We start from the raw sequence: 53,354 nt of genomic DNA, 5'->3' as shown, positions 1-53,354 counted from the left end.
AAGGTCAGGCCGCCGACGATCAGGATCACCCCGACCAGCAGGCCGACGAACAGGCCGCCATCGGTCGGGAAGGTCCCGACGGAGGCCGGCACCGTCTTCTTGGCCGCGAGCGAGCCGGCGATGGCGAGAGCCGGGATGATGACGAAGAACCGCCCGACCAGCATGCCGGCCCCGAGGGTCAGGTTGTAGAACGGGGTGTTGCCCGAGAGGCCCGCGAAGGCCGAGCCGTTGTTCGCCGCCGCCGAGGTGAAGGCGTAGAGGATCTCCGAGAAGCCGTGCGGCCCCGCATTGGCCGGTCCCGCGAGACCCGCCGGCAGCACGGTGGCGAGCGCGGTGAAGCCGAGCATCATCAGCGGCAGGCAGAGGATCGCGAGCATCGCCATCTTGACCTCCCGGGCCTCGATCTTCTTGCCGAGATATTCGGGCGTGCGCCCGACCATCAGCCCGGCGACGAAGATCGCCACCACGACGAAGACCAGCATCCCGTAGAGGCCGGCACCGACGCCGCCGACGATGATCTCGCCGAGCTGCATGTTGATGAGGGGGATCATGCCGCCGAGCGCCGTGAAGGCGTCGTGCATGGCGTTGACCGCGCCGCAGGAGGCGGCGGTGGTCACCACCGCGAAGAGCGCCGAGCCGGGGATGCCGAAGCGCAGCTCCTTGCCTTCGAGGTTGCCGCCCTGGAGCCCCAGCGCATTGAGCAGGGGGCTGCCGGCGCCTTCGGCCCCGTAGGTGACGGCGACGCCCGCCAGGAACAGCACGCCCATCGCGGCGAGGATCGCCCAGCCCTGGCGCTCGTCCCCGACCATGCGGCCGAACACGTTGGTGAGCGCGGCGCCCAGCGCGAAGATCGACACCATCTGAATGAGGTTCGACCACGCGGTCGGGTTCTCGAACGGGTGGGCGGCGTTGGCGTTGAAGAAGCCGCCGCCATTGGTGCCGAGCATCTTGATCGCCACCTGGCTCGCCACGGGCCCGAGCGCGATGGTCTGGTGTCCGCCTTCGAGGGTCGTCGCCTCGGCATAGGGCGCGAGGGTCTGCGGGATGCCCTGCCAGACCAGGAACAGGGTGTAGACGATGCAGAGCGGCAGCAGCACGTAGAGGGTGCAGCGGGTCAGATCGACCCAGAACGAGCCCACCGTGCGGGACGAGGCGCGGGCAAAGCCGCGGATCAGCGCCACGGCGAGGGCGATGCCGGTCGCCGCCGAGAGGAAGTTCTGGTGCGTCAGCCCCAGCATCTGCGACAGGTAGGAGAGGGTGCTCTCGCCACCGTAATTCTGCCAGTTGGTGTTGGTGACGAAGCTGACTGCGGTGTTGAAGGCGAGGTCCGGCGCCACCGCGGACTGGTCGGCGGGGTTGAGCGGCAGGAGCGCTTGCAGCCGCAGGATCCCGTAGAGCAGCACGAAGCCGGCGGCGTGGAAGACCAGCATGGCGCCCGCGTAAGTCAGCCAGTGCTGCTCGTGGCGCTCGTCGATGCCGGCGAGGCGGTAGAGGCCGCGCTCGATCGGGCGCAGCACGGGGGAGAGGGGGGTGGAGGCGCCGGTGAAGACCCGGGTCATGTAGAGACCGAGCGGCTTCACCAGGGCGAGAACGATCGCGCAGAACAGCGCGATCTGGATCCAGCCGGCGAGTGTCATGGCGGCGGCTCCCTTAAAACCGCTCGGGCCGCACGAGGGCGTAGGCGAGATAGGCGAGCAGCCCGAGGGTCATGAGGCCGCCGAGCCCGTAATCGAGGGTCATCGCGGGCCTCCTCACAGGCGTTCGCATAAGGCGACGTAGCCGAGCGCCAGGGCGAAGAAGCCCAGGCCGGCCGCCAGCATCAGGACATCGAACATGGGGTATCCCCGTCGGGCGGCGCCGGAGGGGCGCCGCATCGGATCGGACCGCGTCGCGGTCCCGACACCAGGACATCCTCCCGACGGCGTAGGGATTCGAGAGGGGACGGCCCCCCGCGCCATAAAGGCGGCATAAAGACGGGCGGGATCCGGGGCCGCCGTCAGGGTGTCCGTCGGGTCTGGCGGGCGGTGCGGACCGCCTCCTGCAGGCCGGCGCAGGCGAGGCCGGCGGCGGGGCCGGCGGCGGGGCCGGAATTCCGGCGGCAGGCCTCCTCGCAGCACGCATCCCGCAACGCCCGGCCGTCGACCTGCAGCACGCAGGTGCTCCCGTTCAGGAAGCCGTGGACGGGGAAGCCGCAGCGCCGGCAGGCGGCGCGCACATGCGCCAGGGCGTGGGCCAGGGCCGGCCGAGTCCCGTCGCCTGCGCCGCGCAGCCCGTCGTGAACCCCATCCCTCATCGCACCACTCCCGATGGACCCACCGGGTTTCTCGCGATCGGAGGCGGGGGAAACGATGCGGTTCGCCGGGCCGCGATATCAAGATTCCATAAGGGCGAACGGCGCTTGGAGGCCGGCCGGACCGGTCAGGCCGCCAGCAGCTCGCCGCCCTTCTCGGCGATCACCTGCCGCACCTTGGCCGAGAACATCCCGAGCAGCAGCGGCAGCCGGACCTCGACGCGGGCGGCCGCGTCCTCGACCGCGATGGTGCCGCTGACCGTCTGGCCCATGGCGCCGACCACGAAGGCGAGGGTGTCGCCGTCCCAGACCGGGTCCTGCATCGTCAGGCCGGCCTTCTGGACCAGGTCCCGGCCCTGGCCGAGGCGGGACTCGATGCGCCGGCGCGCCTCGGCCCGGCCGAGCTGGTGAGGAATCTCGATGACCAGGGGTTTCGCCATCACCGTCTCCGCGGCCCGCCGCACCCCCGCGGGCCGGCTCCGGGCAGGATGCTCCGGCCGCGCCGAGGCATCTGTGGTTGAAATCCACCATGACGCTCGGGAATTCAATCGGCGGCGGGTGCGCAGGAGCCCAGGGGCGGCGCCAAGGGGCCGGCGCCAAGGGGCGGCGTCTGGGATCGGCGCGGGGCGCCTCGACCGTGGCAGCGCGGCGCTGTCCAAGCCGGCCGGCTTGGCGTAGAGGGGGCGTCACGGGGCCTCTCGGACGAGACGCCCCGCCAGCGGAGGCCGGTCTTCAACGTGATCGAGCGGGGAATCCTCGGCGCCGTCGCCGTGTGCATCGCGGCCACGGCCGCCCTGTGGTGGCTGGCCATGCCGGACGAGCCGGTGCGGGCATTGCAGGACGGCCTGGGCGCCGCCGCCCTCGCCACCATCATCGCGGGCGCGGCCGTCCGGCGCTCGGCCGGGTGAGGGCGGGCAAGTGAGAGCGGGCCGATGACGGAGGGGCCGGCATCCCCGGTCCTCAGGTCCCTCGTCCTGCGCCTGGTGCGCTGGCTCGTCGCCGGCCTCGTCGCGGGTGCGGTGCTGTGGATCGCCTTCCACCTGCGCTGAGGCGCGGGTTGCGGCGTCGCTCGAGCGTGCGGAGCGAATCTCCGTCGTCGCGGGCTGCTGATACGACCTCCGGAACGCGGATCAGGCCGGCAGCGGCAGGATGGCCGCCCGGCGGCGGACCGCCGGGCGCTGGCGCAGCACCGTGCAGGCGCCGCCGAGGACGAACCACATGTACCAGGTCGGCACCAGATAGTAGAGCATGTTGTCCGAATAGGCCATCGACAGATAGCCGGCGATCATCGCGAGCAGCATCCAGGCCCAGCGCTCGCCACGCAGGATCAGCCTAGCGGTCGCGGCGATGATCCGCGCGTAGAGCCAGAGATAGGCGACAAGGCCGATCACCCCGGTCTCGAACAGGAACTGCACGTAGACGCTATGCGAGTCGATGGTGTCGTTCTCGAGCGGCAGCGGGAAGAACTGCGTGACGTAGTGGCCGAAGCTCGACAGGCCGTAGCCGAAGATCGGGCGCTCCCAGACCCACGTCATGGCGCCCTGCCAGAGCAGCACCCGGAAGGCGTAGGAATTCAGCTTCTCGTAGGCATCGGCGGTGTTGCCCTGCTGCAGGTCGGCGAAGCGCTCGGCGAGTTCCGGCACCGTCAGCAAGGCCACCGGCAGGCCCAGGAAGTAGAGCAGGGTGCGCCGGTCGAAGAGGAGCCCGTAGGTCAGGAGGATCAGGGCGGCGCCGGCCCAGGCGCTGCGGGTCTTGGTGAGCAGGAGCAGCCCGAGCAGGACCGGCACGTAGAGCACCAGCATTCTGCGCAGCCGCGGGCTCAAGGCGAAACGCGGGCCGGCCAGCAGGGTCAGGACGACCGCCAGGATCGTCATCAGGTAGAAGGCGTAGATGTTGGGGTGCGGGAAGCTGCTGTAGACCCGGATGCTGTCGTCGTCGAACGCCGCCCAGCCCATGGCGAGCTGCAGGCCGGCATAGAGCGTCGGGGCGATCGAACCGACGACGATGAGCAGCAGGAAATGGCGCAGGTCGGCGAAGTCGCGCACCATGTAGACGGCGAGCAGGCAGAAGGCGGCATGGGTCGCCAGCAGCATCAGCAGCCGGATCGCCGAGCCGGGATCGGGCGCCACCTGGGTCGAGGCGAGGCAGACCAGGAGGAGCGGCAGCCACAGGACGAAGGCCGGCACCGGGCTCACCCGCGGCCGGGTCGCCACGCAGGCGACCGCCACCACCAGCACGGCGACGTTGACCGAGGCGCCGACGCCCATCTCGTCGAGGCCGCCGAACTTCGTCAGGGTGAAGACCGGATCGAGGGAGGCGCGCGTCAGCAGCACCAACTCGACGAAGCGCCGCGGCCCGGCGAACCAGGCGACGAGGATCAGCAGGGCGCTGGCGGCGATCAGCATCGGTCGGCACACTCCCGGATCGAGGCCGGACGCCCGGCCCGTCCTCCGCTGGCGTCCTGCTTACCCGCCCCCCGCCCGGGGCGGAGCGCCGCAAAAGGGAGAAGCCTCCTCCGCAAGGCGTAGGTGCCGGCTCGCGCGGCACCGGATCCCTTTGCGTCATACGAAATCCGACTGATTGCTTCGCAATGCGGATTTCGGCTTCGCTCAAGCGCCGCGCGGGCTGGTGATCCCATTTCCGGAAGTCGTCTTCGGAAATGGGATCACAGGTCGCCCTGGCGCGGCGGGGCTGCTAAGCTGTCGCCGCCCCGAGTTCGGACATCTGACGATGCGTCTCTCCCTCGCCTCCCTGCTGCTCGTCGGCGCGCTCGCCGTCCCGGCCCTCGCCCAAACGACCGCTCCTGCCCCGAACCCGTTCGGCCCCGGCGCCGCGCGGCCCAACCAGGCGCCGCCGAACCCGCCCGCGATTCCCGCCAAGCCTACGGCCCCGGCCGCCCAGGCTCCTGCGGCCCAAGCTCCCGCCGGCCAAGCTCCCGCCGGCGCGGTCTTCCCCACCGCCGTCTCGCCGAAATACGCCAAGGAGCCGGCCGGCAGCGCCCGCCAGCATACCTGCCTCGACCAGTACAACGCCAACAAGGCGGCCGGCGGCGCCGGCAACGGCGGCATGAACTGGATCGCGAAGGGCGGCGGCTACTATTCCGAGTGCAACAAGCGGTTGAAGGGCTGACGTCGGAGGCGATCGCAGCGTCCGCCGTGGTCGCTCACGCCCGCGCCGGCCCGGGTGCCGGCCGCGCCGTGAGCGCGACCGCCAGCCCCAGCCCCGCGGCGGCGAGCCCCGCCAGCACCGCCCAGGCCGGCCAGGCGGCGCCCGCCCCCTCCGCGAGCGCCGCCTGGTAGGCCTCGATCGCCCAGGCATTGGGGGTGAGCCAGCCGAGGCTCTGCAGCCAGGGCGGCATCAGGAAGCGCGGCACCATGCTGCCGCCGACCGCCGAGAGCAGCAGCACCCCGAAGGTCGAGACGAGGTGGGCCTGCTGGCGGGAGCGCGACGCCGCGCAGGCGGCCAGCCCCAGGCCCGCCGCCATGGCGGCGACCAGCACCCCGGTGACGAGCCAGGCCCCGGCATGCGGCCCGATCGAGACGCCGTAGACGAGCGCCGCCGCCCCGAAGATCAAGGCGCCCTGCGCGGTGCCCTGGAGCACCAGGAACAGGAACTTGCCGGCCACCACCACCGGCAGGCCGCCGGGAGCAGCGGCGAGGCGATCGGCGATGCCGGATTGCCGCTCCTCGACCAGGGAGAGGGCGCCCTGCATGGCGGCGAACATCAGGAACACCGCGGCGATCGCCCCGGCATAGTAGGCGACCCGGGCATTCCCGCCCTGTCCTTCCGCCGTCGAGGTCCGGGCGATCAGGGCGGCGAAGGAGAAGGCCTCGCGCTTCTCGCGGCTCTCGGCGAAGGCACGGTCGAGGAAGGCGCGCTCGTCCGGGCCGATCTTGCCGGCGCGCTCGACATCGGCGACGACCCGGGACAGGACCACGTCGGGCAGGGCCTCGTTGAGCACCCGCTGCACCTGGCCGAGCGCGATCGGGGTGGCGAGCGCCCGGGCCGGGCTCTCGACGACGAGGATCGGCGCGTCCGCCGTCGTGCTCCCGGCCGCGAGGTCGCCGCGCAGCACCAGGGCGACGTCGACCTCGCCCCGGCGCACCGCCGCCGTCGGATCGCCGTGCAGGAGCGTGGTGCGCAGGGCCGGATCGGCCTCCAGGGCGGCGACGAGGCGCGCCGTGGTGGCGGTGCGGGCCTGGTCGAGGAGCCCGACCTGGATGCGGATCCGCTCGCCGACGGCGCCGGAGAAGATCGCCGCGAAGACGCAGAAGATCACCGTCGGCAGCACGAAGGCCATCACCAGGGCGGCCCGGTCGCGCCACAGGGTCAGCCACATCACCCGGAACGACGCGACGATCATGCCGAGACCTTGCATGCCGGGATCTCCTTCATGCCGGAACGTCCTGGACTGCGCGGACCGGACCGGGCAGGGGCGGCGCCTCCGTCACGTCGCGGTAGAGCAGGTCGAGGCCCGGCTCGCGCACGCGGATCTCCCGCACCGGCACGCCGTGGCGGCGCAAGTGCGCGAGGAGCGCCGCGCCGTCGCGCCCGCCCGCCACGGGGCTTCCGGCCCTCCAGGTGAGGGGCGAGGCCGGGTGGAAGCCGGCCTGGCGCAAGACCGAGGCCGCCGCCGGGCCGGCGGCCTCGGCGAGCGCCACCTCGTGCTCCGGCGGGCCGGCCCGCAGGCCGGCGAGGAGGTCGGCGAGGCGCCCGTCGAGGCGGATGCCGCCGCCCTGCAGCACGACGACACGGTCGGCCAGGCGCTCGGCCTCGGCGAAATCGTGGGTGGCGATCAGCACGGCGGCCCCGGTCTCGGGCAGGCGCTCGAGCACCGCATGGATCGCCGCTCGCGCCGCCTGGTCGACGCCCTGCGTCGGCTCGTCGAGGAGCACCAGGGCCGGTTCGCCGAGGAGCGAGGCCGCGATGTTGGCCCGGCGCTGGTAGCCGCCGGAGAGCACGCCGACGAGGCGGCCCGCCACCTCGTCGAGCCCCGCCCGGGCGAGGGCGCGGGCCACCGCCGGCGCCCGCGCCGCCCGGGACAGGCCCAGGAGCCGGGCGAAGACCTCGAGGTTCTCCCGCACGGTCAGGCGCGGATAGAGGGCGATCTCCTGCGGCACCCAGGCGATGGCGCGCCGGATCCCCGGCTCGCGTCCCGGATCGCCCCCCGCCACGCGGACGCCGCCGCGGGACGGGACGAGGCGCCCGGCCAGAAGCCGCATCAGCGAGGTCTTGCCGGCGCCGTTGGGGCCGAGCAGCGCCACGGTCTCGCCCCGCGCCAGGGCGAGGTCGATCCCGCCGAGGACGGGCTGGTTCCGGTACGAGAAGGCGAGGTCGCGAACCTCCGCCGCGGGATCGGGCGTCATGCCGTCACGACAGCAGGGCTTTGCGGCTTTCCGAGGGATCGCACCGAGGGATCGTCCATCGCCGCGCGCGCTACCGCGCCAGCAGGGCGCGGGTGAGCCGCACCCGCAGGGCGGTGCCCGGCTCCGCGAGGCGGATGGCGGCGCCCGCGAAATCCGGCCGGCCGCGGCGGCCGGCGCCGTTCGAGAAGCCGTAGGGCTCGGTCGGCAGGCCGAGCGGCGTGCGGCCGAGGCGCCCGTCGCCGTCGAGATCCTGGAACGCCGCCACCGCGTAGGTGCCCGGCGGCACGCCGGTGAAGCCGAAGCGCAGGCTCGCGGCCGCCGCCGGTCCGCTCTGGCCGATGCGGCAGGATTCCTCGGCGAGCGACCCCGTGCAGAGCGCGACGAAGACACGGCCGGCCCCCGGCTCGACCCCGTCGACCTCGACCGCGAGGTCCGCCGCCGCGGCCGGGACGGCCGCCAGGGAGGCCGCCGAGAGGACCGTCATGAGGATCGCGAGCGCCGGGAGGGCGCGCCTCACGAGGCTTCCCCGAGGCTCGTCGCCGCCGCGAGCGGCATCCCGCGGGCGGGGGCCGGTTGCAGAGCCAGGTCCTCGGCCATCAGTCGCGCGGTGATGCGGGCGCCCTCGTAGATCACCGGCAGGCCGGAGCCCGGATGGGTGCCGCCGCCGACGAGGTAGAGCCCCGGCCCGAAGCGGTTGTGGGGCCGGAAATACAGCATCTGCCCGAGATCGTGCGAGAGGTTGAAGGTGGCGCCCTCGTGCACCGCGAACTCGTCGCGCCACTGCGTCGGGTCGACCACGCGCTCGTAGCGGATGCGCGATTCGAGGTCGGTGAGCCCGAGCTTCTCCAGCCGCTTGAGCACCAGGGCCCGGTAGGACGGCCCGACGCTCGCCCAGTCGATCCCGGCGCGCAGGTTCGGCACCGGCACCAGCACGTAGAGGCTGGTATGTCCCGGAGGCGCCATGCCGCCGTCGGTGTAGCCGGCATGCTGGACGTAGATCGAGGGCTGCATCGGCAGCACCCCGTCGGAGACCTCGCGGATGTTGCGGGCGTAATCCTCCGACAGGAGGATCGTGTGGTGGCCGAGGCTCTCCGGCATCGGTCCCTCGATGCCGAGATAGAGCATGTAGGTCGAGCAGGAGAGGCGGGCCTTCTCCACCTTGGCGTCGCGCCAGCGCGGCCGGCGCGCCTCGGGCACGATCTCGGGCACGACCTTGGCGAAGTCGCCGTTGATGACGACCGCGTCGGCACTGATGCGCTCGCCCCCGGCCTCGACGCCGACGGCGCGCTTGCCCTCGAACAGCACCCGGTCGACGGAGGTGCCGAGCTTGATCTCGACGCCGAGGCGGCGGGCGAGGCCGGCCATCGCCTCCGAGACCGCGCCGCAGCCGCCCACCGGGTGGTACACGCCGTGCTCGTATTCGAGGAAGCTCAGGATGGTGAACAGGCTCGGGCACCGGAACGGCGACATCCCGAGGTATTTGGTCTGGAACGAGAAGGCGAGGCGGACCCGCGGATCCTTGAAGTAGCGGTTCAGGTCGCGGTCGACGGTGGCGTGCGGGCGCAGGAGCGGCAGCGCCGCCAGCATCGCCGGCGAGACGAAGCTGCGGATCGAGTCGCAGGCCTGCTGCAGCACCGGGATGAAGGCCGCGAGCTTGCGGCGGTTGTCGTCGAGGAAGCGGCGCACGTTCTTCGCGTCGTCCGGCGCGATGCGGGCGATCTCGGCCTCGAGCCGCGCCACGTCCGGCGTCGCCCGGATCTCGCCGCCGCCCTCGAAGACGAGGTGATACTGCGGATCGAGCCGCTCGAGGGTGAGGTGGTCCTCCAGCCGTTCGCCGCAGGATTCGAAGATGTCGGCGAGGATGCGGGGATAGAGGAAGAAGGTCGGCCCGATGTCGAACTTGTAGCCGCCCGGCGCGGTGACCGTGCGGGTGCGCCCGCCGACGCAGTCATCCTTCTCGATCACCGTCACCTGCACGCCGTCGCGGGCGAGCATCAGCGCCACCGCGAGGCCGCCCGGCCCCGCACCGACCACGATCGCCCGCCGCCCCGACAGGGTGCGGTACCCATCCCGCGGCTGCAACAACGCCCCACCTCCTGCCAAACCCGACGGTTCCCCGTGCATACGGTCTAGTTGTGGTGCGCAGGCTTGAGCCGGCAATGGCTGCGCATTGTCGCGGCGGGGGCGGGAGGTAAATTCTTCCTGAGTGGGGCGGTGCGGTGACGGGCGGCTGTCGGCGCCGCATGGCCCCCCCAATCGAGAGGAGAGGTCGGCACGGTGATGGAGCGCCGCGAGCATCGGGACGGGTCGTCGGGCGAGCCCGATCGGGGCGACACGCGCGAGGTTCCCGCAGAAGCTCCCGACCGTGCGCGCCGTCTCCGCGAGACGCGTCCGCCGGCCGAGGGCATCGACGTCGCCGACGTGCACCGGGAACTGATCGTTCGCTATCCGAAGATCAGTGCCGGGCTCGCCGAGTGAGCCGCAATGGCTCACAGCCGACGCGATCGCCGCCGTCAATGCCCACGAGGTGGCTGCGACCGGTGATACGAAGTCCGGAAGATCCCTTCCGGACTTCGTATCACCGTAGCCGTAGCGCTGCTGATGGCGATCGCCAAAGCTCACGCCTTCGCGCAGGGCAACACGCGCACGGCCTTCCTTGCCATGGGTACGTTCCTGCGGGCGAACGGCAACGACCTTGGGCTGCCGGACCGGACGGCCTTCGGTGAGGTCATCACGGCAGCCGTCGCCGGCGAGATCGCGCCACAGGATCTCGAGATGGTTCTGGATCGCTACGTCGTTCTTCTCTCGGGAGGCGAGCAGTTACGATCGTGGGAGGCGTAGTCAGCGCCTCCCGATTCCCGCCAGCCGCCCCCCGCCGAGTCGGTGCAACGCCACCGCCCCCGCCACCGCGACGTTGAGCGAATCGACCCCCGGCGCCATCGGGATCGCGACCCGGCGGGCGCGGGCCATCAGCGCCTCGGGCAGGCCGGGGCCTTCGGTGCCGAGCAGCAGGAGCGCGCGGGGCGGGGGCGGCAGGGTCGTGATGTCCTCGCCGCGGGGCGAGAGGGCGACGGGCGTCAGCCCCTGGCGCGTGCAGAGGTCGAGGAGCGCGTCGCCGGTGGGCAGGCGGGCGAAGGGCACGGTCAGGCTCGTACCGGCCGAGACCCGGATCGCCTTGCGGTAGAGCGGGTCGCAGGTCTCGGCATCGAGCAGCACCGCGTCGGCCCCGAAGGCGGCGGCATTGCGAAAAATCCCGCCGACATTGTCGTGGTTGGCCAGCCCGACCAGGCCGACGAGCAGGGCCGGGCCCGCCGGCACCAGGGATTCAGGGTCGGGGTCCGGCCCGCGCAGACCGATGGCCAGCACGCCGCGATGGATCGGGAAGCCCGCCACCGCCCCCATCACGGCCTTCGCGGCGAGGTAGACCGGCGCGGCGAGGCCGGCGAGAACCGGGGCCAGCCCGGGCAGGCGCTCGGGCGAGACGAGCACCGATTCGACCCGGAACCGGGCGCGCCCTGAGAGCAACACGCGCAGGACCACCTCGCCCTCGGCGACGAACCGGCCTTCGCGCCCGACGAGGTCGCGCTCGCGCATGCTCGTATAGGCGGCGAGGCGCGGGTCGTCGGGATCGTCGATCGGGACCGGCGTCATCTCATCCCTTGCGGGCGGCCAGGGGATCGGATTCGGCCTTGGTCGGCACCTTCACCAGGGCCTCGCCGTCGAGCACCGTCTCGCCGTTGACGGTGCAGGTGCAGCTCAGCCGGGCGCGGCGGCGCTCCGGCACCAGCTCGGCCACCTCGACGGTGACCTCGACCGTGTCGCCGATGCGGACGGGCGCGCGGAAGTTGAGGCTCTGGCTGATGTAGACCGCGCCCGGGCCGGGCAGGCGGGTGCCGAGCACCGCCGAGATCAGCCCGGCGGTGTAGAGGCCGTGGGCGATGCGGGTGCCGAACGGCGTGCGGGCGGCGAAATGCTCGGAGAGGTGGATCGGGTTGCGGTCGCCGGTGATCTCCGCGAAGCCGACCACGTCGGAGGCCGCGATGGTCTTCGACAGCGTCTCGGACAGGCCGACGCTCAGGTCCTCGAAGTACAGCACGCGCAGTTCGGGCATCATCGGCGTCGCTCCCGGTCAAACATGGTGCCAAGGCCGAGAGGAGGCGCGGCTCGGCCGCCCCGGCCGGGATCACCGGGGTCGCACGGGACGGGGGCGGAAATCCAGTGGCGAAAGGTCGGAAGCGCGCCGCGCCTTCGCTTCGCCGCCCCCTTCGCCGGGCCCTTGATCGTGCCCATGACCAAGCCCTTGGCCGTCACGATCCGTTAATGCTGACAGCGGATATTGGGCCCATGTATCATCTGGTGAACAAGACGTTATGCGCCTGTCGATCAAGAGCCGACTGATCGGTCTGTTCTGCCTGCTCCTCGTGCTCACGCTGGCACAGGGGGCGGTCTTCATGAAGAGCCTCGACAGCGTCGACGTCAGGCTCACGACGCTGACGCGCGACAGCCTGCCGTCGATCGACGGGGCGCACGCGATCAACGAGCTGATCATGCGCTCGCGGCTCTGGCAGTTCCGCTACATCACCGCCGACGACGAGGCCGAGCGGGCGCTCAGCCGCAAGAACCTCGCCGATCTCGGCCGGACGATCCACCAGCGCGTGGAGGTCTACCGGCCCCTGGTCTCGTCCGAGGCCGAGCGGGCGGTGTTCGAGGACCTGGTGCGGCAGCTCGCGGTGTTCGATGCCGACTGGCGCAAGATGACGGAACTCACGAGTCCGGCCGAGATCCTGCCCCTCTTCCGCGGCCCCGTGCAGAAGAACTACCGCGCCGTGGTCACCACGGCGGAGAAGCTCGTCGGCCTGAACGTCGAGGCCGGCACGGCCGCCGGCAGGGCCGCCCGGGAGGAGCGCGAGGCGGCGTCCCGGGTCACCCTGACGATGTTCGGCGTGTCCATCCTCGTCACCCTCGGGGCGGTGCTGTTCTGCCTCCTCGGCATCGTCCGGCCCCTCGGCCGCATGACCGGCGCGATGCGCCGCCTCGCCGAGGGCGACGCCGCGTCCGACATCCCGGGCGCCGGGCGCCGGGACGAGCTCGGCGCCATGGCGGGCGCGCTGGCGGTGTTTCGCGACAACCTCGTCCGCACCCGCCGGCTCGAGGAGGAGACCGCGCTCGCCCGGGCCGGGGCCGAGGCGCAGCGCCGGCAGGCGATGCGCGAGATGGCGGACGGCTTCGAGCGGGCGGTCGGCGGCATCGTCGGCGCCGTCACGGCGGCGGCCACCGAGCTGCAGGCCACCGCCCAGGTCATGACCGCGACCGCCAGCCAGACCGCCGGCCAGTCGGGCGGCGTCGCCGCGGCGGCGCAGCAGGCCGCCGCGAATGTCGAGACCGTGGCGGCGGCAGCCGAGGAACTCGGCACCTCGGTCCAGGAGATCGGTCGCCAGGTCGACGGCTCGGCCCGGCTCGCCGGCGCCGCCGTCCGCGAGGCCGGCGAGAGCGCGGCGCAGGTGCACGCGCTGACCGAGGCCACCGCCCGGATCGGCGACGTGGTCGGATTGATCTCGTCGATCGCGGCCCAGACCAACCTGCTGGCCCTGAACGCCACCATCGAGGCCGCCCGCGCCGGGGCCGCCGGCCGGGGCTTCGCCGTGGTGGCGGCCGAGGTGAAGGAACTCGCCGGGCAGACCGCGAAGGCCACCGAGGAGATCACCGGCCAGATCGCGGCGATCCAGGCCACCACCGGCCAGGCGGTCGGCGCGATCGGCGCGATCACCGCGCGGATCGAGGAGATCTCGGGCGTCGCCACCTCGATCGCCGCGGCGGTGGAGGAGCAGGGCGCCGCGACCCGGGAGATCGTCCGCAACGTCTCCCAGGCGGCGGCCGGCACCGGCGAGGTGACGACCAACATCGCGGGCGTCGCCCGCGCCGCCGACGAGACCGGGGCTGCGGCCTCCCAGGTCCTGGCCTCGGCCTCGGAGCTGTCGCGGCAATCCGAGCACCTCTCGGCCGAGGTGGCGCGCTTCCTCGACGGGGTGCGGGCGGCGTGAGACGCCAAGCAGACTTGCGTCGGCAGGCCAACGCTTCGTCCGCCCAGACTCTTGTCTCGTCGCAGATTTTCGTCGCAAAACCGGCCACCGATTCTGCGAAATCTGCGTCGGCTCGGGTGGCCTGCCTCTCTGCCGGGTTTCCTCGGCGGATCTGCAACCCGCCAGCATCCCGGGGCCGCGAAAGCGAGAATCCGGGATCCCTATCCCTGACGGTGCCCGATGAAGCGGACTGCGATCCGCCTTGTCCGCTGCCGTCAGCGGTCATGGATCCCGGGCTCTCGCCTTCGGCGCGCCCCGGGTTGCCGCTGTGGGTTTCATAGCGGCGCGGATGCGCCGGCAACGTTGCCCGGGGCGGTGCCCCGGATCAGTTCAGCGCCTGCGGCTCCGCCTCGGTCAGGAAGGCCGCGACCTCGCGGAAGAACTGCATCCGGTTCTTCTCCATCATCACCGTATGGGTGCCCTCGCCGAGCTCGACGAAGCGCCGGTACGGTGCGCGGGTCAGTCGGGCGAAGTATTCCTGCGCCTGGTAGCTCGGCAGGTCGGCGTCCCACTCGGCGTGGATGATCAGCGTCGGCACCCGGATCTCGCCGGGGTCGTAGAGCGGCTTGCCGGCCTGCCAGTAATCCTGCGAATCGGCGACGACACCGTTCGGCGCCCGCAGGACCGGCGGCGATTGCGCGGCGCCGGCGGCGTCGGTCGCGAAGGTGGCGTCGGCCCATTGCTCGAACCAGCCGGGCGGGATCAGCGCCGCCTGCTTGTCCTCCGGCACGCCCTTGAGCCAGCGCTCCTTCGCGCTATCGCGGCTCACGCTCCGGTAGGCCCCGAGGGATCCCCCGTTGGCGCCGATGAGCGAGGGCGTGCGCGAGAGCCATTGCGGCGCGTAGAGGACGAGGCGGTTGACCTTCTCGTTGTGGGTGCTGGTGTAGAGCCCCATGGTCGAGGTGCCCCAGGACCAGCCCATCAGGTCGATCTTGTCCACCCCGCGCCGCTGGCGGATGAAGTCGACGACCTGCCCGACCACCGCCGCGGCATCCTGCGTGCGCATGAAGGGCTTCCCCTCGGCAGCCGGGCGGCTCATCGCCGCCGGGCGGCCCGAGAGGCCGTAGCCCGGCAGGTCGACGAGGTAGACGTCGAAGCCGAGGCCCGCGAGGTAGTCCATCATCGACAGGCCGGCCAGCGGCAGGTCGAAGGCGGTCGAAGCCGGATAGGTCGCACCGTGGACGTAGAGCAGGATGCGGTCGGCCGCGAAGCGCTCGGTGCCGGCCGGACGCTTGTTGCGGACGTAGACCGTGACGCCGTCCTCCGGGCCGGGCAGACGGAACTCCTCGGTCTGGAGCCGGGCCGGGGCACCGGCTCCCGCCTGCGGCCGCGCTCCGGTTTGCGCCCCGGCTCCGGTTTGCGCCTCGGCTTTCTGGGCGACGGAGGCCGCCGCGAGACCGGCGAGCCCGCCGAGCACGTGCCGGCGCGGCATCCGCCCCGGCCCGGACGGGGGCCGTGATGATCGGGTCATGGTCGTGTCCTCCCTTCCGCCTGTGGCCGGCGGGTGAGGACAGTCAAGCCGGCGCGAGCCCGCGGGGCAAGAGCCGGCACGGCATGGGCAAGAGCCGGCACGGCATGGGCAAGAGCCGGCACGGCATGGAACGGATGCGGGATCCCCTGGCCCGACCCCGCCGATCGGGGCATAGACGCCGGGCCCCCTCCTGCCGCGAGGCCAGAGCCGTGACCTCCTCCGACACCGATCCCGGCCTGCGCACCACCGTGCGGCGCGTCGCCCTGCTCAATCTCGGCTATTTCGGGGTCGAGGCGGCGGTGGCGGTGGCGATCGGCTCCGTGGCGCTCGTCGCCGACAGCGTCGACTTCCTGGAGGATGCGGCGCTCAACCTGCTGATCGTCGCCGGACTCGGCTGGCGGCCGGCGGCGCGGGCACGGCTCGGCACCGTCATGGCGGGCATCCTGCTGCTGCCGGGGCTCGCGGCCGTGTGGACCGCCTGGCAGAAGATCGGCGCCTTCACGGCCCCGGCCCCGGTGCCGCTGACCCTGACGGGCCTCGGCGCGCTCGCGGTCAACCTCGCCTGCGCCCTGATGCTGGCCCGCCACCGCGAGGGACGCGGCAGCCTGACCCGGGCGGCCTTCCTGTCGGCCCGCAACGACGCCGTCGCCAACGTCGCCATCGTGGCGGCCGGGCTCGTCACCGCCGCCACCGTGTCGCGCTGGCCCGCCTTCGCGCCCTGGCCCGACCTGGTGGTCGGCCTCGGCATCGCGGCGATGAACGCGGATGCCGCCCGGGAGATCTGGCAGGCCGCCGCCGCCGAGCGCCGGGCCGCGCGCGAGGCAGCTTGAGGCGGGCCGGGGGCCAGACCCGCTTACCATGCCTCTTATGACGCAGCTTTCTTGATTGATCCGGCTGGAAGTCGAATCGAAGCCGTTTGTCATCGTCACGAATAGCGTCCAAATCCAGCGCGAGCGGTCGTCCGGCAACGTCCGCTTGCAAGCTTGTGACGCTCAAATGCGGAACGGCGGAAATCCACCCTCACCCGCCCTACAGCCCCGGCTCCGCGGTCCCGTCGACCTCGCCCCCGATCATCTCCCGCAAAGCCGCCCCGGTCGGCCCGGCGAGCACGTCCGCCAGGGTGAAGCGGTCGAGCTCGCGCACGAAGCTTCGCTCGGCCGCGTCGAGGGCGTGCTTGAGCAGGCAGCGGCCGGCGAGCGGGCAGGGGCCGCGGGCGCATTCCACGAGGCAGCCGAGCCCTTCCAGTTCCGCCACCACGGCGCCGAGCCGCACCTCCGCCGGCGGCCGGGCGAGGCGCACGCCGCCGGCGCGGCCCTGCCGCGCCTCGATGTAGCCGGCGCCGGTGAGTCCGCGCGCCACCTTCTGGAGATGGTGCAGCGACACCCCGAAGGCGCGGGCGACGGCCGGCGTCGTCGTCCAGGCGCCGGCCTCCATCGCCGCGAGATAGAGCAGCAGGCGCAGCGACAGGTCGGTATAGAGCGAGAGCCGCAGGGCGCTGTCCTTCCTTCGCGGACGCCGCCCGGGTCGCCGCCCGCCCCCGGGCCGTCATGGCCGCGCGGCCGCACCCGGTCGAGGCGCAGCGATCGCGGAGCCCCAGCCTACCGCATGTCGGGTCGGGTGAGGAAGGCGCGGATCTGGTTGTATCATGTCCGGGCGGATGCAACCGCGGCGCAGGGGCGGCCGAGGCGCGACGACGGGGCTGGCCCCAGTCGATGGCGGCATAATCTGGTAATTAGCGTACTTGTTTGAGCCGAGAGGGAAAATCGTGATCGATAAACATTTGCGAGAGCGGGGCTTGCCTTTGCGTCCTAGTCAGTCGTCACTGGGCTCCGATCGGCAAGGCCGTTCGGTGGGCCTCGGAGATTGGGTTCGAAGGCCTCGTCACACCATTGGGGCAACCCGTGCCGCACTACTTCTTCGACATCAACGACCATGACCTGGCGCATCGCGACGACGAGGGCAGCGACTGGCCGAACCGCGACGCCGCCCGGGGCCATGCCATGCGGATCCTGGCCGACATCGCCCGCGACGAGGCCCGCCGTCAGGAACGGCTGCACCTCTTCGTGACCATCCGCGACGAGCGCAGGACCGTCCTTGCGATCGCGTCCCTGGCCGTCGCCTGCACGTGGTTGGATTGAACCCCGCCGGATCGCGCCCGGCCGGATAGGCCGCCTTTCTCTCGCGGCCCGGCACATACCGTCGCGCCCCGAAACCGTCGTCCCGACGAACCGTTACCCCCGCGCTCTGACCCGACTTGGCAGCGAGGCGACGTGACGGACCGGCCGATCGAGGACTACGCCGTCATCGGCGATACCTGCACGACGGCGCTCGTCGCCCGGGACGGCTCGATCGACTGGCTGTGCTGGCCCTGCCACGACAGCCCGGCCGTGTTCCTGCGCCTCCTCGACGAGGACAAGGGCGGGGCCTGCGAGATCCTGCTCGAGGGATTGCGCGAGACCCATCGGCGCTACCGGCCCGGCACCACCATCCTGGAGACCACCTTCGTCACCGCGACCGGCCGCCTGACTCTCACCGACTTCATGCCGCTGCATCCCCTGGACGAGGTCCCCGACGAGGGCCCGGACGGCGCCCCCCACGGCCGGATCGTGCGGCTGGCCACCTGCGAGGCCGGCACGGTGACCGGGCGCTTCCTTGTGCGCCCGACCTTCGACTATGCCCGCGACGGCGCCGCCCTCGAACCCGAGGCGGGCGGGACGGTCCTGTGCCGGCGCCTCTCGACGCCGGAGGGCGTGCGCGTCGCCGCCACGGTGCCGCTCTCGGTCGCCGGCGACCGGGTCGAGGCGGCGTTCGCCTTGGCGGTCGGGGAGGGCGCGTGCCTCGTCCTCTCCCACCGCGAGGACGACGACGGCGACGTCGGGCGCGCCGAGGCGAGTCTTTCGGCGACCGCGCGCTACTGGGAGGAATGGTCCGGCCGCTGCACCTATGACGGGCCCCACCGCGACGACGTGCTGCGCAGCGCCCTCGTGCTCAAGCTCCTCACCCACGCGCCCTCGGGCGGGATCATCGCGGCGGCCACCACCAGCCTGCCGGAGGCGGTGCCGGGCACCCGCAACTTCGATTACCGCTACGTCTGGATGCGGGATGCGAGCTTCACCGTCACGGCCTTCGTCAATCTCGGCTACGTGCGCGAGGCGGCGGAGTTCCTGCGCTTCCTGCGCGACGCCGACACGACCCGCGGCCGCGACCTGAAGCTGATGTACGGCATCAACGGCCGCGTGCCGGAGGAGGAGATCCTCGATCACCTGCGCGGCTGGCGCGGGGTGTCCCCGGTGCGGATCGGCAACGCGGCCTCCGGCCAGCACCAGTACGACATCTACGGCGAGTTCCTGGTGGCGCTCCACGCCTTCCTGGACGCCGTCGACTACGACCCCCCGGTCAAGGTCAACGATCACCTGGCCGAGGCCCTGGGGCATCTCACCGACCACGTCATCCGCTGCCGCCACGCCCCCGACCACGGCATCTGGGAGCTGCGCGACGAGACGCGCCAGATCCTGCACACCAAGGGCATGCTCTGGGTCGCCCTCGACCGGGCGGTGCAGATCGCGCAGGAGGTGGACGTGGCGAGCCCGGAGACGGTCGAGGAGTGGCGGAGAGCCGCCGCCGAGATCCGGGCCGAGTACCACGAGAAGGGCTGGAATCCGCGCGTCGGCGCCTACACCCAGGCCTACGGCTCGGACGACCTCGACGCCGCGGTCCTGCGCACGGTCCTGTTCGGCGCCTTCGACGCGCATTCGCCCCGGGTCGCCGCGACCCTCGCCGCGGTGAGCGCCGGGCTCGGCGACGGCGACCTGATCTACCGCTACCGCAATGCCGACGGCTTCGAACACCCGGAGGCGACCTTCGCGGCCTGCGCCTTCTGGCGCGTCGGCTGCCTGGCGCTTGCCGGGCGCATGCAGGAGGCCGAGCCGCTCTTCGCCCGGCTGCTCCAGCGCGGCAACGATCTCGGCCTGTTCGCCGAGGAGATCGACGCGGGGACGGGCGAGCAGCGCGGCAACGTCCCGCAGGGCTTCACCCACATGGCGATCATCAACCACGCGGTCCGCCTCGACCGGGCGGCACGCCACGCGCAAGCCCACACCGACGAGCCGTGCCAGTGGGCGGTGGGCGCGTAGCGTCTCTCACGAAACTTCCGGTCGCCGGCATTGCTCACCGTGGCGGCGCCGGCGCTGCGGGAGTTTCGCGAGGTGCACCGAGCGCGGCGGAGGATCTGCCGTCCCGGGGGGTGGGCACCGCCGCCCGAATTTGCTCTAAGGCTCGGATGGGCGCCCCCGCGGGCGCCCCGACCGATCCGAAGCCTCCTATCCGGGAACTTAAGTCGTGGCGGGCGAGCCGTACTTCATCACCACCGCCATCTCGTACCCCAACGGGGTGCCGCATATCGGGCACGCCTACGAGGTGATCGCCGCCGACGCGATCGCGCGCTTCAAGCGCCTCGACGGCTACGACGTGTTCTTCACCACCGGCACCGACGAGCACGGCCTCAAGATCCAGCAAACCGCCACCAAGGCCGGGATCAGCCCGCGCGCCTTCGTCGACGACATGGCGCCGCGCTTCCGCACCATGGCCGAGCGGCTCGACTGCGCGTTCGACCGCTTCATCCGCACCACCGACGCCGACCACATCGCCTCAGCCCAGGCCCTGTGGCGCCGGATGGAGGAGAACGGCGACATCTACCTCGCCAAGTATGCCGGCTGGTACTCGGTCCGCGACGAGGCCTATTACGACGAAGCCGAGCTGGTCACGGCGCCCGACGGCAGCCGCCGGTCCGAGAAGACCGGCACGCCGGTCGAGTGGGTCGAGGAGGAGAGCTACTTCTTCCGGCTCTCGGCCTATGGCGAACGCCTGCTCGCCCTCTACGAGGCCCATCCGGACTTCATCGGCCCCGATACCCGCCGCAACGAGGTGACGAGCTTCGTGCGCTCCGGCCTCCAGGACCTGTCGGTCAGCCGCACCACCTTCGACTGGGGCGTGCCGGTGCCGGGCAACCCCGCTCACGTGATGTATGTCTGGGTCGACGCACTCACGAACTACATCACGTCCTGCGGCTTCCCGGACGAGGCGGATCCGCGCTGGCGCCACTGGCCGGCCGACCTCCACGTCATCGGCAAGGACATCATCCGCTTCCACGCGGTCTACTGGCCGGCCTTCCTGATGTCGGCCGGGCTGCCGGTCCCGAAGCGCGTCTTCGGCCACGGCTTCCTCCTCAACAAGGGGGAGAAGATGTCGAAGTCGGTCGGCAACGTCGTCGATCCGGTGGGCCTCGCCGACATCTACGGCGTCGACCCCCTGCGCTACTTCGTGCTGCGCGAGGTGCCGTTCGGCCAGGACGGCAGCTACTCGCACGAGGCGATCGTCAACCGGCTCAATGCCGACCTCGCCAACGACCTCGGCAACCTCGCCCAGCGCTCGCTGACCATGATCGCCCGCAATTGCGGCGGCCAGGTCCCGAAGGCGGGTGAACCATCCTCGGCCGATAAGGCGCTGCTGGCGCTCGCCGACGCGCTGCCGGAGAAGGCGAGGGGGCTGATGCAGGACCTCGCCCTGCACGCGGTGCTGGCCGAGATCTGGGCCGTGGTGGCGGAGGCCAACCGCTACTTCGCCGGCCAGGAGCCCTGGACCCTGCGCAAGACCGACCCGGCCCGGATGGAGGCGGTGCTCTACACCACCGCCGAGGTGCTGCGGGCGGTCGGCATCCTGGTCCAGCCCTTCATCCCGAGCGCCGCTTCCCGGCTCCTCGACCTGCTGGCGGTGGCCTCCGGGGCGCGCAACCTCGCCGATGTCGGGCCCGACCACCGGCTGGTGCCCGGCACGAGCCTGCCGGCGCCGAGCCCGATCTTCCCGCGCTACGTGGAGCCCGAGGCGTGAGCCTGGTCGACAGTCACTGCCACCTCGACTCGCCCGGCCTCGCCGAGCGGCTGCCCGAGGTGCTGGCCCGCGCGAGGAGCGCGGGGATCGACCGGATGGTGACGATCTCGACCCGGGTCGCCCGGTTCGAGACCTACCGGGCCTTGAGCGAGGCGCATCCGGAAGTCCTGTTCACGGTCGGCACCCACCCGCACCAGGCGGGCGAGGAGCCGGACGTGCCGGCGGACGAGATCGTCGAACTCTCGCACCATCCGCGCTGCGTCGGCATCGGCGAGGCGGGGCTCGACTACCATTACGACACCGCCCCGCGGGACGTGCAGCAAAAGGTCTTCCGCACCCATATCGCGGCGGCGCGGGAGAGCGGGCTGCCGCTCGTCATCCACGCCCGTGAGGCCGACGAGGACGTGGCGGCGATCCTCACCGAGGAGATGGCGCGCGGGGAGTTCCGCGCGGTGCTGCACTGCTTCTCGTCGGGTCGGCGCCTCGCCGAGATCGGGGTCGAGCTCGGCCTGTTCGTATCGTTCTCCGGCATCGTCACCTTCCGCAACTCGGACGAGATCCGGGCCATCGCCAGGGCCGTGCCGCAGGACCGCCTCCTGGTCGAGACCGACGCGCCCTATCTGGCGCCGGTGCCGCATCGGGGCCGGCCGAACGAGCCGGCCTTCGTCGCCGACACCGCCCGGGTTCTGGCCGAGACCGTGGGCCTCAAGCCCGACGACCTCGCGGCCCTCACCACCGCCAACTTCTACCGCCTGTTCGACAAGGCCGCCGCCCACCGCTGAGGGTTTTCCCGCATGCCGACCCTGACCCTTCGCATCCTGGGCTGCGGCTCCTCGGGCGGCGTGCCGCGGGTCGGCTACGGCTGGGGCGCCTGCGACCCGGCCGAGTCCCGCAACCGGCGCCGGCGCTGCTCGCTCCTGGTCGAGCGCCGGGACGCCGAGAGCGAGGCGACCACCGTCCTCGTCGACACCTCGCCGGACCTGCGGGAGCAACTGCTCGATGCCGCGGTGGCGCGCCTCGACGGCATCCTGTTCACGCACTCGCACGCCGACCACACCCACGGCATCGACGACGTGCGGCCGCTGGTGATCCACATGCGCCGGCGCATCGCGGTCCATGCCGACGCCACGACCTCCGAGCTGCTGCGCGCCCGCTTCGCCTATTGCTTCACCTCGCGGCCGGGCAGCCTCTACCCGCCGATCCTCGACCTGCACGCGCTCGAGACCGGCGCGCCGGTGACCGTCGAGGGCCCGGGCGGGCCGGTGACGGCGACGGCCTTCGCCATGGAGCACGGGCCGGAGGAGGCACTCGGCTTCCGCTTCGCCGATGCGGCCTACGCGCCCGACGTCAGCACCATGCCGGACGCCGCCAAGGCCTCCTTGCGCAACCTCGATCTCCTGATCGTCGACGCGCTGCGCGACTCGCCCCATCCGACCCATTTCTCGGTCTCGGACGCCCTGGCGCTGATCGAGGAGGTGGCGCCGCGCCGCGCCATCCTAACCAACCTCCACACCGACCTCGACTACGAGACCCTGCGCCGGCGCCTGCCGCCCGGGGTGGTGCCGGCCTATGACGGGCTCTCGGTCGAGGTCGACGGCTGATCCACCGGCCGGAGGTGCACCGCGAGCCAGACGGTCGGCGCGTCGGGACTGGTCGACTCGACCCGGTGGCGGCGATGCGCCGGGATCATCAGGTGGTCGCCGGGTCCGAGCCGCCTGGGTTCAGGCTCACCGGCGATGCGCAAGGTGGCGGCGCCCGTCAGCAGCACGACCCATTCGTCCCAGGGCTGGTCGTACCAGAAGCCCGGCGGGCTCGCCTGGCCCGTCGAGACGATCCGCTCGATGCGGGCCTGCGGGGTCTGGGCCAGGAGGTCGATGCGCTCGTCGGGCTGGGGGGTCGCGGGCAGATCGGCGAGGAGGTTGGCGGTCGACGGAGCCGGGCTCTGCCCGCGATGGCTCGTCATGGCGCAGCCGCCGTCGTCGCGGGATCGCCGTCGCCGTGGCGGATGCCGACCACGACGACCGCGTCCTCGGTCGGGATACAGAAGCTCGGGTACGGTCCGGCCAGGGTCCGCCGCGTGGGGCGGACGCGCTCGATCGCTTGTTCGAGAAGGGCGGTCATGACACCATCATGCACGCGATCCGCGCCGGTACGAAGGGAAACCCGCAGCGCCGCGGCCCGACGGCATCCGCCCCGGACACCCCCGATCAAGCCTCTCGTTCCATAATGCAAATTATGCGAATCGAAGTGGGGTGGTAGAGCGGAGCGGCGACGGTGCCGTGAGCCCGGCCGCTCGGCCTCCCCCGTTCGGCCCTGCGACCGCCTGCGTGGCGGCATCGAGCACGGCCGGGGATCGTCCCGGTTCGGGGCTTCATCCGCCGTCCAGGATCTCGTCCAGCGCCAGGCCGTCCGCCAGATCTCGAACAGCACCTCGACCGGCACCCGCGTGCCGCGAAACCCCCGGCGCCCGCCAGCCGGACGCCTCCCGCGCAGGAGGCCGCCCGGGGGCGGTCGAGGTCCACTACGCGGCCGCTATGCCGCCCGCCCCTCGGTCTCCCGCGCCAGCGCGTCCACCACCGCGGCGATGCCGGCCTCGTCCGGACCGTCCTCGCCCCGCGACGCGGCGTAAGTCCCGCGCTGGCGGTCGGCGCTGGTGCCGTCGCGGGCGATGCGGCGGGCCTCGTCGAGGCAAGCCGTGCAGCCCAAAGCCTCGGCGTCCTCGGCGACGAGCGCGAGCACGCCCTCCAGGGCCTCGCCGAGCGGTACCGCGCGCCCGGCCTGCGGATCGATCAGGGCGGCGCGCACGCCGTCGCGCTGGGCCCGCCACAGGTTCTCGCGGATCACCGCCCGGGCGACCCCGTCGAGGCCGGCATTCAGGTCGGGCCGGCGCTCGGCGGCGCGCACGAGGCAGCGGTAGAGCCCGGCGATCGCCACCGCGTCGTCGACCCGGGTGCAGCTGTCGGCGATGCGCAATTCCAGGGTCGGATACCGGATCGAGGGCCGCAGGTGCCACCACAGGAAGCTCGCGTCCTGGATGGCGCCGGCGGCCGTCATCACGGCGACGTAGCGTTCGAACTCGGCGTGGCCGGCAAACAGGTCGGGCAGGCCGGTGCGCGGCATCTCGCCGAACACGCTGAGGCGGTAGCCGCACAGGCCGGTATCGCGCCCCTGCCAGAACGGCGAGGAGACCGAGAGTGCAAGCAGCGCCGGCAGGAACGGCAGCAGCCGGTTCATCAGGTCGATCCGGTCGTCGGGCCGCGCCACCTCGACATGGACGTGCATGCCGCTGACCAGGGTGCGCTGCCCGATCATCCGTACCTCGTCGAGGATGCCGTGGTAGCGCGCGCCGTCGGTCGGGGCTTGCGCGTCCCAGGCGGCGCCCGGATGGGTGCCGGCGCCGAAGACCAGGATCCCGTGCGCCCGCCCGATCTCGGCGAGGCCCCGGCGCAGGCCCGACAGGCCGGCCCGCGCCTCCGCCGCCTCGGTGGCGGGCGGGGTCGCGATCTCGATCTGGCTTTGCAGCAATTCGCGCTCGGTCGCCGGCAGCAGCGCCTTGGCGGCGGCGTGGAAGCCGCGCACGCCGCTGCGCGGCGTCCCGCGGGTCGCGGCGTCGGCCAGGAAGAACTCCTCCTCGATGCCGAAGCGGTAGGCGGGGCCGGTCATGGATGCACGGTTCTCCGAGAGCGCAGGGATATAGGAGCCGGCCCACGGCCGGCCACGCCGTCAGCCCCGCATCGTCCACACTGCCAGGACGACGAGGGCGAGCAGGACGGCCGCGAGGCCCGCCCACAGGACCGCCCGGTGCGCGCCGCCCCGGGCCGGCGCGGGCGCGGACGCGGGGGGGGCCGGTGCCGGGGCCGCCGTCACCGTCGCCGCGGGCGGCGATTCGGGGACCGGCGCGGGCGCGTCGGAGGCCGGCGGCTCCGGCAGGCGGACCGTTCCGGCGGGCGGCAGCGGACGGCCCGGCTGCAACAGGATCTCGTCCGGATCGACCGGGATCCCGGCCTCCTCCAGCTCGATCAGCACCAGGGCGATGTCCTCGGCGCTCATCCGGTCGATCGGCAGGGCCTGGCGCAGGTCGTCGGGGCCGAGGCCGCCCCGGCTCTGCCCCAGGGCGATCAGGCGGTCGAGGGTGGTGCGGTCGAAGGCGGCCTGCATGACGCGGCTCCCTTTTTGTCGTGTGTGCCAACGCGCACCTGCCCACGCGCGTTTCCCCCGTCACGCTCGCGCCCAGATGGGGTAGGACAAGACCAAGGCTCCCGGTCTCCGTCGGGACCGAAACCAGGCGAGCCATGAACGCGCACCCGTCCCAAATCCGTCCGGCCCCCGAAGGGCCGCGGCCGGTCCTCGCCCGGATCACGCCGCCGGCGCAGCCGCTCGGGCCGTGGCGGCTGTTCCGGACCATCGTGCGCAACCCGCTCGAGGCCTGGCCCGAGGCGATCTACCACGAGCCGCTCTACGTCTCCGACTTCCTCGGCAATACCAGCCTGTTCGTGATGGCGCCGAACCTGATCCGGCGGGTGATGGTCGACGAGGCCGACGCGTTCGAGAAGTCGGAGGTTCTGCGCCGCGCCCTCTCACCGGCTTTGGGCGACGCGATCCTGACCGCCGACGGGGCGCGCTGGCGCTGGCAGCGCCGGGCGGCGGCGCCGATCTTCCGGGCCGAGCGCATCCGCAGCTTCGTGCCGGCGATGATCGCCGCCGCCGAGCGCACCCGCGACGCGCTCGCGGCCGAACCCGGCGCCGAGGTGGACATCGCCCAGACGATGATGCGCACCACCTTCGAGATCATCGTCGAGACGATGCTGTCGGGCCACGGCGCCATCGACGCCGCCCGGGTCGAGCGCGGCATCACCGACTACCTCGAATCGACCAGCTGGATCTTCGCCCTCACGCTGCTGCGCGCCCCCGCCTGGATGCCCTATCCCGGCAAATCCAAGGCCGAGCGGGCCAAGATGTACCTGCGCGACGCACTCTTCCGCCTCGCGGCGGAAGGCCGGCGCGCCGGCACGGAAGGCCGCAACGACCTGATGAGCCTGCTTCTCGCCGCCCGCGACCCGGAGACCGGCCAGGCGATGGACGACCGCGACGTCGCCGACAACCTGCTCACCTTCGTGACCGCCGGGCACGAGACCACGGCCCTCGCCCTCACCTGGGCCTTCTACCTGCTCGCCCACCATCCCGAGAGCGAGGCGCTGGTCGCCGCCGAGGTCGAGGCGGTGACCGGAGGCGGTCCGCTGACCGCCGACCACGTCGACGCCCTGCCCTATACCCGCCAGGTGATCCTCGAGGCGATGCGGCTCTACCCGCCGGTGCCGGTGGTGGTGCGGGCGGCGCTCCGCGACGTCGACCTCGACGGGACGCCGGTCAAGGCCGGCACCCCGATCACCATCCCGATCTACGCCGTGCACCGCCACGCCGCCCTGTGGGACGAGCCGGACCGCTTCGACCCGGCCCGCTTCGCCCCCGAGGCCGCCAAGGCCCGCGACCGCTACGCCTACCTGCCCTTCGCGGCCGGGCCGCGGATCTGCATCGGCATGGGCTTCGCGCTCTCCGAGGCGGTGGCGATCCTGGCGGTGCTGGTCCGCGCCTTCCGCTTCTCGCTCAGGCCCGGCACCGTCCCGGTGCTGAAGCAGCGCATCACCTTGCGCCCGGCGGACGGGATGCCGATGCGGGTCAGCGTGCGCTGAGCGCGTCGTGCGCGGGCGGAAACCGGCGCCCGAAGACCTCTTTTGCCGCGAAGAGACCGTTGAGGGCGGCCGGGAACCCGGCATAGACCGCCATCTGCATGATGATCTCGGTGATCTCCTCGCGGGTGAGACCGACATTCAGCCCGGCCTCGATATGGACCCGCAGCTGCGGCGCGGCATTGCCCATCGCGGTCAGCGCCGCGATGGTGGCGATCTCGCGGGCGCGCAGGTCCAGGCCGGGCCGGGAATAGATGTCGCCGAAGGGAAACTCGAACAGGTAGGTGGCGAAGTCCGGCGCGATGTCGGCGAGCGCCGCCGCCACCGCATGCCCGGCCTCGCCGTCGATCTCAGCGAGCGCGCGCTTGCCGCGCGCGAGCCGGCTCTCGCCGTCGCTCGAGGGATGCGTCATCGTCGATCCTTTCGTGTGTCGTGGCATAGCCGGCGATCTTGGCGTCCAGCGCGAGGAGGCAGGCCTGCAGCTCCGCGACCTGCGCCCGGACCCGGTCGCGATGGGCCTCCAGCAGCGCGCGGCGGTCCGCCTCCGTCCCGCGGCCGCCCTCGCGCAGGCTCGCGTAGCGCAGCATGTCGCGGATCGGCATCCCGGTCGTCTTGAGCCGCCTGAGGAAGGCGATCCAGGACAGGATCGCGGCGTCGTAGTCGCGCTGCTTCGACCGGTCCCGGCTCGCATAGGGCAGGAGTCCGATCTTCTCGTAGTAGCGCAGCGTGTGGGTCGAGAGGCCGGAATGCCGCGCGAGTTCGCCGATCTTCATGCCAATCGTCCTGGGGCGAGCGCCGTCCGAGCGGGATGAGGAGAGGCTACGGGTTCGAGTGCACTCTCAGTCAAGGCCCCAAACGCCGGGTTCAGGCGGCCGGATCCCCTGCCCTGCGCCGGCCCGCCGGCTTCGCCCGGTCGGCGGCCTCCGCGGCCGCGCAGGCGCGCTGCGCCCAGGCCGCGAACGCCTCCGGATCGTCGGCGAGCCGGTCCGGCGCCCGCCAGTAGCTGGCGATCGTGGTCACCCGGCCGCCGCGGGTCGCGGACGAGAACGGCGCGCCGCCCTCGGCCGCGAAGGCGGCCGTCTCGTCCGGCGAGGCCTTCAGGGAGACCGCGCCGTGCAGGGCGAGCCCGAACATCAGGCCCTCGCGAAACAGCCCGAGCCCGCCGAACATCCGGCGGATCGCGACGCCGCCGAGGGGCGCCAGCATCTCCTCCAGGAAGGCGCGGTCTGCGTGCTCGGTCATGGCGCTTCGTCCGCAGGATCTCTCCCGGCCGAGCGTCCCCGATCGCCCGCGCACCGGCAAGCCCGGCCGGGCCCCGATGTCCGCGATAAATTCCGCACCGTCATCGTGGCCGCGCGGGGGAGATCCGGAAAGATCTTGCAGGCCGTGACCGCCCAATGCCAGCGAGGGTTGTCGTCGAGCCAATAAAGTTCCACCCCGGGCAACTTGCCGTCATGGTGCCGAAACGCGGGCCGGGTCGTGCGTCGGGCGCGGGCGGAATACAGCGTCGCGCGATTCCGGTTTCATCCGCCTGTCACGAAACCGCCCGATGACGCACCGGTCACGACAGTCCGGCGAACCCCTTTGACCCACCTCCTCGATACGATTCCGGCGGCCGCTCCGGCCGGGCCTCCCGTCGCCCGGGCGGCGCCGCGGCCCGGCGCCGGCCTCCTGCTGCCGCTCGCGCTGCTCAGCCCCTCCCTGGTCTTCCTCGCCCTGTTCACCTACTGGCCTGTGGCCGAGGTGGTGTGGGACGCGACCCACGAGGTCACGCGCCGGGGCACCCGCTTCGTGGGCCTGGCCAACTTCACGGCGCTCTTCGCCGACCCGACCTTCCAGCGCGCGCTCCTCAACAACGCCCTCTACGCGATCGGCACGGTGGTCCCGAGCCTGGTCCTGGCGCTCGCCTTCGCGCTGGCGCTCAACGGTGCCGGCCGGGTGCGGGCCATGATGCGGGCCGTGTTCTTCCTGCCGGTGATGATCCCGCTGGTGGCCGCGGCCGCGCTCTTCCTGTTCCTGTTCCTGCCCGGGATCGGGCTGATCGACTATCACCTCGCCCGGCTCGGGCTTCCTGGCGCCAACTGGCTCGGCGACCCCGATCTCGCGCTCGGCGCCATCACGGTGCTGACCGTGTGGAAGAATGCCGGCTACTACATGCTGTTCATCCTGGCCGGGCTGCAGGCGATCCCCGACGAGGCCCGGGAAGCCGCGCTCCTCGACGGCGCCGGCCCGTGGCAGCGCCTGCGCTTCGTGACCCTGCCGGCGCTTCGCCCGACCTTCGCCTTCGTCGGGGTAATCGCGCTCCTCAACGCGGTGACGCAGGTCGACCACGTCTTCGTGCTGACCAAGGGCGGCCCCTCGGACGCGACCAAGCTCCTCCTGTTCTACATCTACGAGCAGGCCGCCGAGCGCTACGATGCCGGCCGCGCCGCCGCCGCGACCGTGGTGACGCTCGGCCTCCTCGCCGCGCTGACCACCCTGTCGCTCGCCCGCGGCCAGGGCCCGGAGGCGGCCCGATGAGCGCGCCGGTGCAGTCCGGTCCCGTGACCCGGGAGATCACCCCGCACATCGCCCGCTGGGTCGTCGCCGGCCTCGCCCTCGTCTGGGCGGTGCCGTTCTGGTGGATGCTGGTGGCGGCGTTCCGGCCGGCAGGCTCCGGCGCGGACGCCTCGCTCCTGCCCTCGCTGACACCGACGCTCGCCAACTTCGCCGAGGCCTGGGCCTCGGCCGACTTCCCGCTCTATTTCCTGAACTCCTCGTGATCTGCACCGGCATCCTCCTGGTGCAACTCGTCACGGCGTCGCTCGCCGGCTACGTCTTCGCCCGGCTCGAATTCCCCGGCCGCGGCGTCCTGTTCGCCCTGTTCCTGGTCCAGCTGATGCTGGTGCCGGTGGTGCTGCTGGTGCCGAACCTCAAGACCATCGCGGCTCTGGGCCTCTACGACACCCTGCCGGGCGTGATGGCGCCCTACTGCGCCACCGCCTTCGGCACCTTCCTGATGCGCCAGAGCTTCCGCGAGGTGCCGCGCGAATTGGAGGACGCCGCGATGATCGACGGCGCCGGCTGGTGGGCGCGCATCCGCCTCATCTACCTGCCCCTGACGAAGCCGGCGCTCGTCGCCTTCTCGATCGTCTCGGTCACCAGCCACTGGAACGAGTTCCTGTGGCCGCTGATGGTCATCAACTCCCCCGACAAGCGGCCCCTCACCCTCGGTCTCGCGAGCTTCACGCTCAGCGCCGAGGGCATGCAGGCCTGGGGGCTGATCGCGGCCGGCACCTTCCTGGTCAGCCTGCCGCTGCTTGCCGCCTTCCTGATCTTCCAGCGCCGGTTCGTGAACAGCTTCCTCGCCTCCGGCATCAAGTAAGAGGACGACCACAGATGATTTCCTGGTGGAAGGGCGCCGCCCTCGCGCTTGCCGCGGTGGCGGGCCTCGCCGCGCCGCGCCCCGCGTTCGCGACCGATATCGAGCTGTTCTTCCCCGTCCCGGTGGACGGGGCGCTCGCCCGCAACATGACGGGGCTCATCAAGGAGTTCAACGACTCCCACCCGGACATCAAGGCGACGCCGGTCTTCACCGGCTCCTACGACGACACGCTCTTGAAGACCCGCGCGGCGATCAAGGCCGGCAAGCCGCCGGCGGCGGTCATCATGTCGGCGAACTTCCTCACCGACCTGTCGATCGAGCGCGAGATCGCGCCGATGGACGACTTGATCGCCAAGGACGGCAAGAGCCCGGAGGCCTTCATGGGCCAGTTCTTCCCGGCGATCCTTCCCAACGCCGTGATCGACCGCAAGGTCTACGGCGTGCCGTTCCACAACTCGACGCCGCTGCTCTACATCAACGCCGACCATTTCAAGGAAGCCGGCCTCGACCCCGACAAGCCGCCGCGGACCTGGGCCGAGCTCTATGACGCCGCCCGCAAGCTGACCAGGCGCGAGGGCGACCGCACCACCCGCTGGGGCCTGATGATGCCCTCGAACTACGATTACGGCGGCTGGATCCTCGAAGCCCTGACCATGTCGAACGGTGGACAGTACTATAACCAGGATTACGGCGGCGAGGTCTATTACGATACCCCGACGATGCTCGGCGCCCTCACCTTCTGGTCGGACCTGGTCCACAAGGCCAAGGTGCATCCGGCCGGCGAGCAGAAGGGCCCGGCGGTGACCGGCGCCTTCCTGGCCGGCCAGGCCTCGATGATGATCATCTCGACCGGTTCGCTCACCTTCATCCGCGACACCGCCAAGTTCCCGTTCAAGGTCGCTTTCGTGCCGATGAACGTGCGCCAGGCGGTGCCGATCGGCGGCGCCTCGCTGGTGCAGCCGACCGGGCTCTCGCCCGAGAAGCGCACCGCCGGCTGGACCCTGATCCAGTGGCTGACCTCGCCGAAGACGTCGGGCTGGTGGAGCCGTGCCACGGGCTACTTCGCCCCCAACAAGGCGGCCTACGACCTGCCCGAGATGAAGGCCTTCCTGGAGAAGAATCCGGACGCGAGGATCGCCGTCGACCAGCTCGCCAACGCCCAGCCGTGGTTCGCCACCTACCGCACCGTGCCGGTGCGCAAGGCGATCGAGGACGAATTGCAGGCGGTGCTCTCGGGCAAGCGCCAGCCGAAGGAGGCGCTGGTCGCCGCCCAGAAGGCCGCCGACGCCCTGATGCGTCCTTACGTCGAGGACACCGCCCTGCGCCTGCCGGGCGCCGAGTGATCGCCTCGCGCTGACGCGCCTCCCCTGTCCCGGGCCGCCCTCCGCCGGTGCGGCCCGGGCCCTTTGCCCCCGAGTGCCGGACGAACCCCATGCTCATCGCCCAGATCACCGACCTGCACGTGCGCCCCCGCGGGCTGCCGGCCTACCGGGTCTCCGAGACCAACAGGATGGTCGCCCGCGCGGTGGCCCATCTCCTCGCCCTCGATCCCCGGCCCGACCTGGTGCTGGTCTCCGGCGACCTGACCGATTGCGGGCTTGCGGAAGAATACGAGGAACTGCGCGGCCTGCTCGCCCGCCTGCCGATGCCGGTCTACGTCATTCCCGGCAACCACGACCGGCGCGAGACCTTGCGCGAGGTCCTGCCGGCCGCCTGGATGCCCGGCGCGACGGAGGGTTTCGTCCAGTACAGTGTCGAGGATCACCCGGTCCGCCTGATCGCCCTCGATACGCTGGTCTCGGGCGCGAGCCACGGCGCGCTCTGCACCGAGCGCCTCGGCTTCCTCGAACGGGCGTTGGCCGAGGGCGATGGCCGCCCGACCCTGGTGTTCATGCACCATCCGCCCTTCGCCTGCGGCCTCGTCCACATGGACGAGATCCGGCTTCTCGACGGCGAGGCGCAATTCCGGCGGCTGATCGGGGTTCAGACCTGCATCGAGCGGATCCTGTGCGGCCACCACCACCGGCCGATCGTGACCCGCTATGCCGGCACGATCGCCCAGATCGCCCCCAGCGTCACCCATCAGGTCGCCTTCGACCTGGATCCGGAGCACGAGGGCGCCCTGGTCTTCGAGCCGCCGGCCTACCTGCTCCATCGCTACACGCCGGAGACCGGGATCGTCAGTCACATGGTCTATGTCGAGGCGTTCGACGGGCCGTATCCGTTCGTGCTGGACGCGGCGTATCCGGGGCAGCACTGAGCCGCCTCTGGAGCTGGAAACCGGTCGAGGAAGCGGCGCGCCCGCGGTAGCGCATCATGCAGGAACTGGCCGGGCTCCCGCAGCCGGAGCCCGGCGAAGCCCATGGACTTCTCCTCGGATACGAGGACGTCGCGCGGCAGGGAGACCAGCGTCGCATCCCATCCGGGCCACGCGAGACGGGCACGCCGCCAAGTATGCGCCAGGTAGCGGGCGCGGTCCGCGTAGCCGTGATAGTCGAAGACCCAGGCATCGGTCGCCACCACGATGTGGTGGCCGGTATGGCCGGGAACGGGTCTGATCCACACAGCCTCCTGCCCGGAATGCCCGTGCGGTTCCATGAAGGCGTAGGCCAGGATGTGGCAGGCGCCGCAGGCGAAGAACACCCGATCGGGCAAGGCCCAGCGCAGGGCCTGGTTCGTCTTGGAATAGCCCGGTGTCCTGATACGATACATCGGCGGGACCGGCCTGCCGCGGCGGACGCCTCCCAGGGAGGCGCCCGCCGGAATCGCCTCAGCTGTTCTTCAGCGCCACCCGGTACTGACCCTGGGTCTTCGCCCGCACCTCGTCCTCGGTGACGCCGTCGGCGAGCTCGATCAGGCTCATGCCGCCGTCACCCTTCTTGTCGATGGTGAAGACGCCGAGATCGGTGATGACCATGTCGACGACGTGGGTGCCGGTGAGCGGCAGGTCGCAGGCCTCGAGCAGCTTCGGCGATTCCGAGCCGTCCTTGGCCTTGGCGACGTGCTCCATCACCACGACGACCTTCTTGACGCCGGCGACGAGGTCCATCGCGCCGCCCATCCCCTTCACCATCTTGCCGGGGATCATCCAGTTGGCGAGGTCGCCGTTCTGGGCCACCTGCATCGCGCCGAGGATCGACAGGTCGATATGGCCGCCGCGGATCATCCCGAAGGAATCCGCCGACGAGAAGTAGCTCGTGGTCGGCAACTCGGTGATGGTCTGCTTGCCGGCATTGATCAGGTCCGGGTCCTCCTCGCCCTCGTAGGGGAACGGGCCCATGCCCAGCATCCCGTTCTCGGACTGGAGCTGCACCGACATGCCGTCGGGGATGTAGTTCGACACCAGCGTCGGGATACCGATGCCGAGATTGACGTAGAAGCCGTCCTCGAGCTCGCGGGCGGCGCGGGCGGCCATCTGGTCGCGGGTCCAAGCCATGGTGGTCTCCTCTCTCGCTCGTCAGATGGCGCCGCCGCCCGTCGGGGCGGGCGCGGGCTCGGCGTTCGGCGCAGCCTCGGCACGCTTGCGGGTCGTGCGCTGCTCGATGCGCTTCTGGGCGTTCGGGACGTGGATCATCCGCTTCACGAACACGCCGGGCGTGATGATGTGGTCCGGGTCGATCTCGCCCGGCTTCACCAGGTGCTCGACCTGCGCGATGGTCATGCGCGAGGCCGACGCCATCATCGGGTTGAAGTTGCGGGCGGTCTTCCGGTAGACGAGGTTGCCCTCGGTATCGCCCTTCCAGGCGTGGACCAGCGAGACGTCGGCGAACAGGCCGCGCTCCATCACGTAGGTCTCGCCGTCGAACTCCCGGGTCTCCTTGCCCTCGGCGATCAGGGTACCGACGCCGGTCTTGGTGAAGAAGGCCGGGACGCCGGCGCCGCCGGCGCGGATGCGCTCGGCCAGCGTGCCCTGCGGGTTGAACTCGATCTCCAGCTCGCCGGCGAGGTACTGCTTGGCGAAGGTCTTGTTCTCGCCGACATAGGACGAGATCATCTTCTTGATCTGACGCGTCTCGAGCAGCACGCCGAGGCCGACGCCGTCGATGCCGGCATTGTTCGAGATGACCGTGAGGTCCTTGGCGCCGCTCTCGCGCACCGCGTCGATGAGGACGTCGGGAATGCCGCACAGGCCGAAGCCGCCGGCCATGATCGTCATGCCGTCCCGCAGGACGCCCGCCAGGGCGGCCGTGGCGTCGGGGTATACCTTCTTCATCCCTCGTTTCCCCAATCCATTCTGGTGCCGCCGGGGCTCAAATGCCCTCGTTCCCGCACGGATGCGGCGCCTCGCCGCCCTGTTTAGCATCGTTGCGGCGCCGCACCACCGGGAGACCGGAGGAAAATGTCCTGCTCCGGCGGCCGCTGGGCCGGCCCGGAAAATCGTGCCGGGGAGACAAGGCGTGCGCGACGGATTATAGGGGTAACCGGGAAGGCGTATGCCGCCGGCGGGCCAGGAGGCCGGCCAGGGCGGCGCCCGGGGGGGCGCACGAGTTCTCGTCCACGCCGGCTGCCGGAGAGCGATGTCGCGCCGAACCACCCTGGCCCTGAGCGGCGCCGCCGTTGCGGCGCTCGCGCTCGCGGCCGCCTCCCAGCCCTGGACGATCGCCGACCCGCGGGCGGCGGCTTTCGCGGAACGGGACCTGGCGCGCCGCTACGGCCTCGGCCTCGCGGTCACCGGGCCCGCCACCCTGACCCTGCTGCCCGCCCCCCGCCTCAGCTTCTCCGGCGTGCGGCTGAGCCGCGCCGGCCACGACCTCGTCGCCAGCGCAGGCCTGCAGGTGCAGTTCGGCCTCGCCGGGCTCCTCGCCGGCCGGCCGGAGATCACCGGCCTCGTCCTCGACCGGGCCCGGATCGCCCTGCCGGAGCGTGCGGGCGGCGACGGAACCGGGAGCGACTGGGCCGAGCCGGCGGCCCGGCTCGCCGCCCGCGTCGCCGCCGGCCGCGGCCGGCACCTGCGCCGCCTCGTCCTCGTCGACGCGACGCTCACCCTGCACGACCCCCGCACCGGCGCCCCCGAGACGGTCACCGGCCTGAACCTGGTGGCGAACTGGCCGCGCCCGAGCGCCGCCCTCGACCTGTCCGCCGCCTTCACCTGGCGCGACGTGGCGGCGACGCTGGCGCTCTCGGACCTGCACCCGCGCGAGCTCGCCGCCGGCGCCGAGACCCCGGTCACCGCCGCCCTCGCCTGGAGCGCCGCCGGCCCGAAGACGGCCGACAGCAGCGGTGCCGAGGGCGGCGCCGAGATCGAGGGCCGCCTGGTCTGGGCGAAGGCGTCCGACGCGAAGGCATCCGGCCCGCGCCTGTCCGGCCGGGGCCGCTTTTCCACCCCGGCGCTCCCCGGCACCCTGGCCTGGCTCGGGATCGCCCCCGGCCCCGCCGCGCTCGCCGGCTCGGTGAGCCTGGAAGGCCGCTTCACCGCCCGCCCCGGCGCTATCGAATCGCCCGAGCTGCAGGTGCGGGTCGGCGACAGCCGGCTCGAAGGCGCCGGCGCCGCCTCCCTGGCGCGGGGGCGGCTCGCCCTCTCCGCCACCCTGGCGGCCGAGCGGCTCGACCTGTCGGGCCTCGTGCCCGAGCCCGAGCCCGGCGGCGCGTGGAGCCGGGCGCCCCTCGCCCTCGACGGGTTCATCCGCGGCGACCTCGACCTGCGGCTGTCCGCGGCCTCCGCCCGCCTCGGCCCGGTCGAGGCGCAGGACGTCGCCGCCGGCCTCCTGGTGCGCGACGGCACCGTGGAGGCGACCCTGGGACGGGCCACGGTGCAGGGCGGCACCGTCAAGGGGCGGGCGGCGCTCGCCGCCCTGCCGGCCGGCCTCGACGCCCGGCTGCAGGGCAGCGCCGACCGGATCGACCTCGGCGGCCTGTTCGCCGATCTCGGCTGGCCACGCTGGATCCTCGGCCGGGCGCAAGCCTCGGTCGCCCTCGACAGCGCCGGATCGAGCCTCGCCGACCTCGTCGGCCGCCTCGCCGGCCGGGCCGCCGCCACGGTCGAGGGCGGGGAGATCCTAGGGTTGAGCCTCGTCGACCTCGCCCAGCGCCCCGAGGCCGCCGCCGCCCTGCGCCGGGGCGGGCGCACCCATTTCGAGCGCGCCCGGGTCGTCCTGACGGTGAGCGACGGGGTCGCGGAGATCGGCCAGGGGCAGGTCCGCGGCGGAGGCCTGACGGCGAGCCTCGGCGGCCGGGTCTTCCTGGCCGAGCGGCGCCTCGGTGCCGAGGCCCGGATCGAGCCCGGACCCGACGGCCGGACCGGCGCCTTCGCCATCGAGGGGCCGTGGCTGCGCCCCGCCATCCGGCCGCTGGCGGCCCGCCTGCAGGACAAGACCTTGCCCAAGACCTTGCCCGCCGCCGCCAGCGCCTACGCCCCCTGACCGAGTCCCGAGGAGCGTCCCCGATGCCGTTCCGGATGCGACCCCGCCGCGCCGCCCCGTGGGCCGGGGCCCTCGCCGGCCTCGTCGCCCTGCCCTGCGCCGGCGCGCCCGTCCAGGCGCCTCCTGTTCGGGTCTCTCCCGCCCAGTCCCTGCCTGCCCAGTCCCCGCCTGCGGCCGAGCCGGCTCCCATCCCTGCCCCCGCCCCGCCGGAGGCGCCGCAAGCGGCGGCCCCGAACGGGTTCCCGGCGGTCCCGGCGACGCCCTATTTCCGGGTCGTGCCGATGAACGAGGCCCGCACCATCGGGTTCTTCACCAGCCTGTTTCCCGATTGCTCGGCGCAGGGGCCGGTGGTGGCCCGCCTCGTCGAGGCGCCGAAGCACGGCAGCGTGCGCTTTGCCGCCGAGCCGTCCTTCCCGCGCTACGCCCCCGGCTCGCCCCTCGCCGCCTGCAATGCCCGCAAGGTCGAGGGCCTGAAGATGACCTTCGAGGCCGCCGAGGGTTACGAGGGGCTCGACGCCTACCGCATCCTGATCATCTACCCGGACGGCGCCGCCACCCATCTCGACGTCAAGGTCTCGATCCGCTGACCTCCCGCAGAAGGGAATCCACGAAGTCCGGCACCGCCCGGGTCGCCGGGCCGTAGCTCGCCGTCTCGAACAGGCCGGCGGTATCGGAGGGGGCGAGGTTGATCTCGTGGGTCGGGATCCCGGCGGCGCGGGCCCGCGCCACGAAGCCCGCCGCCGGGTAGACCGCCCCGGACGTGCCGATGGCGACGAACAGCGCGGCCTCGTCGAGCGCCGCGTCGATCGCCTCGAGGTGGAGCGGCATCTCGCCGAACCAGACGACGTCCGGGCGCATCCCGCCCCGTCGCCCGCAGGCCGGGCAGGCGGTGTCGCGGCTCAAGTCCCCGGCCCATCCGCGAGACGCGCCGCAGGCCTTGCAGCGCACCCGCATCAGCTCGCCGTGCATGTGGGTGACCGCCTTCGAGCCGGCGCGCTCGTGCAGGTCGTCGACGTTCTGGGTGCAGAGGAACAGCCGGTCGCCGCGGGCGGCGAGGCCCGCTTCGAGCCGGGCCAGCGCCGCGTGGGCGGCATTGGGCTGCGCCTCCCGCACTCCCTGCCGGCGCAGGTTGTAGAAGGCGTGGACCTCCTCGGGCTCGCGGGCGAAGGCCTCGGGCGTGGCGAGGCGCATCGGGTCGAAGCGCCGCCACAGCCCGCCCGGATCCCGGAAGGTGCCGAGCCCGCTCTCGGCCGAGATCCCGGCCCCGGTCAGCACGAAGACGGTCATGCGCAGCTCCCTCTCTCCATCATGCCGGCGCCCATTCGGACTGGGCCGGCGCCTCCGGCCGCGTCCGTTCGAAGGCGCTGCGGGGTCATGCGGCGAAAGACCCGCCCGCCCCGCGGCATGCCGGTACGGGCGGATGATTCGTGCGCGCTTGTGTCAAACCTCGCCCGCCGCAGAACAATGCGGGCGCCAGACCACACGGATGCCGTGACTGTGACCTCCGTTGAGACTTTATCAATTCTTGGCATGGACAATTCCTGTCACCCATCCTAAGTGAGGATCGTGCCCGCGCGCATGGCCGCGGGCGACTGATTCCGAACAGATCGCTTCAGGACATTCTATGACGCGCCACCGCGCGAGACCGTCTTTCACGGTCGAGATCAAGCGCAGCCGCACTTCCCCCCTGATCGACAGCGAGCGGCCCCAGAGCGAGCGCCCCGTCGGCAAGCCCCCCGTCGGCAAGCCCGCGGTGAGCCTCGCCGCGCCGGCCGAGCCCGAGCCCAAGCCCAAGCCGGCCTCCCCCGGCCGCAATCTCTGGGCCGGGACGGGCCTCTTCGAGGAGGCCGCCGCCGCCACCCAGTCCGGCCGGTTCGACCCGCCGGAGCTGTCGGTCTTCTCCAGGAATTCTGCCGGGAAGAATTCTGACGGCAAGCCTCCGGCCGGCAAGGTCCCGGCCGACAAGGCCGCCGAGAAGTCTCCCCTCGACAAGACCGCCGAGCAGGTCTTCGCAGCCCCGGCCCAGCGGGCCGATGCCGCTCCCGCCAAGCGCGTCCTGCCGAGCCTGATCGCCCCGCCGGAGCCCGAGCCCGAGCCGGAGGCCGCCCCGGAGCCCGAGCCGAAGCTGCCCCGGGTGCGCCGCTACCGCGCCGCGGAACCGGCGCCGCGCCGCGCCGCCGGTCCGCGCCCGGCCTTCGTGTGGCCCGAGGACTGGCCCGACGAGGCGCCGATCCAGACCCCCGCGCCGGTCGCCGTGCCGGTCGCTCCCCGGATCGAGTCGAAGATCCAGGTTCCCACCAGTCAAGCCCCGAAGATGCAGGCGCCGGACGCCGCACCGCAGGGTTCCGATGCCGGCGAGATCCGCCTGCGGACCAAGCGCCGCGCCGGCGACGAGGATCTGCGCATCGGTCAGCGCTGGAAGCGCCGGCTGCCCCGCGTGTGCTGGTAGCCGACCGGGGCGGCGTACCGGCGAACCGGGAGGGCGTACCGGCCTACCGGCTCGTCGTCCTCGATTTCGACGGCACCCTGGCCGACACCTTCCCGTGGTTCACCCGGGTGCTGCCCGGGATCGCCGACCGCTACGGCTTCCGCTGCCCCTCCGCCGACGAGGTCGACGTTCTGCGGGCACTGGATGCCCGCGGGGTGATGCGGCGCCTCGGGGTGCCGGGCTGGAAGCTGCCGCTGATCGCCCGCCACATGCACGGCCTCGCCGCCCGCGATGCCGGTGAACTCGCGCCCTTCCCGGGTATTCCCGCTCTCCTCGCCCGCTTGGCGGCCGGCGGCGTCGCGCTCGCCCTCGTCAGCTCGAACAGCGAGGACGTGGTGCGCCGGGTGCTCGGGCCGCGGAGCGCCGGGCTGATCGACGTCTACGCCTGCGGCACCGCCCTGTTCGGCAAGGCCCGGCGGTTCCGGGCGGTGGCGCGGGCGAGCGGCCTGCCCTCTTCGGCGGTGCTCTGCCTGGGCGACGAACTGCGCGACCACGCCGCCGCGACCCGGGCCGGCCTCGCCTTCGGGGCGGTCACCTGGGGCTATACCGGGGCGGCGGCGCTCGCGGCCGCGAATCCCGCCCACCTGTTCGCGACGCCCGAGGCGGTGGCGACGGCGCTCCTGCCGAGGACGGCGCGGGCGGCGTAAGCGCGGGCGAGCCGTAGACCCCGGCGGCGTCTCACGAGCCTTCCTTTTTCCCGGCCGGGAGCAGCGTCAGCGGAAGGTGGTCCGGGAAAGGGAGAGGCTTACGACAAGCGCTCGGCTCCCGAAGCAGGATCGAGTCATGCGAAATCCGACTGATTGCTCGGCGGTTGCTGCGCAATCGCGTTCGCAATGCGGATTTCGGCTTCGCTCGGACGCCGCGCGGCTGGTGATCCCGTTTCCGGGCGGCATCGTCCGGAAATGGAATCATGCAGACGGTGCGAGACGAGCTTCGGACGGAACGGTCCGGATGCCGCATCAATAATGCGGCACCGTCCTGTGCTCGACCAGCGGCGCCTCCATGCGGAAATGCAGGCCCGTCGGCTTGAAGTCGAAGCGGATGTCGGCACCGCACTGCATGGTCAGTACCCGCTGCAGCAGGGTCGAACCGAAGCCCTTGCGGGTCGGCTCCGCGGTGCGCGGGCCGCCGCGCTCGGTCCAGTCGAGGCGCAGGCGGCGGCCGGTCTCGCCGTGGTCGACGGCCCAGGCCACGGTGATCCGCCCCTCGGGCACCGACAGGGCGCCGTGCTTGGCGGCATTGGTGGTCAGTTCGTGGATCGCCATGCCGGTCGGCACCGCGAGGTCGGCGGTGAGCTCGACCAGGGGGCCTTTCAGCGCGATGCGCTTGCCGGCCTCGTCGTTGTAGGGGCCGAGCTCGTTCTCCAGCATCTCCTGGAGCGAGGCCATCTGCCAGTAATCCTCCGTCAGGAGGTTGTGGGTCTTGGCGAGCGAGATCACCCGGGCCGAGAAGCCCTGGTAGAACTCGTCGACGCTGGTGGCGCCCCGTGCCGAGGCGCCGAGCAGCGCCTGCACGGTGGCCAGCGTGTTCTTGACCCGGTGGTGCAGCTCGCGGATCAGCAGGGCCTGGCGCTCGGCGGTCTGCTGGCGCTCGTGCAGGAAGGCCGCGGCCTCGCGCTGGCGCCGCCGCGCCCGCACGGCGAAGCGGGTCGCGGTGACCAGGGTGGCAGGGTGGAACGGCCGCTCGAGCAGGGTGACGTTGCCGAGGGAATCCATCAGCCGCGCATCCGGCGGGGTGCCCCGCAGGGTGAGCAGCACGAAGGGATAGTCCGACCACGGCTCCTGCCCGGCCAGGTAGGCGGCGAGCCCGTGCCGGTCGGCGGCGCGCAGGGCCTCCTCGGTCAGGACCGCGCAGCTGCCCTCGTCGAGCCGGGCGACCAGGGCCGGCATGTCGGCGCAGATCTCCGCCCGCAGGCCGGCCTCGTCGAGGATCGAGCCGGCCACCGCCGCGTCGCGCCCGGCGGGGGCGAGGATCAGGACCGGCGGATCACTCTCTCTCATGGCTGCCCAGATCCGGCCCATCCTGCTCGGCCAGCACGCGGCCGTGATAGCTCGGCACGCCCGTCAGGACGCCCCGGAACCCGGCCAGCGGCTCGCCGACACGCAAACCGCCGCTGTCGATGCCAAGTTCCCGGATGGTGTCCTCGTGCGGCCCCACCCTTTTCTTGACCACCGACACCGCCCGGCGCAAGTGGCCGCCCGCCTCGAAGAACCGAAACAGCACCACGGTGTCGCTGAGGTAGGTCAGATCGACCGTCGCGGACATCTGGCCGACGAGCCCGTGCTGGGCCAGCACCAGCAGCGTCGTCACGCCCTGCTGGTTCAGGTAGGTCAGGATCTCGTGCATCTGCAGCAGCAGGTACTGCTCGCCCGGCATCGCGCTCTGGTAGCCGGTGAGCGAGTCGATCAGCACCAGGCGCACGTTCTCGCGCTCGACGGCGTCGCGCACCATGGCGGCGAGCTCGCCCGGCGAGACCTCCGCCGGGTCGATCTGCTCGACCAGCAGGCGGCCGTCGGCGACGGCGTCCGCGATGTCCATGCCGAGGCCGGCGGCCCGGCGCCGCAGGATCCCGGTCGGCTCGTCGAAGCTCAGGATCAGCCCGCGCTCGCCGCGCCGGAGCGCCGCGACCACGTAGGCGAGCGCGGTGGAGGACTTGCCGACGCCCGAGGGGCCGAGCAGCATCGTGCTGGTGCCGCGGTCGAGCCCGCCGCCGAGCAGCGCGTCGAGGCCGGCATTGCCGCAGCCGAGGCGGTCGGGCTCGTAGGGGCGGCCGTGCTCGGCGGCGACGAGGCGCGGGAACACCACGAGGCCGCCGCGGCGGATGACGAAGTCGTGGTAGCCGCCCCGGAAATGCGTGCCGCGCATCTTGACCACCCGCAGCCGCCGGCGCTCGCCGCCGTAGAGCGGGGCCAGCTGCTCGAGCTGGATCACCGCGTGGCAGAGGCTGTGCAGGTTGAGGTCGTCCTGCTCGGCGGTGAGGTCGTCGAGGAGGAGCGCCGTCGTGTCGTGGATCAGCAGGTAGCTGCGGAGCGCCAGCACCTGGCGGCGGTAGCGCAGCGAGCCTTGCGACAGCAGCCGGATCTCCGACAGGCTGTCGAACACCACCCGCTGCGGCTTGACCCGGTCGATCTCCGCGATGGCGAGGCGCACGGTCTCGCCGAGCTCGAGGTCGGAGGAATGGACGAGGCTCTGCTGCTGGCGCGGATCGAGGCTGAGCTCGGGCGGCACCAGCTCGAAGATCTCGATGCCGTCCAGAGACCAGCCGTGGCGGGCGGCCACCGAGGCGAGCTCGCGCCGGCTCTCCGACAGGGTGATGTAGAGGCAGCGCTCGCCCAGCCGCGCCCCGTCGAGGAGGAATTGTAGCGCCAGGGTGGTCTTGCCCGAGCCCGGCCGGCCCTCGACCAGATGGGCGCGGTTGGCGGCGTAGCCCCCCTCCAGGATGCTGTCGAGGCCCGGCACGCCGGTCGGGATCGGGGCCGCGTCGTCGGGGGCGGCAAGTCTGGGATCGGGCATGAACGGGAGGCAGGCTTCTCGGAGGGGCAGGGCCGGGTCTGTCGCGTCCGGCGCAGGTCGTTCGGCTTGTGGCAAAGAAATGCGGCGAGAACAAAGGGCTTGTGAGCCCGCACCGTCGGTCCGGCGCGCATGGCAGGCCACCTTGGCGTTAAAAATCGCCTCCGCCCCCTTGACGCCGCGGGGGTTCGCACGCATGTCGCCCTGGTCCGTGGGCTGCCGACGAATCGGCGGCGCGCGACATCACCGGACATCCACGATCCCCATGCCCAGCGACAGTAGTCGACGGACCGCGCCGCCTCGGTACCGCCTCGCGTGACCCGCGCCTGATCGCTGATCGGGCTCGCCCGCGACCGGCGCCGATGCGGCCGGTCGAACGAGGTGAGCCATGACCCTGATGACGATGCACGCCCGCTCCGGCGGCGCGACCCGCGACCGCAGCGTCGTGGTCGTTCTCCTTCTCATGCTGGCCCTGGTCTTCGGACCCGCCATCGGCCTCCACGTGGCCGTCAACCTGCTCGGCCCCGGGCCTGCGCCTGACGGCCTCGCCGCCACCGCCACCGAGGCCCCGAGGGGCGCCAGGGGCTGACCGGGCAGCCGGTTGATCGGGGCCGGCGTCACGCCGCCCCGGCTTCAATGTCAGGCCGCCCCCCGCCCCCGCAGGATCAGGACCGCGCCGGCGACCAGCAGCGCGGCCCCGAGCCAGGTCTCCAGCCCCAAGCTCCCGAGACCCGGACTTCCGGGACCCGAACTTCCACGGCGGCCGGTCAGGCCAGCCGCGTCGCCGGCGATGCCCGCCGCCAGCTGCCCCGCCACCACCAGCGCCACCGTGACGGTCGCCCCGTGCTGGCGGTAGCCGTAGAGGCTGGCCGCCACGACCAGCGTACCGAGCAGCCCCGGCACCAGGAACCACGGCTCCGCCCGCTCCATCAGGCGCAACGGGAAGGCCGGCCCGCTGCGCCAGACCTCGACGAGGCCGAGCAGCGACAGCCCGACCAGCGAGTTGCACAGCAGCGCCCCGGTCAGCCCGGTCCCCCGCGCCACGATCGCCCCCATCAGCGCGTTCTGCACCACCAGGGCCGCCCCGGCGACGAGGCAGAGGAGAGCCGCGCCGGTCATCGGGCGGATCCGGGGGATGGGCGGTCAGGGCGAGGTGGCATGGCGCGGCTCCTGTCGTGCCGCGATCATCTCATATTATGGACGACCGTCAAATATCTTGGTCGATCCAAATCGCCTGCCGATCCAAGCTGTCATGCAGGAGCGCGGCGATGCGTGTCACCCGGGGCATCCGCCCCGCCGGGCCTTGCGCCGTGGACGTCGCCGGCCCTCTCACCGGACACCCGTCCCGAACATCCCCTTGCGGCGCAGCCGGGGCGGCAGCGGCGGGATCGACGGCGCCGTGTGCCAGGTCGCGCGCTGGTCGAGCTCGTCCCATCCGTCCGACACCTCGGGATGCTCCAGGCGCAGCACCAGCTCCTCGGCGAGGCGCAGCGGGTCCTCGAAATAGGTGAGGCGCCGGGTCTCGGTCTGGACGGAGCGCAGCCCCTGCGGATGGTAGTACCGCGACCGGTGACCCTTGACGGCGTCGATCAGCAGGTAGGTCGCATTGACGTGCGGGCTCGGGCTGAGGACGATCATCGACCGGCCCGGCGGCGCGAACAGGGCGGTGTGGAGCGCCGAGCCCTGGCTCGCGATGATCGTCCGGCGCTGCGCCAGCAGCCGGATCTGCTCGTCGAAGGTGAGGGTTTCCGGATAGACGATGTCGATGCCCGCCCGGCTCAGCGCCTCGGCCATCGCGTCCTCGTTCTCGACCCGCTGGACGTAGTCGGAGAGCCGCGCCTTCGACAGGTAGACCGGCCGGGACTCCGCATCGACGGGGACGCCCGCGAGCGAGGCGCGGCCGATCGCATCCCCGAGCGCGGCCATGACCGGATGGACGAAGGCCATTTCCCGGAGCGCCGGCGCGACCACCGTGAGGCGCCGGATCCGGACCGGACGGTCGAAGACCGCGAGGTCCGCGAGCCTCAGGCCGAGGCGGTCCAGGATCTCGACCACGAAGGGACGCTCGGCCAGGAGGTCGTGCCCGCCGAAATAGCCGTGGCACAGCAGCCGCGGCCGGGCGCCGGCCTCGAGCATCGGCCAGAACCGGGCGAGCGTGTTGACGATGAAATGCCCGTAATGCGGGTTGAGCTGGCCGAGATAGAGGTAATGCTCCTCGGGGGCGTCCTCGATCGGGCCGGCGGCGTCCGGCGGCCACTCGGTCACCTGGTTGTGGAGCTGCCGCTCCGGCCCGAGATAATCCACGCTCTCCTCGACGATCCGGCGCTCGGCATCGAACACGCCCCAGCGTCCGGCATGGACGAAGGGCAGGTAGAGGGCGTTCTCGACCACGCGCAGGCGCGGAGGCTCCGGCATGACCCGCGCCTCGCCCCAGAGGTCGAAGGTCCGCTTCAGCGATCGCCGCATGCCCGTCCCCTGTCGCCGTGCCGCCCCGCGACCGTCTCCCGTCGCATCGTCGTCGGCCGGGTCGCCGCCCGTCGGCCCCGTCCGGCGCGCGACGACCGTGTAGCAGTCGCGCGCGGCGCCGAGGTGGAGCTGACGGTGGCGGTGCACGGCGGAGTCCGAGAAGCCGAGGATCGCCAGGATCTCCTGCACGGTCTCGGGCGGGAGCCGCCACCACGAGCCCCAGCCCTCCGGCCGGCGGGCCCGCGGCACGAAGAAGGCGGGCCGACGGGACGGCCGGACGAGGTCCCGTAGCCAGGAGCCTCGCGAGGCGGCGACGTCGGTGACGATCATCGTCTCGCGGGCGAACCGCGCCACGGCGTGGAGGCCCCGGAACGGGTCCCGCAGGCGCGGGAGCGCGTGGTTCAGCACCGCGATCTCGGCGGGGCCGACGAGGTCCGGGACGGCGTAGGGCGTCCCGCGCGCCAGCCGGACCCGCGATCCGAGGGCGCGGTGGCTGAACCAGTAGGCTCGGCGGATCGTCTCCAGATGCCGGTCGAGCGTCCGGCGCGCGCCGGCCTCGTCGGCCTGCGGGAACGGCACGATGTCCCAGGACAGGCCGGGCTCGTCGAGGCAGACCACCTCCGCCCCCCGTTGCTCCATCGCGAAGCCGAGAAAGCCGCTGTCGCTTCCGGCATGGAGGACGCGCTTGCCGCGCACGTCGACGAAGCCCAGGCAATCCTCGACGCCGCGCCGCATGTCCCACTGGCCGGGCATCGTCCCGTAGGCGGGAAGGTCGATCGCGTGGGTGAAGAAGCAGCCGTCCAGGCTGTCGATCTGCCGGGGCGCGCAGAAGACATCGCTCGGACGGAGAAGGGAGCCGTACGCCATCGCTGTCCCTTGCCGCGCCGCAAGCGGGGCGACAAGGGGGAGCGGCGAGGGGCGGGGTGAGCCTTCCCGCACCTTCCCGCGCCCGCCGAAACCCGCTACGGCTCCAGGGCCATGTCGACACGATCCTCCTCGCCCGTCACCGTCGCCGCCGGCTCCGTCCGCTTCGGCAACCACCTGCCGCTGAGCCTGATCGCCGGCCCCTGCGCCCTGGAGAGCCGCGCCCACGCCCTCGAGGTCGCGAGCGCCCTCAAGGAGATGACGGCGGCCTTGGGGCTCGGACTCGTCTTCAAGTCGTCGTTCGACAAGGCCAACCGCACCTCGGCCGGTTCGAGCCGCGGCCTCGGGCTCGAGCAGGCGCTGCCGATCTTCGCCGAGATCCGCGAGTCCCTGGGGCTCCCGGTCGTCACCGACGTGCACGAGGCCGGCCATTGCGCGGCCGCGGCGCAAGCCGTCGACATCCTGCAGATCCCGGCCTTCCTGTGCCGTCAGACCGACCTGCTGCTGGCGGCGGCGGCCACCGGCCGGGTCGTCAACGTCAAGAAGGGGCAGTTCCTCGCCCCCTGGGACATGGCCCACGTGGCGGCCAAGATCACCGGGGCCGGCAACCCCAACGTGCTCCTGACCGAGCGCGGCGCCTCCTTCGGCTACAACACGCTGGTGTCGGACATGCGCGCCCTGCCGATCATGGCGCAGGTGAGCGGCGGCCTGCCGGTGGTGTTCGACGCCACCCACTCGGTGCAGCAGCCCGGCGGCCAGGGCGCCACCTCCGGCGGCCAGCGCGAATTCGTGCCGGTGCTCGCCCGGGCCGCGGTGGCGGTCGGGGTCGCGGGCGTGTTCATCGAGACCCATCCGGATCCCGACCGGGCGCCCTCCGACGGGCCCAACATGGTCCCGCTGCGGCAGATGCCGGCCCTGCTCGCCGAGCTCCAGGCCTTCGACCGGCTGGCCAAGGATTCCCTGGCGAAAGCCGGATTCGCGGACGGGCATGGCGGCTGACGGGGCGGCGGCGATGCGGGCCGCGAGCGAGTCGCCCTCCCGCCTGATCGCGGTCCTGGCCGCCGGGGGCTTCGCCAGCACCTTCGCGGGCCGGGTGGTCGAGCCGCTGGTCGGCGTGCTCGCCCGAGACCTCGCGAGCCCGCCCGCCACCGTGGCGCTCCTCTCCACCGCCTTCGCCCTGCCCTACGCGCTGATCCAGCCGGTGCTCGGGCCGGTGGGCGACGCGCTCGGCAAGGAACGGGTGGTGGTGGCCTGCCTCGCCGTGCTGACCCTGGCGCTGGCGGCTTGCACGGCGGCGAGCGACATCGGCACCCTGTTCGGCCTGCGGATGCTCGCCGGGGCGGCGGCCGGCGGGGTGATCCCGCTCTCGCTCGCCATGATGGGCGACCGCATCCCGATGGCGCAGCGCCAGGTCGCGATCGGCCGCTTCCTCGTCGCGGTGATCCTCGGCCAGCTCTCGGGTTCCACCGTCGCCGGGCTGATCGAGGGCGCGATCGGCTGGCGCGGCGTGTTCGGCCTCGCCGCTGGGGTCGGGGCGATGGGCCTGTGCGGCGTCGCCCTCGGCTTCGCCCGGCGCCTGCGCGCCGCCGGCGGCCGCTTCGCCCTCGCGCCCGCGCTGTCGCGCTACCGCGCCATCCTGCGCAATCCCCGCGCCCGGGTGCTGTTCTGCGCCGTCTTCGTCGAGGCGATCGCGGTGTTCGGCATCTTCCCGCACCTCGCCCACCTGATCGAGGCGCGGGGCGAGGGCGGGCCTCGGGAGGCCGGCCTCGTGCTCGCGGGCTTCGCCGCCGGGGGCCTCGCCTACTCGCTCACCGTCGGGCTGCTGCTGCGCTTCCTCGGCCAGACCCGGATGCTGATGGCCGGCGGCGCGGTCTCGGCCGGCGCCCTCCTGGTCGTCGGCCTCGCCGGCTCCTGGCAGGCCGATTGCGCGGCCCTCGTGGCGCTCGGCCTCGGCTTCTACATGCTGCACAACACCTTCCAGGTGCAGGTGACCGAGGTGGCGCCGGAGGCCCGGGCCTCGGCGGTGGCGTTGCACGCCTTCTCGTTCTTCTGCGGCCAGGCCCTCGGGGTCGCGGTGCTGGGCTTCGGCCTCGAAGCCCTCGGCCAGCTGCCGGCCCTGGCCGTCTGTGCCGCCGCGATCCTGGTCCTCGGCCTCGCCACCGCCCGGCGTCTCGCACGAAGCGGCTGACGATCTCGGCCGACGATCCCGCCCTGGCGTAAGTTCAGCCTGAGTTCAGGCGCGCCGCGGCAGGATCAGCCTCAGTCATGCCCCCCGTTGCGGCAGCCGGATCCCCGGCCCGCCGCAACGCAGGCGGGCGGGCTCGGGCGGAACGATTGCGGGAACCCTTCCCGGCCGAGGTCGTTGTCCGGGTCATATGGCTTGAACGAAAGCAGGAGATCAACGATGCGCAAGCTGGCGATCATTCCGGCCCTCGCCGTCGCCCTCGGCGCCGTGTCCACCGTCGCGCCCTCGCCGGCACAGGCTCAAGGCTGGCGCGGCCACGGCTACGGCCACCACCACGGTTACGGCTACGGTCGCGGCTATGCCGGCCGGCCCTACGCCTACGGCGCCCGCCGCCGCGGCATCTCGCCGGGCGCCGCGGTCGGCCTCGGCATCGCGGGTGCCGCCGTGGGCGCGATCGGCGCCGCCGCCGCCGCCGATGCGGCCCGCCGCAACGGCTACGGCTATTACGGCGCCCCGGCCCCGGCCTACGGGTATGGCTACGGCTACTGAGGCCCGGCGCCACCGTGAGTGGCGCGAACCTGAGTTGAACGAGGGCGGCCGGGGCGACCCGGCCGCCCTTCTCTTTGGCGTCAGCCGCGCGCCCGGTACGGCGGCACGCCCTGGTCGGGCAGCCAGACCGAGGCCGGCGGGGTGCCGGTCTGCCAGAACACGTCGATCGGGATGCCGCCGCGGGGGTACCAGTAGCCGCCGATGCGGAGATACCGCGGCTCCAGAAGCGCGGTCAGGCGGCGGCCGATGCCGACGGTGCAATCCTCGTGGAAGGCGCCGTGATCGCGGAAGCTGTGCAGGTAGAGCTTCAGCGACTTCGACTCGACCAGCCATTGATCCGGCACGTAGTCGATCACCAGGATGGCGAAGTCGGGCTGGCCGGTCACCGGGCAGAGCGAGGTGAATTCCGGCGCGGTGAAGCGGGCGCAGTAATCGGTGTCCGGGTGCGGGTTCGGCACGCGGTCGAGCTGGGCCTCGTCGGGCGAGCGCGGCTGGGCGATGGGCTGCCCGAGCTGCCGGGCATGGTGCGTCATGTCTTGGGTCATGACGCCTCCATAAACCCGCCCGGGCCCGCGCGAAACCGCTCGACCCGCGCATGGATCGGCCCGGGCGCGCCTCCCTGGGGGTATCCCTTCCGCATCCCCCCTGGGCAGCGTGCGGCCGTCACCCCCATGGACGGCTTGCCGCAGGCGGCATCTTGGCCGATAAGCCGCGCGAACGCTGTAAAGCCTGCCCGAGAGATCCTCTCATGACCGCGATCACCAACATCGCCGCCCGCCAGATCCTCGACAGCCGGGGCAACCCCACCGTCGAGGTCGACGTCCTCCTCGAGGACGGCTCCTTCGGCCGTGCCGCCGTCCCCTCCGGCGCCTCGACCGGCGCGCACGAGGCGGTGGAGCTGCGCGACGGCGACAAGTCCCGCTACGGCGGCAAGGGCGTGCTGAAGGCCGTCGAGGCCGTCAACGGCGAGATCCTGGACGCCATCGGCGGCATGGACGCCGAGGAGCAGGCCGCCATCGACGAGGCGATGATCGAGCTCGACGGCACGCCGAACAAGGCCCGTCTCGGCGCCAACGCGATCCTGGGCGTCTCGCTCGCCGTCGCCAAGGCCGCCGCCGAGGCCTCCGGCCTGCCGCTCTACCGCTATGTCGGCGGCACCCAGGCCCGGATCCTGCCGGTGCCGATGATGAACATCATCAACGGCGGCGCGCATGCCGACAACCCGATCGACTTCCAGGAATTCATGATCATGCCGGTGGGCGCCGAGTCGCTCGCCGAGGCGGTGCGCTGGGGCGCCGAGGTGTTCCACACCCTCAAGAGCGCCCTGAAGAAGGCCGGCCACAACACCAACGTCGGCGACGAGGGCGGCTTCGCCCCCAACCTCCCCTCGGCCGAGGCCGCGCTCGACTTCGTGATGGACTCGATCCGCGCCGCCGGCTTCGAGCCGGGCCGCGACATCGTGCTGGCGCTCGACTGCGCCGCCACCGAGTTCTTCAAGAACGGCTCGTATGTCTACGAGGGCGAGGGCCAGACCCGCGACCCGGAGGCCCAGGCCGCCTATCTCGCCAAGCTGGTCGATGCCTACCCGATCCTGTCGATCGAGGACGGCATGTCGGAGGACGACTGGGCCGGCTGGAAGGCGCTCACCGACAAGGTCGGCGACCGCTGCCAGCTCGTCGGCGACGACCTGTTCGTGACCAACGTCACCCGCCTGTCGGAGGGGATTTCCAAGGGCACGGCGAACTCGATCCTGGTGAAGGTCAACCAGATCGGCTCGCTCACCGAGACCCTGGCCGCCGTCGACATGGCCCACCGCGCCGGCTACACCGCCGTGATGTCGCACCGCTCCGGCGAGACCGAGGACGCGACCATCGCCGACCTCGCCGTCGCGACCAATTGCGGGCAGATCAAGACCGGCTCGCTCGCCCGCTCGGACAGACTGGCTAAGTACAACCAGCTCATCCGCATCGAGGAAGGCCTGGGCAGCCAGGCCCGCTACCTCGGCCGCGGCGCGCTGAAGATCGGCTGATCCTCCTGACGGGGAGGGGCGTCGGACGCCCCTCCCCGTCTTCGAAACCATCACGCCTTGCAGGCCGCCTCCGGGCGGCCTTTTCGTTGGGCGCGCAGGGCCTGCAAGGGCGCGAACACCACGACGTTGCCGGCGAGCACCAGGGCGAAGCCGAGGCCTGCGAGCGGCGTCACCCGGTAGCCTTCCGCGAAGACCGAGATCGTCAGCGCCACGACCGGGAACAGCACGGTCATGTAGGCGGCCTTCTCGGGGCCGATCCGGTGCACCACCGTCAGGTAGGCAGTAAAGCCGATGACCGAGCCGGGGATGGCGAGGTAGAGGAGCGCCCCGACGTAAGCCGGCGACGGGTCGAAGCCGAACGGCACGCCGCGCAGGGCCGCGACCGTCGCCACGAGCGCGGCGCCATAGAGCATTCCGTAGGCGTTCACCGTGGCCACGGGGAGCCCGTGGCGCTGGTTGCGGGCCGAGACGAGGTTGCCGGCCGAGAAGAACCAGGTGCCGAGCAGCGCCAGGCCGAGGCCGATCGCGGTGTCCCGGTCGAGGGCGGTGCCGACGAGCGTGTCCCGGAACAGGCAGGCGATGCCGGCAAGCCCGATCGCCGCCCCGGCGAGCACCCGCGGCGCCGGGCGGCGGCGGTGAAACAGGTAGGCGTTGGCGACATTGAAGACGGTGGCGGCCGAGAACACCACCGAGACGATGCCGCTCGGGACCGAGCGCGTCGCCAGGTAGAAGCAGGCGAAGTTGCACGAGAACAGGCAGAGCGCCTGCAAGAGCACGAAGGGCTGGTGGCGCCACGGGATGGCTTTCAGCCGCCCGGTGAGGGCCAGCGCACAGAACAGCACCGCGCCGGCCAGCGCGAAGCGGTAGGCGATCGACGCCTCGAAGGCGACGGAGCCGAGCTGGTGCTTGATGGCGATCCAGGTCGTGCCCCAGATGAGCACGGTCAGGGCGTAGAGGAAGGCGGTCACGGCGTGTCGGGTCCCGTTGGGCTGGGCCACCGGCTTAGACCGGGCCGGCGCCCGCGGGATTCCCGGTTCCGGCGGCGGCGTTGCCGATTCTTGGGGTTTTCGCCCTCATCACGGCCGTGGAGCCAGTTGCCGGACATCCCGGGCGGCCCCTACGGTCTCACGGCGACATCCTTCTGGCCCACACCGTGACCGAGCCGAACCCCGACGTCCACGACGCCCTCTCCCGCACCGGCGCGGCGCTCCTGCGCAAGGCCGAGATCGGGCGCGGGCTGTCGCTGGCCGAGTGGCACAACCGCGACAACCGCGCCCGCTACGACCGCCCGGACCACCACACCCTGAGCCTCTATCTCGAAGGCGGCGAAGGCGTGGTGCGGGAGGACGGTGCCGTGTCGGGCGGAGGACCGGACAAGCTCTGCCTGCTGCCGGCCGGCCACGAGAGCCGCTGGCTGATCGGCGGGCCGTTGCGCATGGTCCACCTCTATGTCGCGCCCGAGACCCTGGCCTACCAGGCCGTGAGTGCGCTGGACGTCGATCCCCGCGCGATCGCCTTGCGCGAGCTGACCTTCGCCGAGGATCCCGCCACCGCGATGCTGATGCGCGGCGCCGTCCTGCCCCTCGACTGGGGGGCGGGGGCCGACCGGATGGCGCTCGGGAGCGCCTGCCACCTCCTGCTCCACGCCCTGCTGCGGCGTCATGCCGGCCCGGGTGGTGCCCGGGCGGTGAAGGGCGGCCTCGCGCCCGCGATCCGCCGCCGCATCGCGGAGCTGATCGAGGCGCGGCTCGCCGAGGCCCTGACCCTTGAGGTGCTGGCCGACGAGGCGGGCCTCAGCACCTTCCACTTCGCCAAGATGTTCAAGGCGAGCTTCGGCCTGGCGCCGCACCGCTACGTGACCGAGCGGCGGATCGCCCGGGCCAAGACCCTGCTGGCCGAGGGACGCACGAGCCTCGCCGAGATTGCGCTCACCTGCGGCTTCGCCTCGCAGAGCCACTTCACCCGCCGCTTCGCCCAGGCGACCGGGGTCACGCCGGCGGCGTGGCGGGGTGCTGCCTGAGTTCGTGCGGACGGTGCCGGGTATTTTACGCCGCCGGCTTGTCGGCGCGCTTCACGCTGAGCTGGAGGCCCGGCGCCTGCAGGACCGCCCGCACGGTCTCGAAGCTCGGATTGCCGGTCTGCGAGAGGGCCTTGTACAGGCTCTCGCGGCTCAGGCCCGCCTCGCGGGCGATCTGGCTCATTCCACGGGCGCGGGCGACGATCCCGATGGCGTCGCGGATCAGCGCGGGGTCGCCGTCCTCCAGCACCGCCTCGATGTACAGGGCGACGTCCTCGTCGGTTCTCAGATGCTCCGCCGTGTCGTGCGGAAAGGTCTCCAGCGGCATCGTCATACCTCCTTGACGAGGGACTTGGCGGTCCGGATGTCTCGTTCCTGGCTGCTCTTGCTCCCGCCACAGGGCAGGATGACCAACGTCGTCCCACGCTGGACGAAGTAGACCCGGTATCCAGGGCCGTCGTCGATCCGCATCTCCGAGACGCTCTCGCCCACGGGCTTCACAACCCCCGGATTGCCCAGGCGCATCCGGTTGCTTCGTGCCTCGATCCTTGCCGCTGCGCGCCGATCATGCAGGCCGTCGATCCAGGTCGCGTAGGTGGCGGTTCGGCGGATCTCGACCATGCTCCTACAGGATACGAATTCGTCAGGATCCGCTCTGCGCATCGAGGCAGGTCGTTGTTCCCCTTTACGCCTTCCTTAACCCTCCCGCCCCATCCTCTCCCGCATGGTAGTCCGTCGTCGCG

Annotated in this window: 58 protein-coding genes and 1 pseudogene (2 of these 59 cut by a window edge); 27 read left to right on the top strand and 32 right to left on the bottom strand. The window is 72.2% G+C overall.

Annotated elements, in window-relative coordinates:
• From kdpA to G4G93_RS12610, 4 genes are all read right to left on the bottom strand, one after another.
• On the bottom strand, positions 1 to 1,637 hold the 5' portion of the coding sequence (kdpA, locus tag G4G93_RS12625; RefSeq protein ID WP_165084689.1) for a potassium-transporting ATPase subunit KdpA. It extends 82 nt beyond the left edge of the window; only the first 1,637 of its 1,719 coding nucleotides appear in the window; its start codon is at positions 1,635 to 1,637; its stop codon lies beyond the left edge, outside the window.
• 13 nt (positions 1,638 to 1,650) lie between these two features.
• Positions 1,651 to 1,740 (bottom strand): K(+)-transporting ATPase subunit F, encoded by a 90-nt coding sequence (locus G4G93_RS12620; RefSeq protein ID WP_099905332.1) that lies wholly within the window; start codon positions 1,738 to 1,740, stop codon positions 1,651 to 1,653.
• A gap of 256 nt (positions 1,741 to 1,996) precedes the next feature.
• Positions 1,997 to 2,293, bottom strand: a complete 297-nt coding sequence (locus G4G93_RS12615) for a hypothetical protein (protein WP_165084687.1) — start codon at positions 2,291 to 2,293, stop codon at positions 1,997 to 1,999.
• A 125-nt stretch (positions 2,294 to 2,418) separates the two neighbouring features.
• A complete protein-coding gene (locus G4G93_RS12610) occupies positions 2,419 to 2,730 on the bottom strand; it encodes a polyhydroxyalkanoic acid system family protein (RefSeq protein ID WP_165084685.1) in 312 nt (103 codons plus the stop codon).
• A gap of 297 nt (positions 2,731 to 3,027) precedes the next feature.
• Between G4G93_RS12610 and G4G93_RS12605 the strand changes: the two genes are divergently transcribed.
• Positions 3,028 to 3,198, top strand: a complete 171-nt coding sequence (locus G4G93_RS12605; protein WP_165084683.1) for a hypothetical protein — start codon at positions 3,028 to 3,030, stop codon at positions 3,196 to 3,198.
• Positions 3,199 to 3,420: 222 nt separating this feature from the next.
• On the opposite strand, the gene G4G93_RS12600 is transcribed toward G4G93_RS12605, so the two are convergent.
• Positions 3,421 to 4,695, bottom strand: coding sequence for an O-antigen ligase (locus G4G93_RS12600; RefSeq protein ID WP_165084681.1), 1,275 nt, complete (start codon positions 4,693 to 4,695; stop codon positions 3,421 to 3,423).
• A 325-nt stretch (positions 4,696 to 5,020) separates the two neighbouring features.
• Here G4G93_RS12600 and G4G93_RS12595 point away from each other — a divergent pair, with 325 nt between their 5' ends.
• Entirely contained in the window at positions 5,021 to 5,419 is a 399-nt protein-coding gene (locus tag G4G93_RS12595; RefSeq protein WP_165084679.1) for a hypothetical protein, read from the top strand.
• Positions 5,420 to 5,453: 34 nt separating this feature from the next.
• On the opposite strand, the gene G4G93_RS12590 is transcribed toward G4G93_RS12595, so the two are convergent.
• The 4 genes from G4G93_RS12590 to crtI all read right to left on the bottom strand — a co-directional run bounded on the left by G4G93_RS12590 (position 5,454) and on the right by crtI (position 9,741).
• A complete protein-coding gene (locus tag G4G93_RS12590; RefSeq protein ID WP_165084834.1) occupies positions 5,454 to 6,653 on the bottom strand; it encodes an ABC transporter permease in 1,200 nt (399 codons plus the stop codon).
• Between the two features lie 28 nt (positions 6,654 to 6,681).
• Positions 6,682 to 7,656, bottom strand: coding sequence for an ABC transporter ATP-binding protein (locus G4G93_RS12585; protein ID WP_165084677.1), 975 nt, complete (start codon positions 7,654 to 7,656; stop codon positions 6,682 to 6,684).
• A 70-nt stretch (positions 7,657 to 7,726) separates the two neighbouring features.
• A complete protein-coding gene (locus G4G93_RS12580) occupies positions 7,727 to 8,140 on the bottom strand; it encodes a DUF2141 domain-containing protein (protein ID WP_165084833.1) in 414 nt (137 codons plus the stop codon).
• Positions 8,141 to 8,169: 29 nt separating this feature from the next.
• Positions 8,170 to 9,741 (bottom strand): phytoene desaturase family protein, encoded by a 1,572-nt coding sequence (gene crtI / locus G4G93_RS12575; protein ID WP_165084675.1) that lies wholly within the window; start codon positions 9,739 to 9,741, stop codon positions 8,170 to 8,172.
• A 192-nt stretch (positions 9,742 to 9,933) separates the two neighbouring features.
• Between crtI and G4G93_RS12570 the strand changes: the two genes are divergently transcribed.
• Both G4G93_RS12570 and G4G93_RS12565 read left to right on the top strand, forming a co-directional pair.
• A complete protein-coding gene (locus G4G93_RS12570) occupies positions 9,934 to 10,134 on the top strand; it encodes a hypothetical protein (RefSeq protein WP_165084673.1) in 201 nt (66 codons plus the stop codon).
• Between the two features lie 81 nt (positions 10,135 to 10,215).
• On the top strand, positions 10,216 to 10,497 hold the full coding sequence (locus tag G4G93_RS12565) for a Fic family protein (protein WP_312891947.1): 282 nt from the start codon (positions 10,216 to 10,218) through the stop codon (positions 10,495 to 10,497).
• Here G4G93_RS12565 and G4G93_RS12560 read toward each other — a convergent pair whose 3' ends face one another.
• The gene (locus tag G4G93_RS12560) at positions 10,498 to 11,307 is read right to left on the bottom strand and encodes an RNA methyltransferase (protein WP_165084669.1); all 810 of its coding nucleotides are present in this window, start codon (positions 11,305 to 11,307) and stop codon (positions 10,498 to 10,500) included.
• 1 nt (position 11,308) lies between these two features.
• Entirely contained in the window at positions 11,309 to 11,770 is a 462-nt protein-coding gene (croR, locus tag G4G93_RS12555; protein ID WP_165084667.1) for a 3-hydroxybutyryl-CoA dehydratase, read from the bottom strand.
• A 256-nt stretch (positions 11,771 to 12,026) separates the two neighbouring features.
• On the opposite strand from croR, the gene G4G93_RS12550 reads away from it, so the two are divergent.
• Positions 12,027 to 13,697, top strand: coding sequence for a methyl-accepting chemotaxis protein (locus tag G4G93_RS12550; RefSeq protein WP_165084665.1), 1,671 nt, complete (start codon positions 12,027 to 12,029; stop codon positions 13,695 to 13,697).
• 364 nt (positions 13,698 to 14,061) lie between these two features.
• Here the strand turns inward: G4G93_RS12550 and G4G93_RS12545 are convergent, their stop codons facing one another.
• Positions 14,062 to 15,207 carry an alpha/beta hydrolase gene (locus G4G93_RS12545; RefSeq protein WP_246736721.1) on the bottom strand — a complete coding sequence of 382 codons (1,146 nt, stop codon included), beginning with the start codon at positions 15,205 to 15,207 and terminating at the stop codon, positions 14,062 to 14,064.
• 209 nt (positions 15,208 to 15,416) lie between these two features.
• Here G4G93_RS12545 and G4G93_RS12540 point away from each other — a divergent pair, with 209 nt between their 5' ends.
• Positions 15,417 to 16,037 carry a cation transporter gene (locus G4G93_RS12540; protein ID WP_312891925.1) on the top strand — a complete coding sequence of 207 codons (621 nt, stop codon included), beginning with the start codon at positions 15,417 to 15,419 and terminating at the stop codon, positions 16,035 to 16,037.
• A 199-nt stretch (positions 16,038 to 16,236) separates the two neighbouring features.
• Here the strand turns inward: G4G93_RS12540 and G4G93_RS12535 are convergent, their stop codons facing one another.
• Positions 16,237 to 16,698, bottom strand: a complete 462-nt coding sequence (locus tag G4G93_RS12535; RefSeq protein WP_165084830.1) for an Rrf2 family transcriptional regulator — start codon at positions 16,696 to 16,698, stop codon at positions 16,237 to 16,239.
• Between the two features lie 410 nt (positions 16,699 to 17,108).
• Between G4G93_RS12535 and G4G93_RS12530 the strand changes: the two genes are divergently transcribed.
• The 5 genes from G4G93_RS12530 (at position 17,109) to G4G93_RS12510 (ending at position 22,694) form a co-directional block, all read left to right on the top strand.
• Positions 17,109 to 17,345, top strand: coding sequence for a DUF6894 family protein (locus G4G93_RS12530; protein WP_165084663.1), 237 nt, complete (start codon positions 17,109 to 17,111; stop codon positions 17,343 to 17,345).
• A gap of 132 nt (positions 17,346 to 17,477) precedes the next feature.
• Positions 17,478 to 19,340, top strand: coding sequence for a glycoside hydrolase family 15 protein (locus G4G93_RS12525; RefSeq protein WP_165084661.1), 1,863 nt, complete (start codon positions 17,478 to 17,480; stop codon positions 19,338 to 19,340).
• Between the two features lie 205 nt (positions 19,341 to 19,545).
• Positions 19,546 to 21,093 carry a methionine--tRNA ligase gene (metG, locus tag G4G93_RS12520; RefSeq protein ID WP_165084659.1) on the top strand — a complete coding sequence of 516 codons (1,548 nt, stop codon included), beginning with the start codon at positions 19,546 to 19,548 and terminating at the stop codon, positions 21,091 to 21,093.
• Positions 21,090 to 21,875, top strand: a complete 786-nt coding sequence (locus G4G93_RS12515) for a TatD family hydrolase (protein WP_312891924.1) — start codon at positions 21,090 to 21,092, stop codon at positions 21,873 to 21,875. Before metG ends, G4G93_RS12515 begins: the two co-directional genes overlap by 4 nt.
• Positions 21,876 to 21,887: 12 nt before the next feature.
• Positions 21,888 to 22,694 (top strand): MBL fold metallo-hydrolase, encoded by an 807-nt coding sequence (locus G4G93_RS12510; RefSeq protein WP_165084657.1) that lies wholly within the window; start codon positions 21,888 to 21,890, stop codon positions 22,692 to 22,694.
• On the opposite strand, the gene G4G93_RS12505 is transcribed toward G4G93_RS12510, so the two are convergent.
• The 4 genes from G4G93_RS12505 to G4G93_RS12490 all read right to left on the bottom strand — a co-directional run bounded on the left by G4G93_RS12505 (position 22,661) and on the right by G4G93_RS12490 (position 25,251).
• Positions 22,661 to 23,056: a cupin domain-containing protein gene (locus G4G93_RS12505; RefSeq protein WP_165084655.1), complete on the bottom strand. Its 396-nt coding sequence runs from the start codon at positions 23,054 to 23,056 to the stop codon at positions 22,661 to 22,663. The two genes, G4G93_RS12510 and G4G93_RS12505, sit on opposite strands and share 34 nt — an antisense overlap.
• On the bottom strand, positions 23,053 to 23,214 hold the full coding sequence (locus tag G4G93_RS12500) for a hypothetical protein (RefSeq protein ID WP_165084653.1): 162 nt from the start codon (positions 23,212 to 23,214) through the stop codon (positions 23,053 to 23,055). The genes G4G93_RS12505 and G4G93_RS12500 overlap by 4 nt, the downstream gene beginning before the upstream one ends.
• A gap of 411 nt (positions 23,215 to 23,625) precedes the next feature.
• A complete protein-coding gene (locus G4G93_RS12495) occupies positions 23,626 to 24,756 on the bottom strand; it encodes a carboxylate-amine ligase (protein WP_165084651.1) in 1,131 nt (376 codons plus the stop codon).
• Between the two features lie 60 nt (positions 24,757 to 24,816).
• Positions 24,817 to 25,251, bottom strand: a complete 435-nt coding sequence (locus G4G93_RS12490; RefSeq protein ID WP_165084649.1) for an RNA polymerase sigma factor region1.1 domain-containing protein — start codon at positions 25,249 to 25,251, stop codon at positions 24,817 to 24,819.
• Positions 25,252 to 25,385: 134 nt separating this feature from the next.
• On the opposite strand from G4G93_RS12490, the gene G4G93_RS12485 reads away from it, so the two are divergent.
• Complete coding sequence (locus tag G4G93_RS12485) at positions 25,386 to 26,783, top strand: cytochrome P450 (protein WP_165084647.1); 1,398 nt, start codon at positions 25,386 to 25,388, stop codon at positions 26,781 to 26,783.
• Here the strand turns inward: G4G93_RS12485 and G4G93_RS12480 are convergent.
• From G4G93_RS12480 to G4G93_RS12470, 3 genes are all read right to left on the bottom strand, one after another.
• The gene (locus G4G93_RS12480; RefSeq protein WP_165084645.1) at positions 26,770 to 27,192 is read right to left on the bottom strand and encodes a carboxymuconolactone decarboxylase family protein; all 423 of its coding nucleotides are present in this window, start codon (positions 27,190 to 27,192) and stop codon (positions 26,770 to 26,772) included. The two genes, G4G93_RS12485 and G4G93_RS12480, sit on opposite strands and share 14 nt — an antisense overlap.
• Positions 27,131 to 27,553 (bottom strand): MerR family transcriptional regulator, encoded by a 423-nt coding sequence (locus G4G93_RS12475; protein ID WP_165084643.1) that lies wholly within the window; start codon positions 27,551 to 27,553, stop codon positions 27,131 to 27,133. The genes G4G93_RS12480 and G4G93_RS12475 overlap by 62 nt, the downstream gene beginning before the upstream one ends.
• Positions 27,554 to 27,644: 91 nt before the next feature.
• Positions 27,645 to 28,022 carry a TfoX/Sxy family protein gene (locus G4G93_RS12470; protein WP_246736719.1) on the bottom strand — a complete coding sequence of 126 codons (378 nt, stop codon included), beginning with the start codon at positions 28,020 to 28,022 and terminating at the stop codon, positions 27,645 to 27,647.
• A 342-nt stretch (positions 28,023 to 28,364) separates the two neighbouring features.
• On the opposite strand from G4G93_RS12470, the gene G4G93_RS12465 reads away from it, so the two are divergent.
• The 4 genes and pseudogenes from G4G93_RS12465 (at position 28,365) to G4G93_RS12450 (ending at position 32,404) form a co-directional block, all read left to right on the top strand.
• Positions 28,365 to 29,300, top strand: coding sequence for a carbohydrate ABC transporter permease (locus tag G4G93_RS12465; RefSeq protein ID WP_206289718.1), 936 nt, complete (start codon positions 28,365 to 28,367; stop codon positions 29,298 to 29,300).
• Positions 29,297 to 30,144 (top strand): annotated as a pseudogene (locus tag G4G93_RS36575) (carbohydrate ABC transporter permease). Before G4G93_RS12465 ends, G4G93_RS36575 begins: the two are co-directional and overlap by 4 nt.
• Before the next feature lie 14 nt (positions 30,145 to 30,158).
• Positions 30,159 to 31,487 carry an ABC transporter substrate-binding protein gene (locus tag G4G93_RS12455; protein ID WP_165084641.1) on the top strand — a complete coding sequence of 443 codons (1,329 nt, stop codon included), beginning with the start codon at positions 30,159 to 30,161 and terminating at the stop codon, positions 31,485 to 31,487.
• Between the two features lie 89 nt (positions 31,488 to 31,576).
• Positions 31,577 to 32,404: a phosphodiesterase gene (locus G4G93_RS12450; protein WP_165084639.1), complete on the top strand. Its 828-nt coding sequence runs from the start codon at positions 31,577 to 31,579 to the stop codon at positions 32,402 to 32,404.
• Here G4G93_RS12450 and G4G93_RS12445 read toward each other — a convergent pair.
• Genes G4G93_RS12445 through G4G93_RS12435 form a run of 3 tightly spaced genes read right to left on the bottom strand, consistent with a single transcriptional unit; the run spans position 32,338 to position 34,357 of the window.
• Positions 32,338 to 32,856 (bottom strand): hypothetical protein, encoded by a 519-nt coding sequence (locus tag G4G93_RS12445; RefSeq protein WP_206289717.1) that lies wholly within the window; start codon positions 32,854 to 32,856, stop codon positions 32,338 to 32,340. The genes G4G93_RS12450 and G4G93_RS12445 overlap by 67 nt on opposite strands.
• A gap of 58 nt (positions 32,857 to 32,914) precedes the next feature.
• Entirely contained in the window at positions 32,915 to 33,580 is a 666-nt protein-coding gene (locus G4G93_RS12440; protein WP_048431309.1) for a 3-oxoacid CoA-transferase subunit B, read from the bottom strand.
• A 21-nt stretch (positions 33,581 to 33,601) separates the two neighbouring features.
• Entirely contained in the window at positions 33,602 to 34,357 is a 756-nt protein-coding gene (locus G4G93_RS12435; RefSeq protein ID WP_093565036.1) for a CoA transferase subunit A, read from the bottom strand.
• A 304-nt stretch (positions 34,358 to 34,661) separates the two neighbouring features.
• Here G4G93_RS12435 and G4G93_RS12430 point away from each other — a divergent pair, with 304 nt between their 5' ends.
• Together G4G93_RS12430 and G4G93_RS12425 are read left to right on the top strand one after the other, a co-directional pair.
• Positions 34,662 to 36,503, top strand: a complete 1,842-nt coding sequence (locus G4G93_RS12430; protein WP_165084637.1) for an AsmA-like C-terminal region-containing protein — start codon at positions 34,662 to 34,664, stop codon at positions 36,501 to 36,503.
• A 23-nt stretch (positions 36,504 to 36,526) separates the two neighbouring features.
• Complete coding sequence (locus tag G4G93_RS12425; protein WP_165084635.1) at positions 36,527 to 37,090, top strand: hypothetical protein; 564 nt, start codon at positions 36,527 to 36,529, stop codon at positions 37,088 to 37,090.
• On the opposite strand, the gene G4G93_RS12420 is transcribed toward G4G93_RS12425, so the two are convergent.
• Entirely contained in the window at positions 37,071 to 37,790 is a 720-nt protein-coding gene (locus G4G93_RS12420; RefSeq protein WP_165084633.1) for an NAD-dependent deacylase, read from the bottom strand. The two genes, G4G93_RS12425 and G4G93_RS12420, sit on opposite strands and share 20 nt — an antisense overlap.
• A gap of 337 nt (positions 37,791 to 38,127) precedes the next feature.
• Here G4G93_RS12420 and G4G93_RS12415 point away from each other — a divergent pair, with 337 nt between their 5' ends.
• On the top strand, positions 38,128 to 38,952 hold the full coding sequence (locus G4G93_RS12415; RefSeq protein ID WP_165084631.1) for a hypothetical protein: 825 nt from the start codon (positions 38,128 to 38,130) through the stop codon (positions 38,950 to 38,952).
• Complete coding sequence (locus G4G93_RS12410) at positions 38,943 to 39,638, top strand: HAD hydrolase-like protein (RefSeq protein WP_312891921.1); 696 nt, start codon at positions 38,943 to 38,945, stop codon at positions 39,636 to 39,638. The genes G4G93_RS12415 and G4G93_RS12410 overlap by 10 nt, the downstream gene beginning before the upstream one ends.
• A 312-nt stretch (positions 39,639 to 39,950) precedes the next feature.
• Here G4G93_RS12410 and G4G93_RS12405 read toward each other — a convergent pair whose 3' ends face one another.
• On the bottom strand, positions 39,951 to 40,991 hold the full coding sequence (locus tag G4G93_RS12405) for a sensor histidine kinase (protein WP_165084629.1): 1,041 nt from the start codon (positions 40,989 to 40,991) through the stop codon (positions 39,951 to 39,953).
• On the bottom strand, positions 40,978 to 42,504 hold the full coding sequence (locus tag G4G93_RS12400; protein WP_165084627.1) for an ATPase domain-containing protein: 1,527 nt from the start codon (positions 42,502 to 42,504) through the stop codon (positions 40,978 to 40,980). The genes G4G93_RS12405 and G4G93_RS12400 overlap by 14 nt, the downstream gene beginning before the upstream one ends.
• Positions 42,505 to 42,889: 385 nt before the next feature.
• Between G4G93_RS12400 and G4G93_RS12395 the strand changes: the two genes are divergently transcribed.
• Positions 42,890 to 43,090: a hypothetical protein gene (locus tag G4G93_RS12395; protein WP_165084625.1), complete on the top strand. Its 201-nt coding sequence runs from the start codon at positions 42,890 to 42,892 to the stop codon at positions 43,088 to 43,090.
• A 50-nt stretch (positions 43,091 to 43,140) separates the two neighbouring features.
• Here the strand turns inward: G4G93_RS12395 and G4G93_RS12390 are convergent, their stop codons facing one another.
• Entirely contained in the window at positions 43,141 to 43,620 is a 480-nt protein-coding gene (locus tag G4G93_RS12390) for a DMT family transporter (RefSeq protein ID WP_165084623.1), read from the bottom strand.
• 210 nt (positions 43,621 to 43,830) lie between these two features.
• The gene (locus G4G93_RS12385; protein WP_165084621.1) at positions 43,831 to 45,834 is read right to left on the bottom strand and encodes a glycosyltransferase family 61 protein; all 2,004 of its coding nucleotides are present in this window, start codon (positions 45,832 to 45,834) and stop codon (positions 43,831 to 43,833) included.
• A gap of 111 nt (positions 45,835 to 45,945) precedes the next feature.
• Here G4G93_RS12385 and kdsA point away from each other — a divergent pair, with 111 nt between their 5' ends.
• From kdsA to G4G93_RS12370, 3 genes are all read left to right on the top strand, one after another.
• Positions 45,946 to 46,830: a 3-deoxy-8-phosphooctulonate synthase gene (gene kdsA, locus G4G93_RS12380; RefSeq protein ID WP_165084619.1), complete on the top strand. Its 885-nt coding sequence runs from the start codon at positions 45,946 to 45,948 to the stop codon at positions 46,828 to 46,830.
• Entirely contained in the window at positions 46,820 to 48,019 is a 1,200-nt protein-coding gene (locus G4G93_RS12375) for an MFS transporter (protein WP_246736717.1), read from the top strand. The genes kdsA and G4G93_RS12375 overlap by 11 nt, the downstream gene beginning before the upstream one ends.
• A gap of 216 nt (positions 48,020 to 48,235) precedes the next feature.
• Positions 48,236 to 48,565 (top strand): hypothetical protein, encoded by a 330-nt coding sequence (locus G4G93_RS12370; RefSeq protein ID WP_165084617.1) that lies wholly within the window; start codon positions 48,236 to 48,238, stop codon positions 48,563 to 48,565.
• Positions 48,566 to 48,645: 80 nt separating this feature from the next.
• On the opposite strand, the gene queF is transcribed toward G4G93_RS12370, so the two are convergent.
• Positions 48,646 to 49,098 (bottom strand): preQ(1) synthase, encoded by a 453-nt coding sequence (gene queF / locus G4G93_RS12365; protein WP_165084824.1) that lies wholly within the window; start codon positions 49,096 to 49,098, stop codon positions 48,646 to 48,648.
• 215 nt (positions 49,099 to 49,313) lie between these two features.
• Between queF and eno the strand changes: the two genes are divergently transcribed.
• Positions 49,314 to 50,594 (top strand): phosphopyruvate hydratase, encoded by a 1,281-nt coding sequence (eno, locus tag G4G93_RS12360; protein ID WP_165084615.1) that lies wholly within the window; start codon positions 49,314 to 49,316, stop codon positions 50,592 to 50,594.
• Positions 50,595 to 50,644: 50 nt separating this feature from the next.
• Here the strand turns inward: eno and G4G93_RS12355 are convergent, their stop codons facing one another.
• A complete protein-coding gene (locus G4G93_RS12355) occupies positions 50,645 to 51,562 on the bottom strand; it encodes a DMT family transporter (RefSeq protein WP_165084613.1) in 918 nt (305 codons plus the stop codon).
• Between the two features lie 185 nt (positions 51,563 to 51,747).
• On the opposite strand from G4G93_RS12355, the gene G4G93_RS12350 reads away from it, so the two are divergent.
• Positions 51,748 to 52,614 (top strand): AraC family transcriptional regulator, encoded by an 867-nt coding sequence (locus tag G4G93_RS12350; protein ID WP_165084611.1) that lies wholly within the window; start codon positions 51,748 to 51,750, stop codon positions 52,612 to 52,614.
• A gap of 25 nt (positions 52,615 to 52,639) precedes the next feature.
• Here the strand turns inward: G4G93_RS12350 and G4G93_RS12345 are convergent, their stop codons facing one another.
• A complete protein-coding gene (locus tag G4G93_RS12345) occupies positions 52,640 to 52,939 on the bottom strand; it encodes an addiction module antidote protein (protein ID WP_165084609.1) in 300 nt (99 codons plus the stop codon).
• Between the two features lie 2 nt (positions 52,940 to 52,941).
• The gene (locus tag G4G93_RS12340; protein ID WP_165084606.1) at positions 52,942 to 53,232 is read right to left on the bottom strand and encodes a type II toxin-antitoxin system RelE/ParE family toxin; all 291 of its coding nucleotides are present in this window, start codon (positions 53,230 to 53,232) and stop codon (positions 52,942 to 52,944) included.
• A 103-nt stretch (positions 53,233 to 53,335) separates the two neighbouring features.
• On the opposite strand from G4G93_RS12340, the gene G4G93_RS12335 reads away from it, so the two are divergent.
• Positions 53,336 to 53,354 carry the 5' end (the start) of a septum formation initiator family protein gene (locus G4G93_RS12335; protein ID WP_165084604.1) on the top strand. The gene runs 293 nt beyond the window's last position, so only the first 19 of its 312 coding nucleotides appear in the window; it begins with the start codon at positions 53,336 to 53,338; its stop codon lies off the right edge, out of view.

The organism is Methylobacterium sp. DB0501 (assembly GCF_011043735.1).
Classification (GTDB): domain Bacteria; phylum Pseudomonadota; class Alphaproteobacteria; order Rhizobiales; family Beijerinckiaceae; genus Methylobacterium; species Methylobacterium alsaeris.
Note: the sequence above shows the minus strand (reverse complement) of the source record. Positions and strands in the feature narration are given on the sequence as shown.

Excerpts from the sequence above, each read along its gene's own strand:
- G4G93_RS12620 (WP_099905332.1), bottom strand. The coding sequence starts at position 1,740 with ATGACCCTCGATTACGGGCTCGGCGGCCTCATGACCCTCGGGCTGCTC.
- G4G93_RS12615 (WP_165084687.1), bottom strand. The coding sequence starts at position 2,293 with ATGAGGGATGGGGTTCACGACGGGCTGCGCGGCGCAGGCGACGGGACT.
- G4G93_RS12610 (WP_165084685.1), bottom strand. The coding sequence starts at position 2,730 with ATGGCGAAACCCCTGGTCATCGAGATTCCTCACCAGCTCGGCCGGGCC.
- G4G93_RS12600 (WP_165084681.1), bottom strand. The coding sequence starts at position 4,695 with ATGCTGATCGCCGCCAGCGCCCTGCTGATCCTCGTCGCCTGGTTCGCC.
- G4G93_RS12595 (WP_165084679.1), top strand. The coding sequence starts at position 5,021 with ATGCGTCTCTCCCTCGCCTCCCTGCTGCTCGTCGGCGCGCTCGCCGTC.
- G4G93_RS12590 (WP_165084834.1), bottom strand. The coding sequence starts at position 6,653 with ATGATCGTCGCGTCGTTCCGGGTGATGTGGCTGACCCTGTGGCGCGAC.
- G4G93_RS12585 (WP_165084677.1), bottom strand. The coding sequence starts at position 7,656 with ATGACGCCCGATCCCGCGGCGGAGGTTCGCGACCTCGCCTTCTCGTAC.
- G4G93_RS12580 (WP_165084833.1), bottom strand. The coding sequence starts at position 8,140 with ATGACGGTCCTCTCGGCGGCCTCCCTGGCGGCCGTCCCGGCCGCGGCG.
- G4G93_RS12560 (WP_165084669.1), bottom strand. The coding sequence starts at position 11,307 with ATGACGCCGGTCCCGATCGACGATCCCGACGACCCGCGCCTCGCCGCC.
- croR (WP_165084667.1), bottom strand. The coding sequence starts at position 11,770 with ATGATGCCCGAACTGCGCGTGCTGTACTTCGAGGACCTGAGCGTCGGC.
- G4G93_RS12550 (WP_165084665.1), top strand. The coding sequence starts at position 12,027 with ATGCGCCTGTCGATCAAGAGCCGACTGATCGGTCTGTTCTGCCTGCTC.
- G4G93_RS12545 (WP_246736721.1), bottom strand. The coding sequence starts at position 15,207 with ATGACCCGATCATCACGGCCCCCGTCCGGGCCGGGGCGGATGCCGCGC.
- G4G93_RS12510 (WP_165084657.1), top strand. The coding sequence starts at position 21,888 with ATGCCGACCCTGACCCTTCGCATCCTGGGCTGCGGCTCCTCGGGCGGC.
- G4G93_RS12505 (WP_165084655.1), bottom strand. The coding sequence starts at position 23,056 with ATGACGAGCCATCGCGGGCAGAGCCCGGCTCCGTCGACCGCCAACCTC.
- G4G93_RS12500 (WP_165084653.1), bottom strand. The coding sequence starts at position 23,214 with ATGACCGCCCTTCTCGAACAAGCGATCGAGCGCGTCCGCCCCACGCGG.
- G4G93_RS12495 (WP_165084651.1), bottom strand. The coding sequence starts at position 24,756 with ATGACCGGCCCCGCCTACCGCTTCGGCATCGAGGAGGAGTTCTTCCTG.
- G4G93_RS12490 (WP_165084649.1), bottom strand. The coding sequence starts at position 25,251 with ATGCAGGCCGCCTTCGACCGCACCACCCTCGACCGCCTGATCGCCCTG.
- G4G93_RS12485 (WP_165084647.1), top strand. The coding sequence starts at position 25,386 with ATGAACGCGCACCCGTCCCAAATCCGTCCGGCCCCCGAAGGGCCGCGG.
- G4G93_RS12480 (WP_165084645.1), bottom strand. The coding sequence starts at position 27,192 with ATGACGCATCCCTCGAGCGACGGCGAGAGCCGGCTCGCGCGCGGCAAG.
- G4G93_RS12475 (WP_165084643.1), bottom strand. The coding sequence starts at position 27,553 with ATGAAGATCGGCGAACTCGCGCGGCATTCCGGCCTCTCGACCCACACG.
- G4G93_RS12470 (WP_246736719.1), bottom strand. The coding sequence starts at position 28,022 with ATGACCGAGCACGCAGACCGCGCCTTCCTGGAGGAGATGCTGGCGCCC.
- G4G93_RS12455 (WP_165084641.1), top strand. The coding sequence starts at position 30,159 with ATGATTTCCTGGTGGAAGGGCGCCGCCCTCGCGCTTGCCGCGGTGGCG.
- G4G93_RS12450 (WP_165084639.1), top strand. The coding sequence starts at position 31,577 with ATGCTCATCGCCCAGATCACCGACCTGCACGTGCGCCCCCGCGGGCTG.
- G4G93_RS12445 (WP_206289717.1), bottom strand. The coding sequence starts at position 32,856 with ATGTATCGTATCAGGACACCGGGCTATTCCAAGACGAACCAGGCCCTG.
- G4G93_RS12440 (WP_048431309.1), bottom strand. The coding sequence starts at position 33,580 with ATGGCTTGGACCCGCGACCAGATGGCCGCCCGCGCCGCCCGCGAGCTC.
- G4G93_RS12435 (WP_093565036.1), bottom strand. The coding sequence starts at position 34,357 with ATGAAGAAGGTATACCCCGACGCCACGGCCGCCCTGGCGGGCGTCCTG.
- G4G93_RS12430 (WP_165084637.1), top strand. The coding sequence starts at position 34,662 with ATGTCGCGCCGAACCACCCTGGCCCTGAGCGGCGCCGCCGTTGCGGCG.
- G4G93_RS12425 (WP_165084635.1), top strand. The coding sequence starts at position 36,527 with ATGCCGTTCCGGATGCGACCCCGCCGCGCCGCCCCGTGGGCCGGGGCC.
- G4G93_RS12420 (WP_165084633.1), bottom strand. The coding sequence starts at position 37,790 with ATGACCGTCTTCGTGCTGACCGGGGCCGGGATCTCGGCCGAGAGCGGG.
- G4G93_RS12415 (WP_165084631.1), top strand. The coding sequence starts at position 38,128 with ATGACGCGCCACCGCGCGAGACCGTCTTTCACGGTCGAGATCAAGCGC.
- G4G93_RS12405 (WP_165084629.1), bottom strand. The coding sequence starts at position 40,991 with ATGAGAGAGAGTGATCCGCCGGTCCTGATCCTCGCCCCCGCCGGGCGC.
- G4G93_RS12400 (WP_165084627.1), bottom strand. The coding sequence starts at position 42,504 with ATGCCCGATCCCAGACTTGCCGCCCCCGACGACGCGGCCCCGATCCCG.
- G4G93_RS12395 (WP_165084625.1), top strand. The coding sequence starts at position 42,890 with ATGACCCTGATGACGATGCACGCCCGCTCCGGCGGCGCGACCCGCGAC.
- G4G93_RS12390 (WP_165084623.1), bottom strand. The coding sequence starts at position 43,620 with ATGACCGGCGCGGCTCTCCTCTGCCTCGTCGCCGGGGCGGCCCTGGTG.
- G4G93_RS12385 (WP_165084621.1), bottom strand. The coding sequence starts at position 45,834 with ATGGCGTACGGCTCCCTTCTCCGTCCGAGCGATGTCTTCTGCGCGCCC.
- kdsA (WP_165084619.1), top strand. The coding sequence starts at position 45,946 with ATGTCGACACGATCCTCCTCGCCCGTCACCGTCGCCGCCGGCTCCGTC.
- G4G93_RS12375 (WP_246736717.1), top strand. The coding sequence starts at position 46,820 with ATGGCGGCTGACGGGGCGGCGGCGATGCGGGCCGCGAGCGAGTCGCCC.
- G4G93_RS12370 (WP_165084617.1), top strand. The coding sequence starts at position 48,236 with ATGCGCAAGCTGGCGATCATTCCGGCCCTCGCCGTCGCCCTCGGCGCC.
- queF (WP_165084824.1), bottom strand. The coding sequence starts at position 49,098 with ATGACGCACCATGCCCGGCAGCTCGGGCAGCCCATCGCCCAGCCGCGC.
- eno (WP_165084615.1), top strand. The coding sequence starts at position 49,314 with ATGACCGCGATCACCAACATCGCCGCCCGCCAGATCCTCGACAGCCGG.
- G4G93_RS12345 (WP_165084609.1), bottom strand. The coding sequence starts at position 52,939 with ATGCCGCTGGAGACCTTTCCGCACGACACGGCGGAGCATCTGAGAACC.
- G4G93_RS12340 (WP_165084606.1), bottom strand. The coding sequence starts at position 53,232 with ATGGTCGAGATCCGCCGAACCGCCACCTACGCGACCTGGATCGACGGC.